At 71.7% G+C, this 44,739-nt stretch carries 37 protein-coding genes and 1 pseudogene (1 of these 38 running past the window's edge); 14 read left to right on the top strand and 24 right to left on the bottom strand.

Annotation, left to right across the window (positions count from 1 at the left end):
* Positions 1-253 carry the 5' portion of a cyclase family protein gene (locus L6E12_RS12330; RefSeq protein ID WP_236228032.1) on the bottom strand. Its footprint begins 491 nt before the window's first position, so only the first 253 of its 744 coding nucleotides appear in the window; it begins with the start codon at positions 251-253; its stop codon lies off the left edge, out of view.
* Between the two features lie 234 nt (positions 254-487).
* Between L6E12_RS12330 and L6E12_RS12335 the strand changes: the two genes are divergently transcribed.
* Both L6E12_RS12335 and L6E12_RS12340 read left to right on the top strand, forming a co-directional pair.
* Positions 488-2,044, top strand: coding sequence for an FAD-dependent oxidoreductase (locus L6E12_RS12335; protein ID WP_236228033.1), 1,557 nt, complete (start codon positions 488-490; stop codon positions 2,042-2,044).
* 151 nt (positions 2,045-2,195) lie between these two features.
* Complete coding sequence (locus tag L6E12_RS12340) at positions 2,196-3,143, top strand: aromatase/cyclase (RefSeq protein ID WP_236228034.1); 948 nt, start codon at positions 2,196-2,198, stop codon at positions 3,141-3,143.
* 54 nt (positions 3,144-3,197) lie between these two features.
* Here L6E12_RS12340 and L6E12_RS12345 read toward each other — a convergent pair whose 3' ends face one another.
* Positions 3,198-3,629 carry a nuclear transport factor 2 family protein gene (locus L6E12_RS12345; protein ID WP_236228035.1) on the bottom strand — a complete coding sequence of 144 codons (432 nt, stop codon included), beginning with the start codon at positions 3,627-3,629 and terminating at the stop codon, positions 3,198-3,200.
* A 160-nt stretch (positions 3,630-3,789) separates the two neighbouring features.
* Between L6E12_RS12345 and L6E12_RS12350 the strand changes: the two genes are divergently transcribed.
* The gene (locus L6E12_RS12350; RefSeq protein WP_236228036.1) at positions 3,790-4,575 is read left to right on the top strand and encodes an SDR family NAD(P)-dependent oxidoreductase; all 786 of its coding nucleotides are present in this window, start codon (positions 3,790-3,792) and stop codon (positions 4,573-4,575) included.
* 150 nt (positions 4,576-4,725) lie between these two features.
* Complete coding sequence (locus L6E12_RS12355) at positions 4,726-7,380, top strand: SpoIIE family protein phosphatase (RefSeq protein WP_236228037.1); 2,655 nt, start codon at positions 4,726-4,728, stop codon at positions 7,378-7,380.
* Positions 7,381-7,737: 357 nt separating this feature from the next.
* Here the strand turns inward: L6E12_RS12355 and L6E12_RS12360 are convergent, their stop codons facing one another.
* The gene (locus tag L6E12_RS12360; protein ID WP_236228038.1) at positions 7,738-8,742 is read right to left on the bottom strand and encodes an alpha/beta fold hydrolase; all 1,005 of its coding nucleotides are present in this window, start codon (positions 8,740-8,742) and stop codon (positions 7,738-7,740) included.
* A 306-nt stretch (positions 8,743-9,048) separates the two neighbouring features.
* Between L6E12_RS12360 and L6E12_RS12365 the strand changes: the two genes are divergently transcribed.
* Entirely contained in the window at positions 9,049-9,402 is a 354-nt protein-coding gene (locus tag L6E12_RS12365) for an STAS domain-containing protein (protein WP_236228039.1), read from the top strand.
* Positions 9,403-9,420: 18 nt separating this feature from the next.
* Here the strand turns inward: L6E12_RS12365 and L6E12_RS12370 are convergent, their stop codons facing one another.
* The 4 genes from L6E12_RS12370 to L6E12_RS12385 form a co-directional block, all read right to left on the bottom strand.
* Positions 9,421-9,894 carry a DUF4383 domain-containing protein gene (locus tag L6E12_RS12370; protein ID WP_236228040.1) on the bottom strand — a complete coding sequence of 158 codons (474 nt, stop codon included), beginning with the start codon at positions 9,892-9,894 and terminating at the stop codon, positions 9,421-9,423.
* Between the two features lie 55 nt (positions 9,895-9,949).
* Complete coding sequence (locus L6E12_RS12375; RefSeq protein WP_236228041.1) at positions 9,950-10,966, bottom strand: NAD-dependent epimerase/dehydratase family protein; 1,017 nt, start codon at positions 10,964-10,966, stop codon at positions 9,950-9,952.
* A gap of 73 nt (positions 10,967-11,039) precedes the next feature.
* A complete protein-coding gene (locus L6E12_RS12380; RefSeq protein WP_236228042.1) occupies positions 11,040-11,816 on the bottom strand; it encodes an SDR family oxidoreductase in 777 nt (258 codons plus the stop codon).
* 157 nt (positions 11,817-11,973) lie between these two features.
* Positions 11,974-13,431 carry an aminotransferase class I/II-fold pyridoxal phosphate-dependent enzyme gene (locus L6E12_RS12385; RefSeq protein WP_236228043.1) on the bottom strand — a complete coding sequence of 486 codons (1,458 nt, stop codon included), beginning with the start codon at positions 13,429-13,431 and terminating at the stop codon, positions 11,974-11,976.
* A gap of 87 nt (positions 13,432-13,518) precedes the next feature.
* Here L6E12_RS12385 and L6E12_RS12390 point away from each other — a divergent pair, with 87 nt between their 5' ends.
* Together L6E12_RS12390 and L6E12_RS12395 are read left to right on the top strand one after the other, a co-directional pair.
* Positions 13,519-15,795: a phosphoketolase family protein gene (locus L6E12_RS12390; RefSeq protein ID WP_236228044.1), complete on the top strand. Its 2,277-nt coding sequence runs from the start codon at positions 13,519-13,521 to the stop codon at positions 15,793-15,795.
* Positions 15,792-16,892 (top strand): acetate/propionate family kinase, encoded by a 1,101-nt coding sequence (locus L6E12_RS12395; protein WP_236228045.1) that lies wholly within the window; start codon positions 15,792-15,794, stop codon positions 16,890-16,892. Before L6E12_RS12390 ends, L6E12_RS12395 begins: the two co-directional genes overlap by 4 nt.
* A gap of 146 nt (positions 16,893-17,038) precedes the next feature.
* On the opposite strand, the gene L6E12_RS12400 is transcribed toward L6E12_RS12395, so the two are convergent.
* Both L6E12_RS12400 and L6E12_RS12405 read right to left on the bottom strand, forming a co-directional pair.
* Positions 17,039-17,311 (bottom strand): GlsB/YeaQ/YmgE family stress response membrane protein, encoded by a 273-nt coding sequence (locus L6E12_RS12400; protein WP_236228046.1) that lies wholly within the window; start codon positions 17,309-17,311, stop codon positions 17,039-17,041.
* Between the two features lie 370 nt (positions 17,312-17,681).
* A complete protein-coding gene (locus L6E12_RS12405) occupies positions 17,682-18,113 on the bottom strand; it encodes an Hsp20/alpha crystallin family protein (protein ID WP_236228047.1) in 432 nt (143 codons plus the stop codon).
* Between the two features lie 182 nt (positions 18,114-18,295).
* On the opposite strand from L6E12_RS12405, the gene L6E12_RS12410 reads away from it, so the two are divergent.
* Both L6E12_RS12410 and L6E12_RS12415 read left to right on the top strand, forming a co-directional pair.
* Positions 18,296-18,829, top strand: a complete 534-nt coding sequence (locus L6E12_RS12410) for a hypothetical protein (protein ID WP_236228048.1) — start codon at positions 18,296-18,298, stop codon at positions 18,827-18,829.
* A gap of 143 nt (positions 18,830-18,972) precedes the next feature.
* A complete protein-coding gene (locus tag L6E12_RS12415) occupies positions 18,973-19,329 on the top strand; it encodes an STAS domain-containing protein (RefSeq protein WP_236228049.1) in 357 nt (118 codons plus the stop codon).
* 8 nt (positions 19,330-19,337) lie between these two features.
* Here L6E12_RS12415 and L6E12_RS12420 read toward each other — a convergent pair whose 3' ends face one another.
* Positions 19,338-20,558: a PP2C family protein-serine/threonine phosphatase gene (locus L6E12_RS12420; RefSeq protein WP_236228050.1), complete on the bottom strand. Its 1,221-nt coding sequence runs from the start codon at positions 20,556-20,558 to the stop codon at positions 19,338-19,340.
* A 194-nt stretch (positions 20,559-20,752) separates the two neighbouring features.
* Between L6E12_RS12420 and L6E12_RS12425 the strand changes: the two genes are divergently transcribed.
* Positions 20,753-21,178, top strand: a complete 426-nt coding sequence (locus L6E12_RS12425; RefSeq protein WP_236228051.1) for an ATP-binding protein — start codon at positions 20,753-20,755, stop codon at positions 21,176-21,178.
* A gap of 25 nt (positions 21,179-21,203) precedes the next feature.
* Here the strand turns inward: L6E12_RS12425 and L6E12_RS12430 are convergent, their stop codons facing one another.
* From L6E12_RS12430 to L6E12_RS12440, 3 genes are all read right to left on the bottom strand, one after another.
* Positions 21,204-22,262 (bottom strand): acyl-CoA desaturase, encoded by a 1,059-nt coding sequence (locus L6E12_RS12430; RefSeq protein WP_236228052.1) that lies wholly within the window; start codon positions 22,260-22,262, stop codon positions 21,204-21,206.
* A 219-nt stretch (positions 22,263-22,481) separates the two neighbouring features.
* Entirely contained in the window at positions 22,482-22,931 is a 450-nt protein-coding gene (locus L6E12_RS12435; protein ID WP_236228053.1) for an NADAR family protein, read from the bottom strand.
* A gap of 3 nt (positions 22,932-22,934) precedes the next feature.
* Positions 22,935-25,247: a chitobiase/beta-hexosaminidase C-terminal domain-containing protein gene (locus tag L6E12_RS12440; protein ID WP_236228054.1), complete on the bottom strand. Its 2,313-nt coding sequence runs from the start codon at positions 25,245-25,247 to the stop codon at positions 22,935-22,937.
* Positions 25,248-25,442: 195 nt separating this feature from the next.
* On the opposite strand from L6E12_RS12440, the gene L6E12_RS12445 reads away from it, so the two are divergent.
* Positions 25,443-29,231 carry a tetratricopeptide repeat protein gene (locus tag L6E12_RS12445; RefSeq protein ID WP_236228055.1) on the top strand — a complete coding sequence of 1,263 codons (3,789 nt, stop codon included), beginning with the start codon at positions 25,443-25,445 and terminating at the stop codon, positions 29,229-29,231.
* A 268-nt stretch (positions 29,232-29,499) separates the two neighbouring features.
* On the opposite strand, the gene L6E12_RS12450 is transcribed toward L6E12_RS12445, so the two are convergent.
* From L6E12_RS12450 to L6E12_RS12495, 10 genes are all read right to left on the bottom strand, one after another.
* A complete protein-coding gene (locus L6E12_RS12450; RefSeq protein WP_236228056.1) occupies positions 29,500-30,165 on the bottom strand; it encodes a lytic polysaccharide monooxygenase in 666 nt (221 codons plus the stop codon).
* Between the two features lie 65 nt (positions 30,166-30,230).
* Positions 30,231-30,644, bottom strand: a complete 414-nt coding sequence (locus L6E12_RS12455) for a DoxX family protein (RefSeq protein WP_236228057.1) — start codon at positions 30,642-30,644, stop codon at positions 30,231-30,233.
* Positions 30,645-30,980: 336 nt separating this feature from the next.
* The gene (locus L6E12_RS12460; RefSeq protein ID WP_236228058.1) at positions 30,981-31,400 is read right to left on the bottom strand and encodes a DoxX family membrane protein; all 420 of its coding nucleotides are present in this window, start codon (positions 31,398-31,400) and stop codon (positions 30,981-30,983) included.
* Positions 31,397-31,810, bottom strand: a complete 414-nt coding sequence (locus L6E12_RS12465) for a hypothetical protein (RefSeq protein WP_236228059.1) — start codon at positions 31,808-31,810, stop codon at positions 31,397-31,399. The genes L6E12_RS12460 and L6E12_RS12465 overlap by 4 nt, the downstream gene beginning before the upstream one ends.
* Positions 31,811-31,875: 65 nt before the next feature.
* Complete coding sequence (locus L6E12_RS12470) at positions 31,876-32,583, bottom strand: hypothetical protein (protein WP_236228060.1); 708 nt, start codon at positions 32,581-32,583, stop codon at positions 31,876-31,878.
* Positions 32,584-32,895: 312 nt separating this feature from the next.
* Positions 32,896-35,217, bottom strand: coding sequence for a family 49 glycosyl hydrolase (locus L6E12_RS12475; RefSeq protein ID WP_236228061.1), 2,322 nt, complete (start codon positions 35,215-35,217; stop codon positions 32,896-32,898).
* A 260-nt stretch (positions 35,218-35,477) separates the two neighbouring features.
* Positions 35,478-37,220, bottom strand: coding sequence for an alpha-glucosidase (locus L6E12_RS12480; RefSeq protein ID WP_236228062.1), 1,743 nt, complete (start codon positions 37,218-37,220; stop codon positions 35,478-35,480).
* Positions 37,221-37,240: 20 nt separating this feature from the next.
* A complete protein-coding gene (locus L6E12_RS12485; protein WP_236228063.1) occupies positions 37,241-38,143 on the bottom strand; it encodes a carbohydrate ABC transporter permease in 903 nt (300 codons plus the stop codon).
* On the bottom strand, positions 38,130-39,077 hold the full coding sequence (locus L6E12_RS12490) for a carbohydrate ABC transporter permease (protein ID WP_236228064.1): 948 nt from the start codon (positions 39,075-39,077) through the stop codon (positions 38,130-38,132). Before L6E12_RS12490 ends, L6E12_RS12485 begins: the two co-directional genes overlap by 14 nt.
* 24 nt (positions 39,078-39,101) lie before the next feature.
* Positions 39,102-40,382: an ABC transporter substrate-binding protein gene (locus L6E12_RS12495; protein WP_236228065.1), complete on the bottom strand. Its 1,281-nt coding sequence runs from the start codon at positions 40,380-40,382 to the stop codon at positions 39,102-39,104.
* Positions 40,383-40,577: 195 nt separating this feature from the next.
* Here L6E12_RS12495 and L6E12_RS12500 point away from each other — a divergent pair, with 195 nt between their 5' ends.
* Both L6E12_RS12500 and L6E12_RS12505 read left to right on the top strand, forming a co-directional pair.
* Positions 40,578-41,738 carry an ROK family transcriptional regulator gene (locus L6E12_RS12500; protein ID WP_236228066.1) on the top strand — a complete coding sequence of 387 codons (1,161 nt, stop codon included), beginning with the start codon at positions 40,578-40,580 and terminating at the stop codon, positions 41,736-41,738.
* Between the two features lie 435 nt (positions 41,739-42,173).
* Entirely contained in the window at positions 42,174-43,367 is a 1,194-nt protein-coding gene (locus tag L6E12_RS12505) for a serine hydrolase domain-containing protein (RefSeq protein ID WP_236228067.1), read from the top strand.
* An 88-nt stretch (positions 43,368-43,455) separates the two neighbouring features.
* On the opposite strand, the gene L6E12_RS12510 is transcribed toward L6E12_RS12505, so the two are convergent.
* Positions 43,456-44,313 (bottom strand): alpha/beta fold hydrolase, encoded by an 858-nt coding sequence (locus tag L6E12_RS12510; RefSeq protein WP_236228068.1) that lies wholly within the window; start codon positions 44,311-44,313, stop codon positions 43,456-43,458.
* A gap of 108 nt (positions 44,314-44,421) precedes the next feature.
* Between L6E12_RS12510 and L6E12_RS12515 the strand changes: the two are divergent.
* Positions 44,422-44,739: pseudogene (locus L6E12_RS12515) on the top strand (GyrI-like domain-containing protein); the annotation flags it as partial.

A 44,739-nucleotide genomic window follows, 5' to 3' on the forward strand; every position in this document is an offset into this window, starting at 1 on the left:
GCACCTGGTCGATGCTCCTGGCGGGCCGCCCGCCGCTCTCCGGTCCGTAGTGCAGCGGGGCGTCCATGTGGGTGCCGGTGTGCGTGGTGAGGGTGACGGTCTCGTTGGAGATGGCCATCCCGCCCGGGAAGTCCTCCGGCCGGAGCCCGAGGACGGCCGCGGCCGCGCGGTGGTCCAGCAGGTCGACCTTGACCGGTGTCGCCTCGCTGGGGGTGTCCATCGTGGTCACGCTGAGGTCGATGAAACGTGTCATGCGCTTTCTCCCTGCTCGTGGCCACCGCGCCTTCGGCACATTCCGCGCGTCCGGCCCGCCGCCGCGTGCGTGTGATCGGTACCGACGGGATCCGGAGTCTTCGCCGATTCGGTCGCGGATCGCTGGGAGACGGGTGGGTCCCGGCTCGACGATTTCCGAAAAGCACCAGAACTCCCCATCCGCGTGTGTGAGTATCGCGGCGGGGAAAGCACAACCAAGGGAGATGCAGGGGACATGGAGAACGACACGAAGACCGCTCCGGCGGGCTCGTCCACATTCGGACCGGTGACGGTGACGCCCCGGGATCAGCGTTATCCCGAACTGGTGGTCGGCTTCAACCGGCGGTGGGGGTCGAAGCCGGAAAGCGTCCGACTCGTCGGCAGCGCCGAACAGGTCGAGGAAGCGGTCCGGGAAGCGGTGCGGACCGGGAAGCGGATCTCGCTGCGCAGCGGCGGGCACTGCTACGCCGACCTGACCTACCACGCCGAGGCCGAGATCATCATCGACCTCTCGCTGATGGACGGGATCCGCTACGACCCGCGCCGCCGGGCGTTCGCGATCGAGAGCGGCGCGCAGCTCGGCCACATCTACGAGACGCTGTTCCGCGGCTGGGGCGTGACGCTCCCCGGCGGGGTGTGCCCGACGGTCGGCATCGGCGGCCACGCGACCGGCGGCGGCCACGGCCTGCTGTCGCGCCAGTTCGGCAACGTCGCCGACCTGATCGAGGCCGTCGAGGTCGTGGTGGTCGACCGGCACGGCGACGTGCGGACCGTCGTCGCCTCGCGGCAGGACACCGGCAGGCTCAAGGACCTGTGGTGGGCCTGCTCGGGCGGGGGCGGCGGCAGCTTCGGGGTGATCACGAAGTTCTGGTTCCGCACCCCGGGGGCCACCGGGAACGACCCGGCGCGGCAGCTCCCGCAGCCGCCCGCCGAGGTGCTGATCAACACCGCGTACATCGCGTGGGAGCAGCTCGACCAGGCCACCTTCACCACCCTGGTCGGCAACCAGTGCCGGTGGTACGTCGACAACAGCGCCCCGGACTCACCCGGTGCCGCGCTCTGCGGCCTGATGTTCGTCCAGCACGTCTCGTCGGGGGGCATCGGGATGCTCACCCAGGTCGACGCGACGGTCCCCGGCGCGGAGAAGCTGCTGCTGGACTACCTCGAAGCGGTCACGGCGGGCACCGGGATCACCGGCCCGTTCCCGTTCCGGCGGCTGCCGTGGATGGCCTCCACCGAGACCATCGACACCAGCAACCCCACGGTGATGACCAACGCGACGCTGCGCGGCGGGGTCAAGCAGGCGTACCTGCGCGAGTCCTTCACCGACGAGCAGATCGGCGCCATCTACCGGCACATGACCAGGCGGGACTACGCGAACCCGGCCCCCGGGGCCGCGGTGCTGCAGCTCGGGGCGATGGCGGGCGGGCGGATGAACGCCATGGCCCCCGGTGACAACGCCGTGTTCCAGCGGCGATCGGCCTACCTCGCGTTCCTGGCCAGCTACTGGGTCACCGAGGCAGAGGACGAGGCGAACCTCGGCTGGCTGCGCGAGCTCTACGGTGAGGTGTTCGCGTCCACCGGCGGTTACCCCGTGCCCGGCGAGCGCTACGAGGGCTGCAACATCAACGCCCCCGACCCCGACATCACCGACCCGCGGTTCAACCGGTCCGGCGTGCCGTGGCACACCTTCTACTTCGGCCAGAACTACCCGCGGCTGCAGCGGGCCAAGGCCCAGTGGGACCCGGGGAACCACTTCCGCCACTCGCTCTCGGTGACCGCCGACCGCTGAGCACCGGCCGGTGGGGCGGGGTCCGCCCGCCCCACCGCCTCGGTGCGGGGCCGACGGGCGCACCAGCGGAGCACGAGCCGGAGCCCCGAGCATCTGCCGGGGGCAGTGCCGACCCGTCCACCCAGCACCCGAGGAAGAGGCGACAGCGCCGATGCGAACCGAACGCAAGCACCACACCGAACACCGACTGGTCGTCGCGGCGCCGCCGCGGGTCCTCTACGGCCTGGTCGCCGACGTCACCACCTGGCCCGCCGTGTTCGGCCCGAGCGTGCACGTGAGGCACCTCGACCGGTCCGAGCGCGAGGAGCGCTTCGAGCTGTGGGCCACGGTGAACGGGGCCGTCAGCACCTGGACCTCCCGGCGCACGCTCGACCCCGGCGGGTTGCGGGTGACCTTCGCCCGCGAGGTGAGCGCGCCGCCGATCGCCTCGATGGGCGGGGAGTGGCTGTTCCGCGCCCTGCCGGGGAACCGGTGCGAGGTCGTGCTGCTGCACCACTTCACCACGACCGACGACGACGCCGCGACCACCGCCTGGGTCACCGCGGCACTGGACCGCAACAGCCCGGACGAACTCGCCGCGCTGGCCCGTGTCGCGCAGTCCGGTCACCCGGTCGAGGACGTCGTCTTCTCGTTCACCGACACCCGGGAGCTGTCCGGTTCGGCGGCCGACGCCTACGAGTTCGTGGCGCGCGCGGACCTGTGGGCCGAGCGGCTGCCGCACGTTTCCAGGGTGGTGCTGTCCGAACCGGCCCCCGACGTCCAGGACCTGGAGATGGACACGGTGACGGCGGACGGTTCCCGGCACACCACCCGGTCGGTGCGGGTGTGCGGTCCGGGGCAGTGGATCGCGTACAAGCAGGTCGTCACCCCGGAGCTGCTGCACGGGCACAGCGGCCTGTGGACCTTCACCGAGGGGCCGGAGGGCGCGCTGGTGACCTCCCGGCACACGGTGGTCATCAACCCCGAGGCGGTCGGGGGCGTGCTCGGGTCGGGCAAGACCGTGGCCGACGCCAAGGTGTTCGTGCGGGACGCCCTCGGCCGCAACAGCGCGACGACCATGTCCTACGCCGCCGCCTTCGCCGCCGAGCACAGCGCGTAGCCACGGTGCGGGGTCTCCGCCGCCGACGGAGACCCCGCGCCCCGATTCGACGGCTCAGTCGAAGTGGAGCCGGTCCTGCCGGACGTGCCTGGACCTGGTCAGCAACCCGTCCCCCACCCGCACCAGCACGTCGGTCACCAGGCAGCTGGGCCCGATGCTCTGGTCGCCGCCCGGCCTGGTGTTGACCGTGTAGGCGTAGTAGGTCGCGCGCCAGGAACCGTCCTCCCCCGGGTCGAGCACGATCATGTTGAACCAGTGCCTGCGGACCACCGGGTCGTCGTCGAAGCGCCGGTGGAACTCGACCAGTTCCGCCACGATGCCCGCCCTGGTGGTGGCCAACTGCCCCGGCGTGTGGCTGAACTCGCCGTCCTCGGTGAAGGTCGCGGCGAAGCCATCGAAGTCGCGGCCGTCCAACAGGTGCGTCTGCCTGGCGAGGAAGTGCACCACCTCGCCGTGCAGGTCGCGGGCGGTGTCGGTCGTGGTCATGGGTTCCTCCCGGTGCTGTGCGGAAGCCGCCACCGTGGCGCACCGGACTAGCGGCGCGCTCGAACCCCGCCCCCGGGCCAAGACCGGCACGACCGGGCTCCGAGCGGCGCCGGTCACCGTCGTGCCGTCACCCGCGTTCACCACCGCGAAGGGAAGAGCCATGAGCCGAACCGACCAGCAGGTCGCGATCGTCACCGGTGCCACCAGTGGGATGGGTCTGGTCATCGCCGAGCGGCTGGCCCAGCAGGGCAGGCGGGTCTACCTCTGCGCCCGGGACGCGGACCGGCTGGCCACCACGGTGCAGACCCTGCGGGACCAGGGGCTCGACGTCGAGGGGAGCGCGTGCGACGTGACCTCCGCCGAGCAGGTGGGGCGGTTCGTCCGCGCCGCCGTCGACCGGTACGGGCCGATCGACGTCCTGGTCAACAACGCCGGGCGCAGCGGCGGCGGCGCCACCGCCGAGATCCCCGACGAGCTGTGGTTCGACGTCATCAACACCAACCTCAACAGCGTGTTCCTGATGACAAAGGCGGTGCTCACCACCGGCGCCATGCTGGACCGCAAGTGGGGCCGCGTGGTCAACATCGCCTCGACCGGGGGCAAGCAGGGCGTGGTGCACGCCGCGCCCTACTCGGCGTCGAAGCACGGGGTGGTCGGGTTCAGCAAGGCGCTCGGGCTGGAGCTGGCCGCCACCGGCATCACCGTGAACGCCGTGTGCCCCGGGTTCGTCGAGACCCCCATGGCCGCGCGGGTGCGCGAGCACTACGCCGGGATCTGGGGGGTCGACACCAACGAGGCGTTCGACCGCATCACCGCCCGCGTGCCGATCCACCGGTACGTGGAGTCGGACGAGGTGGCGGCCATGGTCGAGTACCTGGTCGGCGAGCGGGCCGGGGCGGTGACCGCCCAGGCGCTCAACGTCTGCGGCGGCCTGGGCAACTACTAGGCCCGAGGGGTGGTCCTCGGCCCCGGCCCGTCGTGGTGAGCCCCGGGTCGCGGTTCCGGGGTGGCCTGCGCCGACGTCACGGCGAGTTGTCGTGGGGTTCCTTCGGCGATTCGGCGGGCATCGGACGGGGGATCGGGGCACCATCGTGGCGTGGACGAAGCGGAGCGACTGCGCGGTTTGTTGGGCGGGCTGCCGCTGGTGGTGTGGGAGGCGGACGCGCGGACGTCGGCGTTCACGTTCGTGTCCGAGCACGCCGAGACCCTGTTGGGGTACCCGGTCGCCCGCTGGTCGGGTGATGCGGGGTTCTGGGCGTCGATCATCCACCCCGACGACCGGGCCGCGGCGGTGGAGTCCCGCACGCGGAACGTGGCCGAGCGCGACGACTTCGAGTCCGACTACCGGGTCACCGCAGCCGACGGGCGGGTGCTGTGGGTGCACGACGTCGTCCACGTGGTCCGGGGCGCGGGGGGTGGACCGCGCACGCTGCGCGGGTTGATGGTGGACGTCACGGCGCGGCGGTTCGACGAGGACCGGGAGCGGTTCCTCGCCGAGCTGGAGCTGGCGCTGCAACCGCTGACCGACGCCGAGCAGATCATGGCCGAGGCGGCCCGCGGGCTCGGTGAGCACCTGGGCGCGGACCGGTGCGCCTACGCCAGGGCGGAGGCCGACGAGGACCACTTCCTGATGAGCGGTGACCACGCCACCGGCCTGCCGCACCTGCCAGGCCGCTACGCGATGGCCGACTTCGGCGAGGGCTGCCTGCGGGCCATGCGCGCGGGTGAGCCGTGGGTGGTGACCGACAGCGGGACCGACCCGGCGGTCAGGGACCTCGACGCCTACCGGCTGACCGGCATCCGGGCGGTGATCTGCGTCCCGCTGCTCAAGGCGGGCCGGTTCACCGCGGCCATGGCCGTGCACCAGGCCTCGCCCAGGGCGTGGACCGACGACGACGTCGAGCTGGTGGGCGACGTCGCCGCCCGGTGCTGGGAGTCGCTGGAGCGCGCGCACGCCGCGCGGGAGCTGCGGGAGAGCGAGCGGCGGCACCGGATGCTGTTCGAGCACGCGGCCGACGCGGTCTGGATGGCCGACCACGACCTGTGCTTCGTCGAGGTCAACCCGGCGGCCTGCGCGCTGCTCGGGCACACCCGCGAGCAGCTGCTGTCGATGTCGGTGCCCGACCTGCTGCTGCCGGGCTCGCGGGACCGGCTGGCCGACCTGGTGGCGCGGCTGGCCACCGGGAACCAGGTGACCGAGGTGTGGGAGGTGCGGCACGCCTCCGGCACCCCGATCTCGGTGGAGCTGAGCATCGCGGGCACCCCGGCGGGCCTGCAGGCGATCGGCCGCGACGTCACCGCCCGCCGCGCGGCCGAGGCGGAGCGGGAGGCCGAGCTGCGCCGCGAGCACGAGATCGCCCAGGCGCTGCAGCACAGCCTGCTGCCGCGCGAGCTGCCCGACCTGACGCGGCTGGCCACCGCGGCCCGGTACCGGTCGGGGTCGCGGCACGCGCAGACCGGCGGCGACTGGTACGAGGTGCTGCCCACCAGCCGCACGTCCGTGGCGATGGTGGTCGGCGACGTGGTCGGCAAGGGCCCGCGGGCGGCGGCGGTCATGGGCCAACTGCGCAGCGCGCTGGCCGCCTACCTGCTCGACGGCCACTCCCCCGCGTCCGCCCTCCAGCGGTTGGACCTGTTCGCGACCCGCAACCCCGGCGCGGTGGGCAGCACCTGCGCCTGCCTGCTGTTCGACTGGGAGACCGGGGTCCTGCGCTGGGCGGCCGCGGGCCACCCGCCACCGCTGATGGTGGACGAGACCGGTGCCCGCTTCCTGACCGGCACCACCGGCACGCTGCTGGGCGCGGACGGCGCGTTCACCGAGAACGAGGTCCACCTCTCCCCCGGCACGTCACTGGTGCTCTACACCGACGGCCTCGTCGAACGCCGCCACCACCTCATCGACGACGACCTGGCCCGCCTGGCCGACCTCGTCGCCCCACTGCACGCCCTGGACCCGGAAACCATCACCGACCGCATCACCACCACCCTCCTGGCCGACGGCCACGACGACGACGTGGCCCTGGTCGTCGCCCGCTACCTGCCCGCCCCCCTGAGCAGGCGGGACTTGCCCGCCACCCCTGCGGTGCTGGCCGAGGTGCGCACGGACATCAGCCGCTGGGGCGCCCTGGCTGCCCTGCCCCAGGACACGGTGATCGACCTCAACCTCATCCTGGGCGAGGCGACGGCCAACTCGGTCGAACACGCCTACCCGCACGGCGGCGGCACGCTGGACTACTCGGTCACCCGGGAGGCGGGCGGCACCCTGCGCACCCAGGTGCGCGACCGCGGGCGCTGGCGGCCGCCCCCGGCGGACCCCGGCCACCGGGGCCGCGGCCTGGCCATGATCCACAACCTGGCGGCGACGACCGTCCAGCACGGCCCGGAGGGAACCCTGATCGACGCCCGATTGGCCGCGAACACCGAAACCGCACCGACCACAAACCCACCACCACGAGCGGCGCGGACGACCACACCCCCCGACCACCGCGTACGGATCAGCGGCGACCTCGACCTGACCGGCGCGGCCCACTGGCGCCAGGAACTGTTGACACACGCGGACCACGGCGAACCGCTGACCGTCGACCTGACCGAGGTGTCCTACCTGAGCAGCTCCGGGATGGCCCTCCTGCTGGACGTGGCAGCCCGCACCACGGTCACGGTCCGGGTGACCAAGGGCAGCGGCCCGGCCCGAGTCCTCGACCTCTCCGCCCTCCCCGCACACACCGTCGCGGTGGAGGTCGTATCCACTTAGGACCGAGGCACGGCGAAGACCGGCCACCCCGAAAACCGCCTGCCCGACTACGCGAATGCCCGGGTAGGTGAATGCGCTCGACAAACAGCCATCCTGAAACCGCCTGCCCGGCTACGAAACGCCCAGGTAGGTGGATGCGCTCGACAACCGGCCACCCTCACAACCGCAGGCCCGGCTACGCCCCTGCCCGGGTGGGTGGATGTGTTTGGCCGGGGGTGGCGATCATGTGCGAGCCTCTCTGGGCTGTGGGGCATCTCTTCAGCCCCACTCGGTCACACTGGGCACATGATCGCCGTAGGGGCCCCGGCCAAGCACATCCACCCAGCCGGGCACCCCCACCAAACGGCCGGGCTAAACCTACCCGGCCTCAACCAGGTGCGCCCGGAGGTGCTCACGCCCGGCAGTGGCCGCGACGGTCTCCCGCAGGAAAGCGGTGACCTCACCCGCGAAGCGCTCCGGGTCGTCCAGGTGCGGGAAGTGCCCACTGCCCTCGAACACCGACAGCCTGCTGTTCTCCACCTGCTCGTGCGCGTCGATCGTGTGCTGCGCCGGGATGCACGCGTCCGCGTCGCCGGTGATCAGCAGCAGCGGGATGTGCTCGGTGAGGTACAGCTTCTCGGTGGCGTCCAGGCGCTGGCCGCCGATGTCGAGCGCGGACCTGGCGGTGTGCACGAAGGCGGAGCGCGCGCCGTGGTCGGAGAGCGAGGTGAGCGCCCTGGCCACCTCCTCCAGGTCGTTGCCCGCGATCGGCGGGACGGCGCGCAGCACCCGGTGCACCAGGCTGCCCACCCACTTCGGGGTGAGGGCGGTGAGCAGCCGCAGGGTCAGGACGCTGCCGGGGATGGTGGCCGCCCGCAGCGCCGGGGTCACCTCGTGGCCCAGCCCGCCGCTGGCGACGAGCACCAGGCGCTCGGTCGCCTCGGGGAACTGGTAGGCGAACTGCATGGCCACCCCGCCGCCGAAGGAGTGGCCGACGATGGTGGCCCGGTCCAGGTCGAGTGCGACCAGGAGGTCGCGCAGGCCCGCGGCGTAGGAGCCGACGGAGTAGTCCCCGCTGCGCGGTTTTGCGGACCGGCCGTGGCCGAGCAGGTCGGGGGCGATCACGGTGGCGTGCTCGGCCAGCAGCGGCAGGACCGGCCGCCACGTCTCCGAGTCGCCCGCCAGGCCGTGCAGCAGGACCACCGTCGGTCCGCCGGTGCCCGCCCGCAGGTAGCTGAAGGTGCGGCCGTGCAGCACCGCCTCGCACTCGGTCACGCCGTCGTCCGCGTCCTCGCACTGGGCCACGCCGTCCACGATCTCGTCGGTGATGACCGGGACGGCCGGGGCCTCCAGATCGGCGGGAACCTCGTCACGACCAGCCATGTCGGCAGCCCTCCACACGTCGACAACCACGCTTCCGGGTTACCCCGAAACGCCGACGATCACGCCTGGCGCGCGGGCGTCGCCCGCCACAGGGCCGAACGCACCGCCGCCCACCTGGGGGAACGGCGCACCGGCCGGTGACGGGCAGTTCGCCCGCACCACGCGGTGCGCCGGTGGTCTGGACGGCCCGCGCCCGGGTGCGTTCGCCGGTAACCCTGCGAGCGGGTGCGGTTGCGGACCTGTGGGGACGCGGCGACCATGGGGCCACTGTCTTCGATCCGCTGGGAGTGGGGACTGGAGGTCCGCATGGCCGAAACGGTGGTGTCAGTGCAGGCGGTGGAGACCGCCGGGGAGGCGGTCGTGCTCAGGGTGCGCGGCGACATCGACATGGCGAGCCGCGACAGCTTCCACCGCTCCCTGCTGGAGCAGTGCTCCGCCGCGCCCGGGGGCGCGGTGGTCGTGGACCTGAGCGAGGTCGGGTTCATGGGGTCGGTCGGGGTCGCCGGTCTGGTGGAGGCCAAAGCCCGGTGCGAGGAGCGCGGCTGCACCCTGCGGGTGCTGGTCGTCGACAACCGGCCGGTGCTGCGCCTGCTGCAACTGGCCAGCCTGATGGCGCCGCTGGACGTCCACACCGATCCGTCGGGGATCACCGACGGGTGATCCCCGGCGGTCGCGGGGTCACGGGCGGATGACGTCGCGCTGGCGCGGGAGCAGGGCGAAGCCCAGGACCGCCATGCCCACGCCCAGGCCGAGGTGCAGCCAGTTGTCGGCGGAGTTGACCGGCACGAAGTTCGCTGCGCTGCCGTGGTCGATGGCCAGGCCGTAGACCCACAGCACCAGGTACACCGCGCCGCCGCCGATCAGGTACCCGCGGGCGCCCGCGGGGGTGCGGGCCAGCAGGAGGCCGACGACGCCGAAGGCCAAGTGCACGAGGTTGTGCAGCACGGAGACGGCGAAGACACCGAGCAGCATCGCCATCGAGTGGTGCCCGGCGAAGGTCAGCCGATCGTAGTCCGTGGTGATGCCCGGGATGAACCCGAGCACACCGACCAGCAGGAACACCACCGACACGACCACGGCCACCAGTTGCACGGGTGTACGCGAGGCCGTGCCGTTGTTCGTCGTCGTCGAGGACATCCGCGCCTCCATCATCGAGAGTTCCTGTTCGGCAGGGGTTCCCGACCCGCGGCCCCCCATGCGCGGAAGATCAGGGGTGCAGGGCGGGGCTGGCGGGGACGCCGCGGCCCTCGGACAGGCCGCCCAGCAATTCGGTGACGGTGGCGGCCGCGCCGTGCACGGGGCGCCAGTCCAGCTCCGCGGCGGCGCGGTCCGCGCGCATCAGCGGGATGGACAGGGCCAGGTCGAGCCAGCCGGGGGAGGTGGGCAGCACCCGGGCCCGCCACGCCAGGTCCACCGCGGCCCGGACGACCTTGGCGGGTAGCTGCACCACCCGGCCGCCGGTGATGTCGGCCAGGTCCAGCGCGTCCACGGCGGGCTCGGCGGCGAGGTTGATCGCGCCCCGCACCCCCCGCTCGGCGGCGGTGACAGCGGCGGTGGCCACGTCGTCGGCGTGCACGAATTGCAGCGCCAACCCGGCGGGCAGGGGCAGCACCGGGAGGTTGCCGCGCCGGGCCAGCCCCCACAGCGGCCGGGGCACCAGGGCGCCGATGAAGTAGCGGCGGATCTCGGCGGCGGCGTCGCGCTGCAGCACCAGCCCCGGGCGCAGCCGGGTCACCGCGACCGCGGGGTTGGCGGCCTCGAACCGGTCGAGCAGCGCCTCCACCGCGGCCTTGTCCTCGCTGTACATCGAGGTCGGCACGCCAGTGGCGGGCCAGCTCTCGTCGACCGGTTCGAGCGACACCCGCGGCGCGTAGGTGCCCACGGACGACAGGTACACCAGCCGGGGCACCCCGGCCGCCGCGACCGCCTCGGCCACGGTCCGGCTGCCGCCGACGTTGACGTCGCGCAGGTACTCCCGGTCGTGCGAGGGCTGGATGGCCCACGCCGCGTGCACGACCGCGTCCGCACCGCGCACGACCTCGGTCAGCGCGTCGGGTGCCGAAGCCGCGGTCAGGTCCAGGGAGTGCCAGGTCACCGCGTCGTACGGGCCGCCGCGGGCCGGTCCCCTGCGGGAGACCCCGGCCGCCTCGTGCCCGGCCGCCAGCGCGGCCCGCAGGACCGCGGTGCCGACGTTCCCACTGCCACCCACGACGACTATGCGCATGGGCCAGCGGTACCCGCCCCGCCGCGGTGCAAACGGCGGATCTGCGAGTCCGATGTGGACCCACGCGTCCCGGTCAGGCCGTGGGGCGCGGCTTGGACATCCAGGTGTGCAGGCCCGACATCACCCGGTCGGGGACGAGCAGCGCGCTGAGGTAGGCGAGGCGGTTCAGCGGGGACCCGCCGATGACCTTCGCCCGGCCCGCCATCATGGCCTCGAACGCCTGGGCGGCGACCTTCGCCGGGTCGTCCTTGGGCACCGTCGTGGCCAGCCGCGTGGTCAGCATGTCCGCCTGGGCGAAGAAGTTGGTGTCGGTCGGCCCGGGGAACAACGTGGTCACGGTGACACCGGTGTCCTTCAGCTCGGTGCGGATCGCCCCCGCGAAGGTCTTCAGGAACGCCTTGGACGCGTTGTACACCGCCTGGTACGGGCCGGGGGTCACCGAGACGACCGAGGAGGTGAACAGGACCCGCCCGTGCCCGCGGTCCACCATGCCCGGCAGCAGCGCCTTGGCGAGCTGGACCGCGGAGCGCACGTTCAGGTCGACCCCCGCGAGCTGGTCGGCCATGGAGGTGTCGTGCACGAACGCCCCGCCGATGGCGGTGCCCGCGTTGATCGCCAGCGCGGTGGGCTTGCCGATCTCGGCGACCCGCCGGACCAGTTCGTCGACGGATTCCGGCCGGGTCAGGTCGAGTTGGACCGCGTGCGCGCGGGGCAGCCCCTCGGCGGCGGTGTGCACGGCCGCGTCTTCGGCGACCAGGACGACTTCGATGTCGTGGGCGGCGAACTGCCGGGCGAGTTCGAGGCCGATGCCGCTGGAGGCACCGGTGACGACGCCGAGTGGGTTGGGCACGCTCTGAACGCTTGCTTCAGCCATACCTCTGAGCTACCCCCCGACGGGCGCACCAATCGCCTGCCCGCTCACAGTTCGCGGACAGCCTCGACATTCATTCCTTTGAACCACCCGCGAGGGGCACACCGATCACCCACTCATCGGTTCGCGGGCAACTTCAGCGCTCGACCACCCGGATCGTGTCGAGGTCGGAGTCGGTCGGGTCGGGCAGGTACATGCCCGCCGCGCGCCCGCTGAGGAGGTAGTCGACCACCGGCTGGGTGATCACCTCGCCGGGGAGGGCGGCCGGGACGCCGGGCGGGTAGGGGCTGATGGTCTCGGCGCAGACGCGCCCCACGGCCTCGCGGGCGGGGACGTGGGTGGCCTCGGCGAAGAACGCGTCGCGCGGGGTCATGGCCTGTTCGAGTTCCAGTTGGCCCGGGTCGGGGATGTCGACCGGCTTGGCGGCGGGCAGGTCGTCGAGGTGGGCGACCAGGTCGGCGATGGCGGCCACCAGCCGGTCGGCGGTGGTCTCGTCGTCGGCGATGGTGGTCTGGGCGGCCATCCGGCGGTGGTCGGCGAGGCCGACGTCGACGCGGTGGTGCTCGCGGAGCCAGTCCGCGGCGGTGTAGCCGGACACGCCGCGGTCGGACAGGTCCATCACGATCTTGAGCGGGTCGTGGTCGTCGGCCCGGCCGCGTCCCACCACGTCCTCGCGGCCGACGACCGTCACCAGCTCGCCCAGCCGCTGCCGCACGTCAGCGTTGAGCCGCAGCGCGCGGTCCAGCAGCTCGTGGCCGTGCTCGACCATCTGCCGCCGCCACCCGTCCAGCGCGGCGTAGACCAGCGACGACGGGCTGGTGGTGTCGAGCAGGTCCGCGCGCATGCTGAGCACCCGCGGGTCCACCAGGTCGCCCTGGAGGTGGTAGACCGAACTCTGCTCCAGACCTGCGCCCATCTTGTGCACGCTGGTCACGCACAGGTCGGCGCCCGCGTCCATGGCCCACGACGGCAGGTCGGGGTGGAACGGCAGGTTCGCGCCCCACGCCTCGTCCACGATCAACGGCTTGCCGCGCTCGTGGCACACGTCCGCGGTGGCCTTGATCGCCGCGCAGGTCCCGTAGTCGGTGGGGGTGATCAGCAGCATCCCCATCGCGTCCGGGGCGCGGGCGAACCCGTCGGCCACCTCGTCGGGACCGGGCGGGTAGGCCCACTCCCACCGGGCGTCCCACCGGGGGTGCACCCACACCGGTTCGACGCCGCTGATGATCAGCCCGGCCACGACGGACTTGTGCGCGTTGCGCGACACCAGCAGCTTCTGCCCCGGCCGGGCGACGGTGATGATGCACGTCTTGACCGACAGCGAACTGCCGCAGGTGGAGAAGAAGGCGTGGTCGGCGTCGACCGCCTCGGCCATGAGCTTCTCGGCCTGGCTGAGCACGCCCTTGCCCATGGAGCGGTTGTCGAGGCCGTTCATCAGGATGACGTCCGAGCGGAACACGTCCGCGCCCACGACGTCGAGCACCCTGGGGTCGACGCCCCGGCCCTGCTTGTGGCCGGGTGGGATGAACGGCAGGTGGTCGTTGTCGTGGTAATCGGCGAGAGCTTGCAGCACCGGAGCAGTCGACTGGTCCATGTGGGACGTGTGCCACGCCGCCCTTCGGGTTAAACCAGTCGGGTGGAGGACGTGCGTACGACCCGGGCGAACGGGTAACCGGTGATCATGGCGAGCACCGTGACGACCCAGCGCTACCGGCGGGCGGCGGACTACCTGTCGGCCGCGATGATCTACCTCAGGGACAACGTGCTGCTGTGCGAACCACTGCGGGTCGAGCACCTCAAGCCCAGGCTGCTCGGGCACTGGGGGACCTGCCCCGGCATCAACTTCCTCTACGCGGGGCTCAACCGGCTCGGTGACGAGCGGGTGCTGCTGGTGACCGGCCCCGGGCACGGTGCCCCGGCCAACCACGCGAACCTGTGGTTGGAGGGCACCCACGAGCACTACGACCCGGCCCTGCGCCGCGATGGCGAGGGGCTGGCCGAACTGGTCCGCCGGTTCTCCTGGCCCGGTGGTTTCCCCAGCCACCTCTCGCCGCAGGTGCCGGGGGTGATCCACGAGGGCGGGGAACTGGGGTACGCCCTGGCCACCGCTTTCGGCGCGGTGCTGGACAAACCGGACCTGCTCGCGGTGTGCCTGGTGGGTGACGGCGAGGCGGAGACCGGCCCCACCGCGGGCTCCTGGCACGCGCTCAAGTACCTCGACCCCCGGCACGACGGTGTTGTGCTCCCGGTGCTGCACGCCAACGGGTACAAGATCTCCTCCCCCACCATCTACGGGTGCATGTCCGACGACGACCTCACCTCGTACTTCCGCGGTGCGGGGTGGTCCCCGCTGATCGTCGACGTGACCCGCACCGACGACCCCGACGCGCTGCTGGCGGAGGCGTTGACCCACGCGCACGGCGAACTGCGGGCGCGGCGGTCGTCGCCGATGATCGTGCTGCGCTCGCCGAAGGGCTGGGGCGTGCCCGAGGTCGACACGGGTGGGGTGCCGCTGGAGGGCACGTTCCGGGCGCACCAGGTGCCGTTGGGGAACGTGCACGACGACCCGGCCGAGCTGCGGCTGCTGGAGTCCTGGCTGCACTCGTACCGACCGGAGGAGCTGTTCACCGAGGACGGTCGACCACACGACGACCTGGTGGCGGGGCTGCCGGGGCTGGGCCGGGTCCCCGAGGCCAACGGCGGTGCGCTGCGCCGCGACCTGCCCCTCCCCGGGCTGGACGACTTCGCCGTGGCGGTCGACGGCCCAGGCACGGCGTCGGCCAGCCCGACCGGGACGGCGGGCAAGTGGCTGGCCCGGCTCATGCGGGATACCGAGGACCGGCGGGACTTCCGCATCGTCTGCCCCGACGAACTGGCCTCCAACAAGCTCGACGCGGTGCTGGAGGCGACCGATCGGGCCTTCACCCCGCCGGTGCCCGGGTACGCCGAGCACATGGGGCCGGGTGGCCGGGTGATGGAGGTGCTGTCGGAACACCTGTGCCAGGGGTGGCTGGAGGGGTACCTGTTGACCGGCGGGCACGGCCTGTTCCCCTGCTACGAAGCCTTCGCCTCCATCGTGGACAGCATGGTCAACCAGTACGCCAAGTTCCTGAAGCTCTCCGCCGAGACCCCGTGGCGCGAACCGGTGGCGTCGCTGAACTACCTGTTGACCAGCGAGGGGTGGCGGCAGGAGCACAACGGCTACAGCCACCAGGGCCCGGGGTTCCTCAACAACCTGCTGACCAAGAAGGCTTCCACCACCCGCATCTACCTGCCGCCGGACGCCAACACCCTGCTGGTGACCCTGCGGAACTGCCTGGCCTCGACCGACAAGATCAACCTGGTGATCGCGGGCAAGAACGAGTCCGCGCAGTGGCTCGGACCGGCCGACGCCGAGCGGCACTGCGCGGCGGGCGCCGGGGTGTGGGACTGGGCGAGCAGCGCCCCCGACGGCGAACCGGACGTCGTGCTGGCGTGCGCGGGCGGCATCCCGACCGTGGAGACCCTGGCCGCGGCCACCCTCCTCCGCGAACACGCCCCGGACCTGCGGGTGCGGGTGGTCAACGTGGTCGACCTGCTCGCCATCGCACCCCGCGACCGCCACCCGCACGGCCTGACCGACCAGGACTTCCGGGCCTGCTTCGGGGACGCGGCGCCGGTGGTGTTCGGCTTCCACGGCTACCCCTCGGCGGTGCACGAGGTGCTGCACGGCAGGGCGGACCCGGCGAGGTTCCACGTGCACGGCTACCAGGAGGAAGGCACCACCACGACCCCCTTCGACCTGCTGGTGGACAACACCATGAGCCGGTACGACCTGGCGGCGGACGCCGTGCTGCGGGCGCGCGGGGACACTGCTGCGGCACGCGGCCTGATCGAGGAACGCGACCGCCTGCGCGGTCTGTCGCACCGCGACGGGGTCGACCCGGCGGAGATCACCGGCTGGCGGTGGTCGGCGTGAGCACCGTGCTGACCGTCAACGCCGGGTCGAACAGCCTCAAGGCGGACCTGATCGACGCCGAGACCGAGCAGGTCCTGCACAGCGCGCACGTCGAGGACCCGCCGGACTCCGACGAGGCGGTCGAAGCCCTGACCGACCTGGTGGGCAAGGCGGACGACGTGACCGCGGTCGCCCACCGCCTCGTGCACGGCGGCCCGGAACTCAGCGCGCCCACCGTGGTCGACGACGACACCCTGGGCAAGGCGCGCAGGGCGGAAAGCCTGGCGCCGCTGCACGTGCCGCCCGCGCTGCGCCTGCTGGAGCGGCTGCGGGGAGAGCTGCCGGACGTGCCGCACGTGCTGTGCCCCGACACCGCCTTCCACGACGGGCTGCCCGAGCACGCCGCGACCTACGCGCTGCCCGCGCAGTGGCGGGAGCGGTTCGGCCTGCGCCGCTACGGCTTCCACGGCCTGTCCTACGGGTGGGCGTCGGACCGGGCGGCGCACCTGCTCGGCAGGCGGGTGGCGGAACTCAACCTGGTGCTGACCCACCTGGGCGGCGGGTGCTCGGTCTGCGCCGTGCGCGGGGGCAAGAGCGTGGACACCTCCATGGGCTTCACCCCGCTGGAGGGCGTGCCGATGTCGCGGCGCTCCGGCAGCATCGACCCCGGTCTCCTGCTGTGGCTGATCCGCGAGGGCGGCATCGACCCGGCGGACCTGGAGGACGCCCTCAACCACCGGTCGGGCCTGCTCGGGCTGTCCGGCGGTCTTTCCGGTGACACCCGCGACCTGGTCCGCGCCGCCGCGGGTGGCGACACCGCGGCGGAGTCGGCGCTGGGGGTGTTCGCCCACCGCGTCCGCCGGGAGATCGCCGCCGAGGCGTCCGCCCTGGACCGGCTCGACGCGGTGGTGTTCACCGGGGAGATCGGGTGGGACCAACCGGAGGTGCGCGCGGCCGTCGCCGCGGGTCTGGGCCTGCTCGGCGTCCGCGGCGAACTCGCGCCCCAGCCCGATGAGGACGCTGTCATCAGCGCACCGGACTCCCCCGTCGCCGTGCTGGCGGTTCAGCCCCGCGAAGACCTCGCGCTCGTCCGCGCCGCCCTCTCCGCACTGGGGTGAGCCGGTCCGAACAGGACTGTTCAACTCGGAATTGTCCGCGGTGGTGCAATTCGTACGCGAATCTCCGCGCACCACAGGGCGTGCGCACAAAGCAGCGGGGGCCGACGGTGTTGCCGTCGGCCCCCGCTGCGGGTCACGCGGAGTGGTTACGCGTGGTGGTGCGTCTTCTTGCCGATCGTGACGCGGTAGATGGCGAGCAGGATCAGCGAGCCGAGGATGGCCAGCAGCCAGGTGCGGATCGAGAAGAAGTCCTGCAGGCCGCCACCGAAGATGGCATTGCCGATGAAGCCACCGATGAGGGCGCCCACCACACCGATCACCGCGGTGACGATGAAACCACCGGGGTCCTTGCCCGGCATGACGGCCTTGGCGATGAGGCCGGCCAGCAGACCGAGAACAACCCAACCGATGATGCCCATCACGAGCTCCTTCCTCATGACCGCGGCTCTTGCGCCACGATCCTCCGTTGCTGGTGGTGAAGTGCCCCCTTTCGCCGGAACTCAATCACCGCGGGGGAAACCCGTTTTCGGCGTACGGGGCACCGGCGCACCGATCAAGCGCATATGCGCTGATCATCGACCACCCGCGCCGGGAAGACCGGCTCCCGGGACATCCACGCGGAATGGGCCCCGGCTGCCACCACCGGCGGAAAACGGACGAGGACCGGGCGTTCGTGGCACCGGTGTGTCCACGGTGGAGCGGACAAGTGGGAGCCCCTCCGGCGGCTCACGCGGACGTGGGACCGCCGCGTGCCCGACCGGCGGGTCGGGCACGCGGCGGTCGGACGGATCAGGACTGGATCTCCTGGGGCCGGTCGGCGCGCACCGCGATCCGGCGCGGCTTGGCCTGCTCGGCCACCGGGATGCGCAGGGTCAGCACCCCCGCGTCGTAGTCCGCGGAGATCTGCTCGGTGTCCAGGGTGTCGCCGAGGAAAAGCTGGCGGGAGAACACGCCCAGCGGTCGCTCGCTGACCTGCACCTGCACGTCCTTCTCGGCGGTCGGCCGCCGCTCGGCCTTGACCGTCAGGACGTTGCGCTCCACGTCGATCTCGATCGCCCCGGGGTCCACCCCCGGCAGGTCGAACGACACCACAAACTCCTGCCCGGACCGGTAGGCGTCCATCGGCATCGCCGAGGGCTTCGACCACGTCCCCGCCGCACCTGCCGCCAGGTGCTGGGCCAGCCGGTCGAACTCGCGGAACGGGTCGGTGCGCATCAACATCGGTTCCACCTCCACGACTCGGGTTCGTCAACACGCAGGAACAGGTATAGCACGTCATCCAAACGATGACAAGTGCTGTGTCGTCCTCTGGATGACGAAGGTGGTCTTGTCCTGCCGCCCACCCGCGTCCCGAGCACAATGGGCCGGACTGGTAGCCGTGCGAACCCGGGAGGCAGTCACCGATGACGCGGGTGGTCATCCAACCGTCGTACGGGAAGGCGGAGACGCGCAGGCACTGGGCGGACACGCTGGACCGCGCCGTGCCGTTCCCCGAGGCCCGGCGCGCGGGAGCGCTGGACGCCGAGCACCTGGCGGGTCTCACCGCCGCGCACCCCGGCGGGACGGCGCGATTCTGGGGAGCCACCGCCCGCCACGACCGGACCATGGAGCACATCGGAGCCGGTGACGTCTTCCTGCTGACCGGCCAGAAGCACGTGCGCGGCATCGGCGTCGTCGGGCACGGCTTCCGCGACCACGCCTTCGCCCGCTGGCTGTGGACCCCGCGACCCCAGGACTGCCTGTGGAGCAACGTCTACAGCTTCACCGACTTCCGCCCCACGTGGATCCCCTATGAAGAGATCTGGGCGCTGCCCGGCTTCAACCCGGGGGACAACTTCATGGGCCTGCGGCTGTTGAGCGAGGAGAAGGGGAACACCATCCTGACCGGACTCGACGTCCTTGCCGAACTCAGGATTCCGACTCCGGTCCAGACCTGACCGCCGGTCGGAGGCTCGACCCGCCACACCGACGTCCTGTCCGGTGTTCCCGGGGGTGAGCAGGTAACGTACAAGCAGCACGCTCCGTGACCGAGTGTCATCAGCGTGACAACACCGATCGCGAACCGTGGAGGGAGTGGGGTGTGAACAACGAGCCGGTGACCGCCACCGTCGAACGGGGAGGGGGTCGTGTCGTCGTCCGCGTCAGCGGCGAGATCGACATGGCCACGGCCCCCGTGCTCGCCGAAGCCCTCGACCGCGCCTTCACCGGGGGCGACCGCGCCCGGGTGGTCGTGGACCTGACCGGGGTGTCGTTCTTCGCGTCCTCCGGCCTCGCCCTGCTCGCCCGGACCAGCGCCCGCGCCCGGGACACCGGCACCGACGTGGTCGTGGTCGTGGCGCCCGGGGGTGCCACGGAGCGCTCCATCACCGTCACCTCGATGGACCGCTCGGTCCGCGTGGTGCACGACCTGACCGAGGCGACCTCCGACAGCGCGTGAACCCGTGCTCAGAGGGTGGGCAGCAGGGAGTGGGGCGCGGCGGTCGACCACTCCACCAGCATGAGCGTGGCGTCGTCCTGGAGCCTGCCGCTCTGGTGCTCCAAGACCGCGTGGACCACCCGGCGGAGGGTTTCCGGCGCGGGGAGCTCGGCGGCCTCGTGCCGCTCGGTGAGGTCGACCAGCCGGTCGAGGCCGAAGGGCACCCCATCGGAGTCGCGCGCCTCGGTCACCCCGTCGGTGTGCAGGAGCAGGCGGTCACCGGGTTCCAGTGATTCGCTGTGCACCCGGACGGGCCGGTCACCGATGAGGTGGCGCAGGCCCAGGGGTGGGCGGGGCTTCCCGGCGAGGGCCTTGACCATCCGCGACCGGCGCAGCACGACCGGCGGCGGGTGCCCGGCGAGCAGGTAGGACAGGACGCCCGTGTGCAGGTCGAGTTCGACCAGGGCGGCGGTCGCGTGCCTGCCGGGGACGTGGCCCGCGTCGAGCACGTCGTCGGCCGCCGCGGCGATCCCGGCCAGGTCGGCCCCCGCCCGGCGGGCGTTGCGGGTCGCGGCGAGCACCATGCTGGTGGTGAGCCCGGCGCGCAGGTCGTGGCCGGTGGAGTCGAACACCGCCAGGTACGCGCGGTCGCGGTCCACGGCGTAGTCGAAGCCGTCACCGCCCACCCGCGCGAACGGCTCCATGATCGCGGAGACCACCACGTTCGGCCCCGCGAAGGTCGACGGCGGCAGTAGCTGCCACAGCAGTTCGCTGGCCACCGTCAGCTCCTCGGTGCGGCGCGTGGTGTGGAACAGGTCGCTGTAGGGGTACTTGGCGACGACGAGGTGACCGACCAGCCCGGCCAGCGCCCAGTAGCGCTCGCGCGTGGTGCTGTCGGTCGGGTCGGCGCCCTCCGGCAGGACCAGGTGCAGCACGCCCACCCGCTCGGTGCCGTCCAACAGCGGCAACCACAGCGCGGGCCGCCCGGACTCCTCGTCCTGCGACGGCATCAGCGCGGTCAGCCGGAACGACCGCCCCGCGACCGTGGCGTCCACCCCCAGCGGCTCGGCGGACCCGGACGGCACCGGGTGCAGCGCGCGCTGCGGCAGGTCGGCGAGGTAGATCCGGGCCCGCATCCCCAGGACCGCGCTCGCCTCGTCGAGCAGGTCGACCAGGTCGTGCGCGGTGGCCACGTGCGACCCCGTGATGAGCTTGTTCAACGCCGTGAACCACGCGGTCTCCGCCACCATGCCCCGACCCTAGAGCCGACGCGCCCCCTGGCCGAGGCCACCCCTCGGCGACCGCACCCGGGCAGGTGGCGAACACCAACCAGCACCGCGCCCCCGGTCGGAGTAGCGTCGGCCGCGTTCGGGCGTCGCAAGAAGGAGTGAGATGCGCGATGGACAGCTCCGTCTCACCGCCGTCCGATGCATCAACGCGCCCGGTGGATGACGCCGACGGCGCCGCCGCCCACTCCCCCGACGCGTCCGCCCTCACGATCGCCGTCCCCGCGATCCCCGCGGGCATCGGCACGGCCCGCGGGCGGCTCGACGCCTGGCTGCGCCAACACGAGGTCATCGGCCCCCTGCGCTGCGACGTCGTCCTCCTCGCCGATGAAGCGATCACCAACGCCGTCGAGCACGGCCACCGCCACCTGGACAACGGCGAAGTCCTCGTCACGGTCACGGTGGACGCCCAGCGCATCACCATCACCGTCGCCGACCGGGGCCGCTGGCGCCCGGAACAGGACGACATCGGCGTCACCCACGGCTGGGGCATCCCGATGATGCACGCCCTGGCCGACCGCATCGAAATCACCTCCGGCGATTCCGGGACCACCCTCACCGCGAACTTCTCCCGGCTGGGGTGATCACCCCCCGGGTCACCGCCAGGAGTCAGCGGGCGGAAGCCCGGCGCAGCGGGGCACCGACCTCGTGCAGGTGCTGCAAGACGTGCCCGTAGGTGCGCAGCAGCCCGCACTGGGCGTATTCGATCCCGCGTTGCAGGCAGAACTCGTGGACCAGCGGCTGTGCGCGGCGCAGGTTCGGACGCGGCATCGTCGGGAACAGGTGGTGCTCGATCTGGTGGTTCAACCCACCGAGCGCCACGTCCACCCAGGGCCCACCCCGGATGTTCCGGCTGGTCAACACCTGCTTCCGCAGGAAGTCCAGCGACTTGGCATCGGTGTAGGTCGGCATCCCCTTGTGCCCGGGCGCGAACGAGCACCCCAGGTAAACCCCCCACAACCCCTGGTGCACAGCGATGAAGGCGACAGCGATCGGCGGTGACAGCACCAGGAACACAGCGGTCAGGTAGACCGCGAAGTGGACGATCAGCAACGCCGCCTCGCGCCTGCGCGACACCGCCCTGTCCTGCCACACGGCCTCGATGCCGGACCAGTGCAGGCTCAGCCCCTCCAGCAGCAGCAGGGGGAAGAAGAGCGCCGCCTGGTGCTTGACCGTCCAGCGGACGAACCCGCTCCGGTCGCGGGCCTGCCCGCGGGTGAAGGCCAGGATCGGGATGTCGAGGTCGGGGTCGGAGTCCTCGTGGTTCGGGTTGGCGTGGTGGCGGGTGTGCTTGCCCATCCACCAGCCGTAGCTGATGCCGACCAGCCCGGCCACGGCGTAGCCGACGCGGTCGTTGGCCCTGGCGGTGTCGAAGATCTGCTTGTGCCCGGCGTCGTGGCCGAGGAAGGAGATCTGGGCGAACACCGCGGCGAGGAACACCGCGGTGCCCAACTGCCACCAGGAGTCGCCCAGCAGGGCGAACGCCACGCAGCCGCCCGCGAGGGCGAGGGCGGTGAGGACGAACTTCACGGCGTAGTAGCCGTGCCGCCGCTGGAGCAGACCGGCGTCCCGGACGATGCGGGACAGGTCGGCGTAGTCGCTCCGCTGCGCGGGGCTGGGGGTGGCGGGGTTGTCCCGGGTGCCGATGGGCACCGCAGACGTAGACATGTGTTGCGTTCCTTCCCGGAGATCTGCGTCGCCGGGGTCAGGGGCAACAGTTCGTACCCGGGAGGAATGCCCTGGAACAGGGTCGCGCAAACAACCCGGCCGATCAGGCAGGCACGTTCTCGGGGAACAGGTCGACGTCGCCCGTGCTGGTGCGCGAGACGATTGGTGAACGTCCCGGTGGCCCGGCCACCGGGGCACCACCGAACGGGATCCCTGGACTCACACCGCCTGGGAGTGGTGGCAGCGCAGCCGGGCACGTGCCTCGGCGAGCGCGAAGCCCAGCAGGTCCAGCCCCGGCCACCGCTGCGGAGCTGTCGCGTCCGGGTCGTGCTCGGTCAGGCCGATGCCCCACACGCGGTCCAGCGGACTGGCCTCGACCAGGACCCGGTCGCCGGTGCCGAGCAGGAACCGCGCCAGGTCGTCGTCCTGCCCGAACTTGGCGAGGCCGCCGTCCACCACGACGGCGAACCGGTGTTCCTCCCAGGTGGGCTGGTCGAAGCCGCGAACCCGGCGGCCCAGGTCCTTGGCCTGCCGGGGGTGCCCGGCGACGAGCACCAGCTCGGCGACCTCCGCGTCCCCGAACCGGCTGCTCCACCGGGTATCGGGGAGAGGGAAGCGGAAGACCCGGGCGCCGCCGCACGGGTGCTGTGCCGCGGCGCCCGGGTCCACCGGTCAGGGGTAGTTGACGACGTTGACCGGGACGGTGCCCGGGGGTGTCACGCCGCCGACGTCGTTGATGACGTGGGTGATCGTTCCCTGGTAGTTCAGGGACACGGTCAGCAGGTTGTGCATCCGCACGCCGGGGGTGTTGGGCACCTCGAAGGCGTGGTAGGCGCTGACCGAGGGGTTGACGTTGAAGAAGCAGTAGCTGCCCAGGCCCCACGCCTCGTGGCTGGTGACCGAGTCGGCGACCTTGTAGGCGGCGTAGCCGTTGAGCCCGTTGGGACTCCGCCAACTCGCCTGGTTCGGCACGTCGTAGGGCATTTCGTTCTGGAAGAAGATGGTCCGGCCGTTCTGGCCGTTCCAGATGACCTGGTACTTCTGGTAGTGCTCGACGAACAGGCCGGTGGCCAGGACGTTGTTGCCGTTGACGATCACGCCGGTGTCGCCGGTGGCCTGGGTCCAGCCCCAGGTGCCCGCGTTGCCGTGGTCGGCCCGCCAGGCCCAGATGTGGTCGATGACCGCGTTGGCGCTGTTGACGACCAGGCTGGTGGTCGCCTTGCCCGCGATGGCGCCGCCGATGCGGAAGAAGACGTCCTGGATGGTGGTGGGGTTGGTGGCGTGCGACGCCGACGAGCCCGCCGGGCCGACGGTCAGGAGCGCGGCGGAGTTGGTGGTGCCCGCGTCGAAGAGCAGGCCCTTGAGGCGGACGCCGTCGACGTCGGCCACCTGCATGGCGTTGACGCCGTTGTCCGGGATGAGCGTGGGGTAGCCGATGCCGAGGACAACGGTGTCGGCCCTGGTGACGTTGAGGGTCTGGTCGAGGTGGTAGATGCCCGGGGTGAACAGCAGGTGGCACCCGGAGGCGAGGGCCGTGTTGATCGACGAGGCGGTGGCGCCGGGCTTGACCACGAAGAACTGGCTCATCGGCAGCGACGTGCCGGGGGTGCTGCCGCTCGCCCAGCTCGGGCCGGAGGCGTTGGTGCGCAGGGCGGGCTGGAACACGCGGTACTTGCCCGCGCCGTCGACGTAGAGGTAGGGCACGTCGCGGGAGACCGGGGTGGTGGCGAGGGTGGTCTCGGGCGGGTTGGGGAAGGTGTTGGCGGGGGCGCCGGACGTGCCGGAGAACACCATGTTCCACACGCCGCCCGCCCAGCTCCCGTAGGCGCTGTCGCGGGTGTACCACTGCTGCTGCGACACCGAGGCGGTCTGGCCGGAGACCTTCGAGTCGGCGATGTAGCCGCCGCTGGCGAAGCCGTAGCTGGCCGGGTAGAGCTGGAGGCTGCCGCGGATGTCCATGCGGCGGAACGGCGCGGCCTGCGCCACGGCCCAGCGGGTGGCGCCGCTGCTGGGGTTGACGGCCAGGTTCTCCGTGGAGCGCCAGAAGTTCTGCAACGCCACGCCCTGGTCGGACTCGTTGAACGCGTCCACCGTGATGTCGCCGTTGATCACCACGTCGCCCGGGTTCTGGCCCAGGCCTGCGACGGAGGTGTAGTAGCCGACGTTGTCGCGCACGGCGTAGGTGCCGGGCTTGAACAGGTGCGCGACCCGGCCGGTGCCCATCTGCGCGGTCAGGGTGTCCTTCTGCGCGGCGAAGTCGGCGTCGAGCCGGGCCTGGATGGTGGCCGCGGGCATGCTCGGGTCGAAGACGCGGGTGTTGGGGCCGAAGTCCGGGGTGTCGGACTGGGTGGGGCAGGTCGCCGCGGAACCGCCGATCGTGTACGACGCGGTCGCGGTGGCGGAGGTGGTCAGGCCGCTCTTGAGCGCGATCGCCTTGACGGTGCGCGAGGAGGGGACGCTGATCGGCGCGGAGTACAGCGTCGAGGAGGCCGTGGGGGTGGAGCCGTCGACGGTGTAGCGGATGGTCGCGCCGCTGGTCGCCGTCGAGAGGGTGACCGTCTGCGCGGTCGCGTACGTGCCGCCGCCGGGGCTGAACGCCGGGGCCGCGACCGAGCCGGTGCCGCCGCCGTGGGTGTAGGTGAAGTGCGGGGTGTCGTACTGCGGGCCGCTCTTCTCGTAGGTGAACCAGTAGTCCAGGAGCGCGCCGGTGCTCAGCGACCCGACCGTCTGCCGCCAGGTGCCGCCGGACTCGGTCATCCGGAGGTTCTGCTGCCCGCCGCCGTTGACCTGGTAGTGGATGTCGACGTACCGGGCGACCGTGGTCGGGGTGAACGACACCTGGGCCTGGGAGGTCGACACCTGCGTGGCGCCCTGCGTGTAGTCGGCCGCCGCCGACGCCGTGCCGCCGGTGGCGACCAGCGCGGAGAGGGCCAGTGCCGCCGAGGCGACCAGTGCACCCGGTCGCCACGTCCGCCTTTTTCGCATCACGAGATCACACCCCAATGACGAAGGTAGTAGCCGCGGACGACCAGTCCCGGGGTGCGCCCATTGGACTAGACCATAAACGGCGAGCCGCCGTCGGCGATAGGGACATCCGGAGGAATCCGGGCGGCCGTACCGAATACGGTCATTCCGGCCCGCCGCGGGCACCCCCGGCGCGATACTGCGGTGGGAGGTCCGATGGCGAAGAAGGTGCGGCGGCGACGGCCGCTGGTCGGCGGCGTGGTGGTCGGGGTGCTGCTGCTCCCCATCGCGGTCAACATCGCGACGGACGCGCTGCCGGAGGGGTGGGGTCGCTTCGCCTGGATCGGCCTGCCGGTGTCCCTGGTGCTGACCGTCGTGCTGGCCGTGCACGAACGCCGCGCCGACGCCCGCCCCGCCGTGCTCGAACCCCTCCCCCGCTCCCCCGCGCCGGACCGCGCCGGGCTCGCCGACCGGCCCAGCACCCTGCTCGACGCGCGCAGCGCGGTGGTGCCGTTCACCGGCCGGGAGACCGAGCTGGCCGCGCTCACCGCGTGGCGCGACGCCGACACCGCGGGCCCGTCCGCGCTGCTGCTGCACGGTCCCGGCGGCCAGGGCAAGTCGCGGCTGGCGGCCCGCTTCGCCGAGCTGTCCGCCGCCGACGGGTGGGTGGTGGCGCAGGCCAGGCATGGCGTGGCCCCCGACGAGGCGGCGGGCGGCCGGGCGGGCAGGCGCAGGCTGCTGGTGGTCGTGGACTACGCCGACCGGTGGGCGCACCCGGAACTGGTGGCGCTGTTCGCCGACCCGGCGCTGGCCGGGCCCCGCGTGCGGGTGCTGCTGATCGGCCGCACCGTGCAGTGGTGGGCGGCGCTGCGCGGCGAACTGCGCTCGACGGGCGTGGCGGTGGGCGACCTGCTGCTGGGCGAACTGGCCGAGGAGCCCGCCGACCGCGAACGGGTCTTCACCGCCGCCCGCGACCGGTTCGGAGGAGTTCTGGGAGTGCCCGAGCCGATCACCGAGCCCGTGCCGGACCTCGACGGCCCCGACTACGGGCAGGTGCTGGCGCTGCACATGGCCGCGCTCGTGTCCGCCCTGACCGTGCGCTTCCCGGGCGAACCGATGCCGCGCGGGGTCGAGGGCATCGCGGCGTACCTGCTCGACCGCGAGCGCATGGGCTGGCGCAGGCTGCACGGCACCCGGCAGCTCGGCGAGGAGTTCGACACCCCGCCCACGGTGCTGGCTCGCGCGGTGTTCACCGCCGTCCTGGGCGGGCCCGCCGCGCACGCCGACGCCGTGGCCCGGTTGGAATCCCTGCGCCTGGGACCGGCCGAGCGCGTCCTGACCGACCACCGGTTCTGCTACCCGCCGCGCGACCGCGCCCTGGAGCTGGAACCGCTCCTGCCCGACCGGCTCGCGGAGGACTTCGTCGCGCTGCTGCTGCCCGGGCACCACGTCACCGGCTACGACCCGGACCCGTGGTCGGCCGACGTGCCCCGGGCGCTGCTCGGCCTCGACCGGCCCGACGAGCCGGACCCGGCGGTGACCGCGCGGACCGTGACCGTGCTGGCCTCGGCCGCCGACCGGTGGCCGCACGTGGCCGGGCGGCTCGGCGACCTGCTGACCGAGCGCCCGGACCTGGCCGTGCGCGCGGGCAGCGCCGCCCTGGCCGCCCTCGCCGCCGCCCGCCACCTGGACACCGACGTGCTGCTGGCGGTCGAGCCGCACCTCCCCCGGGGCCGCCGCGCCGACCTGGACGCGGGCGCCGCCGCGGTCACCGACCGGCTCGTCCGCGAGCGGGTCGACGACCGGACCCGGCTGCACGACGCCGCGTCCTGGTACTCCCGGCTCACCACCCGGCTGGCGCACGCGGGCCGGGTGGCGGAGGCGGTGCGGGCCGGGTACCGGGCGCTCGCCGCCCTGGACCGGCTCACCGAGCTGGACCCGGGTGCCCACGGCGCGGACCGGGCGATCTGCCTGATGGACGTCGGCGGTTTCCTGTCCGACCTGGGCAGGCACCGGGAGGCCGTCGAGCACACCGGCCGGGCCGTGGACCTGCTGCGCGAGATCGGGAACCGGCCCGCGCTGGCGCTGGCGCTGTCCAACTACGGCAACCAGTTGCAGAACACCGGCAGGCGCGGCCCGGCCGTGGCGGCGGCGCAGGAGTCCGTCGACCTGCACCGGGCGCTGGCGGGCACAGACCTGACCGACCCGCCGCGCTTCGCGTTCGCGCTGAACGGGCTGGGCACCAGGCTCATGGCGGTGAACCGGGACGCGGAAGCAGCCGGGGTGCTGGCCGAGGGCGTCGCCGCCTACCGGCCGCTGGTGGCGGCGGACCCGCAGGCGCACCTGCCCGGCCTGGCGCGGGCGCTGACCAACCTCGGTACCGCGCACTTCCGGCTCGGTGCCGCCGACGAGGCGCTGCGGTGCTCGGCGGAGGCGGTGTCGATCCGGCGCGGGCTGACCGAGGCCAACCCCACGGCGTACCGCGCCGACCTGGCGCTGTCGCTGCTGAACCACGCGGGCAGGCTGTCGGACGTGGGCCGCGACGGCGAAGCGGTCGAGGTGGCGGCCGAGGCCGTGGTGGCGGCCCGGCGGCTGGTCCGGCTCGACCGGACCGCGCACGAACCGGTGCTGGCGCACGCGCTCGCCGCCGAGGGCGCCATCCTCGCCGAAGTGGACCGGGAGCGGGCGGTGGGATCGCTGCGCGAGGCCGCCGGGCTGTACCGGCGACTGGCCCAGGTCGACGACGGTTTTCAATCCTATGTGGAGGCCGTGGTGCGAAACCTGGGCATCCTGGGCGAGCAGTCACCGGAGGGGCCGGATACCGCCGCCGTGGTGGCGTTCAACGAGGGCGTGCGGCTGGCGCAGGCCGGTCGGGTGGCCGAGGCCGCGGAGCGCTACCAGTGGGCCGCAGAGGCGGGCCTGCCGCAGGCGATGTTCAACCTGGGCCACCTGCACCTCGACGGCGACCGACCCGCCGAGGCAGAAGCGTGGCTGACCCGGGCCGTCGCGGCGGGCCAGACCGCGGGCTGCCACGACCTGGGCGTGCTGCACTGGCAGCGGGGCGACCGGGGCACCGCCCGGGAGTGGTTCCACCGGGGCGCCGAGGCGGGGGCGACGAACGCGATGATCTCGCTGGGCGCGGCCCTGTGGTCCGACGGCGACCTGGACGGCGCCGCGACCTGGTTCACCGCCGCCGCCGAGGCCGGGGACGCCGACGGGGACTTCCGCCTGGGGCTGCTCCGCGCGGAGCAGGACCGCCCGGCCAACGCCCGCACCCACCTCGAACGCGCGGCCGAGGCGGGCCACGCGGGAGCGGCCCGGGAACTGGCCGACCACCTCATGCGGAACCAGGAGCTCCAGGGGGCCGCGGGCTGGTGGCGGGTCGCCCGCGCCAGGGAGGAACCCGCCGTCGAACCGCCACCCACCCCCGCACCGCCGAATCCCCTCACCGAAGCCGCCCAGGAGCGCGGTGTGCCTGCGCTGTCCTTCACCCCGAACCAGGGCATCGAGTTCGCCGCAGCCATCCTGGCGCGAACCGTGGGCGGCCTCCTCGCGGAGGGCCGGATCGACGACGCCCTCTCCGCCTACCGCGAGAGCATCGAATCCCACGGGCGCCTGCTGGACGGACACCGCGCGGGCGCGTTCCCGATGGGCGACGACATGCTGCACAGCGTCCTGCGCCGAAGCGCGATGACCAAGGTCGAACTGGCCCACCTCGAACACACCGCGGGCCACCACGAGGCCGCGCTGGAGCGCAGCGAGGAGGCCGTGGCGGAGCTGGGCGCGCTGTCCGCCCGCACCGGCGACGTGCTGACGCTCGCCCTGGCGCAACTCGTCTTCGCCTTCGTGCGCCAGCAGCAGGGGGTCGACACCGAACGGGCCGCGGACGCGATCGCCGAATCCGTCGCCACCCTCACCCGGCTCGTCGCGACCCACCCGGAGGTCGTCCGCGACCTGGAGAACGCCCGGACCGTCCAGCGCTTGCTCGCCGAACAACTCGGCTGACCCCGAGCGGATCAGCGACAGGCGTAGAGGTCACCGGCGTGCGCGGTCGGCGACGGCGGCCCCGGGATGATCCGGAAGCCGCAGGCGGCGGTCAGCGGTGATCGCCGCGGCGCCGGGGTCGACCTCATTCGCGCATCTGGTGGATCGGCTGCGCGAGGTCGACGCCGCCTCCATCATCGGTGGCTTGTGCGCCGCTCCTGCCTGCCGGGTTGGCCCCGGCCCCCGAAAACGGGCGCTTTCGGGGGCCGGGGCTTCAGGACCGGGTTGTTCAGCCGAAGTCGACGTCACTGCACAGGAAGTACTTCTGGTCCATGTGCGACGCCTTCCAGACCGTGATGACGACGTGGCGCCCGGTGTAGCCGGAGGTGTTCACCTCGGTCCGGTAGTCGAGTTGGGACGGGTACCGGCCGGTCTGCTTGATGAAGTCCAGGTTGTTCCAGCCGATGGTCGACGTGGCCGGGTCGAAGCCCTGCTTGGTGATGTAGATCTTCAGGTAGTCGGCGCCGTGCCTGGCCACGTCCTGGACCTGGACGGGGAACGTGCTGCCGACCTTGGTCATCCGCCACGGGCCCGGGTTGTCCATCGGGCCGTACCGCCCCGCCTCGGCGCGCCCGGCGCTGCAGATCTGGCCGTTGGGGACGACGTGCTCGATGTCCTCGCCGAGGTTGTTGGCGTACAGGGCGTTCCAGTTGTACATCGCGTCGGGGCTCTGGTGCCACGCGAGGTGGCACATGGGGTCCTGCTCCTGCATGCCCGGGGCGTCGGGGCCGGACCAGCGGGTGGCGCAGCCGTAGTTGCGGGTCGGCGGGTCGACGACGGTGCCGTGCGCCGAGGCGCGGGTCTGGTGGAAGCTCAGCAGCGATGCGACGACGGACAGCAGCACGGCGATGTGCAGGGCCGTCCGGCGCCGGGGCGCCGACAGTGTGGCGTGCATGGATCAGTCCTTCCGAGTACTCGATGTGTGTGTGGCCATCGGGTCGAGCGGTTCGGCTGTGGCGATCACCTCCTCCGCCGGACGTCGACCCGCGGGCGGGTGAGCAGTTCGGACAGCGCCCACCGGCCGGGGCCGAGGACGGCGATGAGCAGGAACGCCCAGCAGAACAGCGCGGCGGGCTCGCCGCCGTTCTCGATCGGGAGCAGGCCGTGCGGCTGGTGCGCGGTGAAGTAGGCGTAGGCCATGGAGCCGGAGCACACGGCGGCGGCGGCCCGGGTGGCCATCCCGAGCAGCACCAGCGCGCCGCCCAGGAGCTGGATGACCGCGGCCCACCAGCTCGGCCACTGCGCGAGGTCGGGCGTCCGGCCTCCGTGCGGACCGCCCAGGACGCCGAAGAGGGTGGCCGCGCCGTGACAGGCGAAGAGCAGCCCCACGACGCACCTGAACAGGCTCAGTGCCAGTTCCCGGCTGTCGGCCATCGGTTCCACGGTGGTCCCCTTCTGCGGTGAGCGCCGTCGCCGGTGGTGGCGAACGGCTTGGTGACGAGGTGGCGGGGCCCACGGTGGCGTCGCCATCGGTTGGTCCGTGACGACGCCACCGCCCCTGCGGGAGTGGGGTCGCAGGCCGCCACCGGCGACCCCACTCACCCCTGCGCGGTTCGGGCCCGGCAGGGGTGTCCGGGGCGTTCCAGGCAGTCGCGCCGTTGACCGCGTGGTGATCTCGGCGGTGAAGCGCGAATACCAGCCGCCCTGTGCGTGGTGGTGCGCCGCGCGCCGCTCCGCGTCGCGGATCGCACGTGCCACCTCGTCCGTGGGCTATTCCCCCGCACCGATCAGGGCTTCGGAGCGTTGTGGCTGACCAGCGGCCATGAGCACCAGGCACGCGGTGATGAGCACGAGGTTCTTGACCACGAACTCGCCCTCGGTGGTGAGCAGCAGCGGGTTGCCCGCCTGGAACGCCACCTGCGGCTGGACCACCAGCACCAGGAACGTCCCCAGCAGGTGGGCCACCGCCACGCCCGCGACCCAGCGCAGCAGGCGCCCGAGCCACAGCGCCACACCGAGCGCGACCTCCGCCGCGCCCAGGGAGGCCAGCAGCAGCGGGCGGTCCAGCCACGGCACGGTGCGGGCCACCAGGTCGGCCACCGGTGTCAGGTCGGCGAGCTTGAGGGCGCCGAACCAGACGAACACCAGCCCGAGCGAGCCGCGCAGCAACGCGATCGCGCGGGCGTTCACGGCGCACCGCAGGTGGTGGTGTCGGCGGGCTCGACGCGCCACTGCCCGTCGCGCAGGTGCAGCAGGTGCTCGCCGGTGCGCTCGCCGTGGCGCCAGGTGACCCTGGCGAGGTCCGGTCCGTCGGCGACGACGCCGAGCACCTCGTACGGGACTCCGGGTTCGCAGTGCGCGAGCCGGTCGACGAACACCTCCCGCGGATCGCGCCGCTGGGCGTCGGCGGTCCACATGTCCCACGCCGCGGTCGGGTCACCACCCGAGAGCAGGCCGAGGTAGGTGGTGGCGACCCCGCGCAGCCGCGCGGCGTCCTCCGCCGTCGTCGAGTGGTGCCGGTGGTGCTGGTGGTCGGTTTCGCCGGACGCGCACCCGGTGGTGACCGCGGCGCTCAGGGCGAGGCAGACAAGGGTTCTCATGTGCGTCCTCCCGGGGTGGCCGGGCAGCGGCCCCGCGCCGTTGCGGGACCGCCACCCACCTGGCATCAGTTGCCCAGGCGCTTGGTGCCGTACTGGGAGACCCAGTCGTTGCCGCCGACGTCCATGTCCGCCAGGACCTCGACGGAGTCACGCGTGGTCTCCAGGCCCACCGAGCCCTGGTCGGCGCCTGCCAGCTCGTAGGTCCAGCTCTGCCCGACCGGGATGGTGCGGTCGGGCAGCGGCACGTCGTGGAAACCGAACCGGATGATGTAGTGCGACTCGCCGTTGCCGCGGGGGACCTCGATGTAATCCTGCTGCGGGTGTCCGTACTGGACGGAGGCCCGGTAGTGGTGGTCGACCGAACCCGAGGGGGCGCGGAACTTCAGCACCAGGCAGTCGGTGTGCACGGGCGCGCCGCTGGTGTTGGTGAAGACCAGCTTGCGGCTGCCGTAGGCCGTGCCGCCTTCGAGCTGCACCTTGACCGACAGTCCGACGTTGCTCGTGAAGCTGGTGTTGAGCGGCTCGTCGAGGACCGGGTTGCGGCCGGGTGCGGCGTGGTCGGTGCCGCGGCGGCACCGCTCCAGCGGCGAGCCGTCCACCGAGGAGGGGCCGTCCGGGTACTGCTGGCCGTGGGCCGCTGGTCCCGCGCTCACGGGGGACGTGACCGCGATGACGTTCGCGCTCGCGGGCAGCGCGGACACGACGGCCGCCGCGGTCAGCGCGAGACCGGCGACTCCGGTCGCCGACCACGTCGTCCTGGCTGACTTCTTCATGGGTGTGCCTCCGTCAAGAGCGGAAGGAAGCACCGGGGGGAAATGTGTCCCGCCGGGGCTGGAACACCGTGGCGGCGGCTTCTTCAGGTTAGTGAGACGAACTTTTCAGTGTCAATGAGGAAAAGCGGTGCTACCCGATCAGACCAATACTGACATTCATTGTGCGACTTTCCGGAGTGGCGATTTCTTCCGGGCGCGGTTCCACGGCGATCCACCTGCCACGGGCGAATCGCTTGTCGGTTGTGGACGGGAACGGGCCGGTGGCCGCAGGCCGGGTGGTGCGGGTGCGCCTGCGGCCACCGTGCGGGTCGGTCAGCCGGTGAGGGTCCACTTCTGGCTGTTCCAGGTGCCGCAGTCCCACAGGTGCAGCCGGGCACCGGCGGTGGTGCTCTGGGCCTCGACGTCCAGGCAGCGGCCGGACTTGAGGTTCTTCAGGACGCCGCCGGACTGGAAGGCCCACTTCTGGCTGTCCCAGGTGCCGCAGTCCCACAGGTGGGCCTTGGTGCCGTTGGCGGTGGCCCCGCCCTCGACGTCGAGGCACTTGCCGCCGGACTTCAGTTGCTGCCCGTCGAGCGCCCAGGTCGTGGACGGCGAGTCGGCGCAGGTCCCCTGCTGCACGGCGGTGCCGTTGGCCGTGCCGCCGCCCGCGCGGTCGACGCACTTGGCGCTCGCCCCGTTGACGATCATGCTGCCTGCGCCGGGGTCCGGCCCCGGGCCCGGGTCACCGCCGCCAGGGCCCCAGGCGTTCCAGTTGTCCCAGGTCTCGGCGTCGAAGCCGATCCGGCCGAGCTGGTCCGCGGCCCAGTTGGAACCGGACTTGTTGATGGCGGTGCCGCCGACGGTGTAGTTCTCCAGCTTCAGGCCGCGGCTGTCCCTGGTCTCGTTGCCCAGGTTCACCTTCTGCCCGCTGCTGTTGCTGTACCGCTTGAAGAGGCTGACCTGGGAGGAGGCGTCCAGGTGGCTCCAGGCGTCGATCTTGAGGTTCTTGACGTGGATGTTCTCGGTGCTGGACAGGGCGAAGACGCGGATCGCGCAGTTGGTCATGCCTTCGACGGTGATGTTCTCGAAGGTCATGTTCTTCACCCGGCTGCTGGGGTTCGCCGTGGTGGTCGAGCCCGTGTTCTCCCAGTGCGAGGAGGAGTTGAGGATGCAGGTGTTGTACTTGACGTCCTTCCAGTACATCCGGTTGTGGATGACGTGGGTGTTGCTGACGCGCACGTTGTCGATGTCGCGGGGGGTCCAGCCCCACTGGATGACAGGACCGTTCTCGTTCTTCCAGATCACCGTGTTGTCGATGTTGACGTCGCTGTGGTACATCTTCAGCACGTCGTCGTTGGCGTTGAAGAACGTGTTCTTCATGGTGCTGCCGCGGTAGAGCTCGATGCCGTCGGTCTGCCAGTACCAGGAACCGACCTGCTTGTAGTTCTCGACGCGCATGCTGAAGGTCTGCTCGTCGCCGTAGACGACGAACGAGTGGTACGGCGGCTCGTTGATGGTCACGCCCTGCAGGTCCAGGTGCTGCTGCCTGCCCTGGGCCGAGGCGAACTGCAGCATCTTCACGCAGGTGGAGTGGCAGTTGGACGCACCGGAGAGGTGGTCGTAGTTGTTGGCGGTGTCCGCCTCGTAGACGTACTGCTCACCGGAGAGCACGCCGTAGCCGGTGACCTTGTACAGGCCCTGGCTGTCGTCGGGGAAGCGGATGGCACCCTTCACGTAGGCCCCGGGTGCCAGGTAGACCCACTTGACCTGCTTGGGCAGCAGGGCGTGGTACTTCGGGGTCATGTAGTAGGTGCCGGGCCGGAAGTACACGATCTCCTCGCTGATCGTGTTCAGGTTGGTGACCTGGCCCTGCGGCGGGTAGTAGGTGCTGCCCGACGCCGCGGTGGGGATCAGCCGGTCCTGCTCCGCTCCGGCGGGCGCCGGTTCGGCGAAGATCATCATCGAGTTGCGCGGCTCGGTGTGGATGGCGCGGTTGCCGTTGCCCGAGTCGGTGGTGAGCTTGCCCGCGTCGGTGGCGGGCCCCGACATGTCGTTGTACGCGGTGTAGAGCTGCGGGTCGAACTCGACGGAGAAGCGATGGCCCGCCGCGCTGTAGGGGACCTTGACGCGGACGGTGTCGCCGTCGACGAGCTGCTTGGTGAAGTCCAGGCTGCTGGGCTTGATCTTGACCTGGTCGGCGGAGGAGATGCTCTGGCCGGTGCGCAGGGAGACCTCCACCCACACGTCGGTGGTGTACTGGAAGGACGACCAGCTCATCGTCAGGTTCGCCGACGAGGAGAACTCGGCACCGTCCTCCTTGGTGTAGCCGATCTTCCCCTTCCCGCTGCGCGGGATGCTCATGTACGCGAACGAGTCGTACCTGGTGCCGGGCGCCGCGGCGGTGGCGACCTGGACGTCGTAGAACGACGAGCGCCTGACCTTGTCGTTCGCCACCGGGGTGCCGGTGTTGAACTCGTGGTTGTCGTGCCACCACGTCTTGAGCTGTGGGGTGTCGGCCGTGGAGACGGCAGCGGCGACGGCCTGGGTCCGGGGCACCTGCGCGCTCGCCGTCCCGGTCGGCCCGACGGCACCGGCCAGGGCGAGCGCCAGGCCCGCGGCGAGCGCCGCGGGCCTGCTCAGTCTTGCTGTGGGCATGGCGAAGTCCTCTTCTCGTCATTGGGAAGGGTGTGCGTCGTCATGGATTCGTGCTTGGCGCAGAAGCGCAGGCGTGCTCCGCCTGAGCGGATTGCCGACGGGCGGCCGTGTTGTCCCGGCCGATGTGTCGGATTCGGGGACGAGGAAATGCGAAATGGTTGCCCTCGCCGTGAAGGCGGTGGGCCTTTTCCAGAATAATGGATCGATGGTTTCTTCGTCAATGAGCAGGAATCGGCCGTCGCGCGATCAGGTCGGCTCCGTCATCCGTTGCGCCCCGACTTCCTGAAGACGTGCGCCGACCACGGTTCCATCGCGACCCGACCATTGACGACAGACGGCTTCTCTACATTGGACAGCAACAGGTCGGCCGCGGACCACCCACCGTCCAGGGTGGCGGTGTGCGGTGTGCCGCTGAGGTTGGCCACGACCAGCAGCCGGTCGTCACCCAACCTGCGTTCGTAGGCGTAGAGGTGCGGGTCGTCGGCCAGCAGCATCCGGAAGTCGCCCAGCGCCACCACCGGGTCGTCGTGGCGCAACCGGATGAGGCGGCGGTAGTGGTTGAAGACGGAATCCGGGTCGTCGTACTGGGCCTGCGCGTTGAGCCAGGTGTGGTTGGGGTTGACCGCGATCCACGGCTCGCCGGTGGTGAACCCGGCGGTGGGGCTGGAATCCCACTGCACGGGCGTGCGGGCGTTGTCGCGGCTCATCGCGCGCAGGCCGCGCAACACCGATTCCGGATCACCGCCCGCGGTGGTGACCTCGGCGTGGTGGTTGAGCGATTCGACGTCGCGCAGTTCGTGCAGGCCCGCGAACGGCGCGTTGGTCATGCCCAGCTCTTCGCCCTGGTAGACGAACGGCGTGCCGCGGTGCAGGTGCAGCACGGTGGCCAGGGCGGTGGCGGACTCGCGCCAATACCGGCCGTCGTCGCCGAAGCGGGACACCACGCGGGGCTGGTCGTGGTTGTTCCAGTACAGGCTGTTCCAGCCGACCTCGCCCAGTTCCCGCTGCCACCGGCCCAGGGATGCCTTGAGGTCGCGCAGGTCCAGCGGCGTGGGGTCGAACTTGCCGCCGGGGCCGTGGTCGAGGGAGACGTGCTCGAACTGGAACACCATGTCCAGCTCGCGCCGTCGCGGGTCGGTGAACAGCCGGGCGTCCGCCCAGGTGACACCGGGCATCTCCCCCACGGTCAGCAGTTCGCCCGACCGGCCGTCGAACACCTCCCGGTGCATCTCCTGGAGGAATTCGTGGATGCGCGGTCCCGTGCCGTAGTGCGGGAACCCGTCACCGAGGCCGCCGGTACCGGTGGTGGCGCCGTCGGGCAGGTCGGGGTCCTTGGAGATCAGGTTGATGACGTCCATCCGGAAGCCGTCCACGCCCCGGTCCAGCCACCAGCGCATCATCTCGTGCACGGCGTGGCGGACTTCGGGGTTCTCCCAGTTCAGGTCCGGCTGCTGGGACGCGAACAGGTGCAGGTAGTACTCGCCGGTCGTCTCGTCGAGGGTCCAGGTCGGGCCGGAGAAGAACGACTCCCAGTTGGTGGGCTCCGCTCCGGGCTGCCCCGCGTCGAACCCCTGGCGCGGTGGGCGCCACCAGTACCAGTCGCGCTTGGGGTTGTCCTTCGACGACCGGGACTCCACAAACCACGGGTGCTCGTCGGAGGTGTGGTTGACCACCAGGTCCATCACCAGCTTCATGCCGCGGGCGTGCACCTGCGCCAACAGGCGGTCGAAGTCCTCCAGCGTGCCGAACGCGGGGTCGATCGCCCGGTAGTCGGAGATGTCGTAGCCGTTGTCGGCGTGCGGGGAGGCGTAGACGGGCGAGAGCCAGATGACGTCGACGCCGAGCCGTTCCAGGTGGCCCAGCCTGCTGATCAGGCCGGGCAGGTCCCCCACGCCGTCGCCGTTGGAGTCGGCGAAGCTGCGCGGGTAGACCTGGTAGACCACGGCGGAGGTCCACCACGGGGCTGTGGCCAGGGTCGGGGTCACCGTCTGGTCGAGAGTCATGGGTGTCCTTCGTGGAGGGGTTATTTGACCGCACCGAGGTTCACGCCGCGCATGAGCGTGCGTTGGAAGATCAGGAAGAACACCAGGGCGGGCAGGATGCCCGCCAGCGACGCGGCGGCCAGGGCCGTGGGGTCGCTGGTGTACTGGCCGCTCAGGGCGCCGAGCGCGACCGAGACGGTCTGGTTGTCCGCCGAGGGCAGCAGGACCAGCGGCAGGAAGAAGTCGTTCCAGGTCCAGATGAAGAAGAACGTCATCAGCACCGCCATCGTCGACTTGGTCAGCGGCAGGACGACCAGGCGCAGCACCTGGAACCGGCTGGCGCCGTCGAGCCGCGCGGCCTCCAGGATCTCCGGGGGGAAGGTGCCGAGCACCGAGGACAGCATGTAGGTGCCGAACGCGCTCTGGAGCACGGCCAGGATGATGACGACTCCGGTCGTGGTGTCGTAGAGCCCGAGGTCCCGGGTGAGCACGAACAGCGGGTAGACCAGCGCCTCCTGCGGGATCGTGAACGCCAGCATGAACAGGGCCAGGATCCACACCCGCCCGCGGATGCGGCCGATGCCGATGGCGAAGGCCGACAGCAGGCTCAGCGCCACCGCGATCAGGGCCACGCTGCCGCTGATCACGACGCTGTTGAGCAGCTTCCGGTTGAAGTCGACCCCGTCCCAGAAGTCGGCCAGGGCGGAGAAGTCCAGCTCGGTGGGCAGCGAGACCGGGCCGTTGGCCAGGTAGTCCGGCGCGGGCTTGAACGCGTTGATCACCGCGATCCAGAACGGGAACAGCATCAGCAGCCCCACCCCGGCGACCAGGGCGAGCACCACCCAGCCGCTGACCCCGCGCTTGCGGCGCTTGACCCGACGCGGCCGCGGTCCGGGTGGGGCCCCCGCGCTCACGGCCCGCTTCCGCGGGCTATCGACGGTCATCTTCGAACCCTTCGGAGTTGCGGGCCTGGTAGCGCAGCAACGCGACCGCGACGACCGAGATCATCACCGCCAGCACGGACGCCACCGCGGCGCCGTAGCCGACCTTGGTGGTGGTGAAGAAGTTGGAGAACGAGAAGTAGGCGGGCACGATCGTGCTGGTGCCCGGACCGCCGCGGGTGAGCACGTAGATCGGCGCGAACACCTTCAGGGCCGCGACCGAGGTGGTGATCAGCACGACCGCGATCTCCGGGCGCAACTGGTTGACCGTGATGGCGCGGAACTGCTGCCACCAGCTCGCGCCGTCGAGCTCCGCGGCTTCGTACAGCGCCGGGTCGACCCGGGACAGCCCGGCCATGAACACCACCACGGTGTAGCCGATCTGGAGCCAGACCAGCACGTTCATCACCGCGTAGATGGCCAGGTCGGAGTCGCCGAGCCAGTTGCGCGCCAGGCCGTCGAGGCCGAGGTCGCGCAGGGTGGTGTTGATGATCCCGTACTGCGGTTGGTACATCCACTTCCACAGCACGCCCGCGACCGCGATCGGCAGGATCTGCGGCAGGTAGTAGGTGGCGCGCAGGAAGCTCGCCACCCTCGACCCGAACTTCGGCGAGATGTAGTTGAACAGCACGGCCGCGACCAGGACACCGATGGCCGTCGGGAGGACCGCCATGGCCACGATGAACGCCACGCTGTGCCGGAACGAAGCCCAGAACAGCGGGTCGCCCAGCAACCGCTGGTAGTTGTCGAACCCGATGAACTCCGGGTCGCCGACGCCGCGGAAGGAGGTGAGGCTGTACCAGAGGTTCATCCCGAACGGCACGGCGACGACGGCGAGGAACCCGATCGCGCCCGGCAGGATGTACCACCAGTAGCCGCTGCGGCGTTCGGACGCCCCGTTGCGCCTGCGACGTGGCGCGGTGGTGTGCGTGGACATGGCGATCCTCTCGGCCCGGCCGGTCTAGGTGGTCGGCTTGCCCGCGTCGTAGGCGGTCCTGATCGCCTCGACCACCTGCTGCGGGCTCGCGTCACCGCCGACGAGGTCGGTGGTCTTGGCCAGCAGCACGTCGTTGAGCCCGGCCACCGGGAAGTCCGGGTACAGGCCCAGCTCGCCCTTGGCGCCGGACAGCAGCCCGGCGAACTGGTCGCCGAGCAGCTTCCCCAGCGCCGAATCGGTCGCACCGGGCTCGGACACGACCGGCACCCCGCCCTTGGCGGCCAGGAGGTTCTGCACCTCGGGTCGCTGGGTGGTCTCCAGGAAGTCGTAGGCGAGGTCCTTGTTCTTCGCCTTCGCGGGCACGACCCACAGGTTGCCGCCCGAGCCGGGGTGCAGCCTGTTGCCGGGGAAGAGGAACTGCCCGGGCTTGAACGCGGGCTGCGCGGCGAACTGCCCGGCCCACCAGGTGCCGGAGACGAACATCGGGTACTGGCCCGCGATGAACGCGTTGCCCGCGTCCTGGGCGGGGATGCCGGTCGAGTCGGCGCTGATGTACCCGCGCTCGACCCACTGGCGCATGGTGGTGGCGGCCTTCTCCCAGGCCGACCAGTCCACCCCGCCCTCGAACCGCTGGTAGGCGGCCAGCGACCTGTCGTCCATGTGCGCCAGGGCCAGTGAGTACAGCAGGTGCGGGCCGGGGTAGTCGGCCGAGCCGAGGGCGAGGGGCGTGACGCCCTTGTCGGCGAAGGTCTTCAGCGCGTTCTCGAACTCGGCCGCGGTCGTCGGCACCCCGACGCCGTGCTGGGCGAAGAGGTCCTGGTTGTACCAGACGCCGACGTACTCGCCGTAGTTCGTGATGCCGTACCGCTTGCCCGAGCCCATCAGCCCGTTGTCGTCGTAGAGCCCGACCTCCTGGGCGGTGTTGTCGAGCTTCCAGCCGCGGGTCGCGGCGACCTCGGTCAGGTCGGTGAGCAGGCCCGCCCTGGCCACGACGCCCGCGGTGGCGTTGCCCTTGAGGTATTCCAGCACGTCGGGGGTGTCGTTGGAGTCGAGGATGAGCTGGCCGGACTGCTGCATCTGCTCGTAGGTCTTGAGCTCCTGCTCGACCGTGACGCCGGGGTGCTCCTTCTCGAAGATCGACACGGCCTGCTTCCAGGCGGCCGACAGCGCGCTGTCGTCGGTCTCCCACCACCACACCTTGAGCGTGTCGGAGCCCCCGGGGTCACCTCCGCTCGAACACCCGGTCATCACCAGGGCCAGGGCGGTGGCCATCGCGGTGACCAGTCGAAGGGGGTGCTTGCGCATGTCGATCCTCCAGAGTCGCGACGTCGTCGTCGCCCAGCTCGGCGGTTTTCTTTGTCGCAACATTAACCGGGAGGTGACTGTAACCCGTCAACCCGCAGCTAGTCACGTTTTAGTTACGCGCACGGTCTTGCCAGTTGGTTTCGTGGCGGTACTATTACCTCTCGGTCACCTCCAACCCCCGACGAGGAGCGCACGGTGCTCGACACCGCATCGCCCTGGGCGCAGCTGCTGCCCTCCGCCCGCCGCGTGACGCTGGAGGTGCTGCTCCACGGCCCACTGGCCCGCTCGGAACTGGCCGACCGCCTGGGCCTGTCGACGGCGAGCCTGACCCGGCTGACCAAGCCGTTGATGGACGTCGGTCTGCTGCGCGAGGTGGAGACACCGAACCCGCGCGGAGGCGGGCGACCGCTGCAACCGCTGGACGTCGACCCGGACGTGCAGCGGTTCATCGGCATCAAGCTCGCGGGCTTCCGCGCCTACGGCGTGCTGACCGACCTGCGGGCGGACATCCTCGACAGCGCCACCGTCGAGATCACCGACCAGAGCCCGGAAGCCGTCGTGGCCCGGATCGCCGAACTGGTCGGGGCGCTGGACGACCGGGCGCGCCCGGTCGCGGCCATCGGCATCGGCATCGGCGCCGTGGTCCGCGACTTCTCCCGCGTGCAGCGCGCGGTGTTCCTGCACTGGGGCGAGGTCGACCTGGGCGCGGCGGTGGCCGAGGCCACCGGCAGGCCCGCGGTGGTGTCCAACGACCTGGACTCCCTGCTGGAGGCCGAGCACTGGTTCGGCGACGGGCGCGACGTGCAGAGCTTCGCCGTGCTCACCATCGGCGCGGGCGTCGGCGGCGGCCTCGTGGTCCACGACCGCCTCGTCAGCGGCCCGGACTCCGGACTGGGCCTGCTCGGGCACTTCCCCGTCGACCCGCTCGGCCCCGCCTGCCCGGAAGGTCACCGCGGTTGCGTGAAGGCCCTGCTCACCACCGACGCGATCCAGTCGCAGGCCGCCCTGACCCTGGGCAGGCCCGTCACCTACGACGAGGTGCTCGACCTCGCCGAGGCCGGGGACCCGGTCGCCGACCAGATCGTCGGCCGGGCCGGGCACGCGTTCGGCACGCTGATCGCGGCCGTCGCCAACATCGCCCAGCCCGAGCGGATCATCCTCACCGGTGAGGGCATCCGCCTCGCCCGGGTCGCCGAGTCGCGCGTCCGGGCGAGCATCGCCCAGGCCCGCCACGCCGAGGCTTCCCCCATCGACCTGCGCTTCATCAACGACGACCCGACGCTCTGGGCCCGCGGCGCCTCCGCCGTGGCCATCCAGCGCACCGTGCTCGCCGCCTCACCACCGCGGACCGCCTGACCCCATCGCACGAGCCCTGTCCGCAGGGGCGGACCTCAGGGTGCGCCACCCGCCCCGTAAGTCGCCAAGGGGTGGAATGGCGGTTGCGACAACGGGTGCGAGTACCCGGCCGATGTACCTGCGTCTGGTCCAGAGGTAGGCGGTCGGCTGCGTCTGGATGACGGGTCGGCCGGTGGTCGGTTTTCTCAGGCCAGGTCGGTGCGGATGCCATGCCTGGTGGCTGACCAGCAGGGCGGTGAAGGTGACGCGCGGGCGACGCCGCGCCCGGTCCACCTCCTGCGCTTCGAGGGTGAAGTCCGGTTCCGCCCGCATCGCCTCGAACAGCAGTCCCAGCACGGCCCGCACGTCGATGACGACGGGTTCCCGCGAATGACCTGTGCCCGGCTCCTGGCAGAGTCCTGGCCCGGAACAGTCGAGAACGGATGGTGATAGCGCGTGCCCGATGTCAGCGGGGAGACCGCACCGGGGTTCGAGGGGGTGCGCGCGGCGTTCGCGGCCAACCTCGACGGCGGGCAGGAGGTCGGCGCCGCGGTGTCGGTGTACCTGCACGGGCGCAAGGTCGTCGACCTGTGGGGCGGGGTGGCCGACCCCGAGACCGGCCGCCCGTGGGAGCGCGACACCCTCCAGGTCGTCTACTCCACCACCAAGGGCATGACCGCCGCCTGTGCGCACCTACTGGCCCAGCGCGGTGAGCTGGACCTCGACGCGCCCGTCGCCGAATACTGGCCGGAGTTCGCGGCCAACGGCAAGGCGCGCATCCCGGTCCGCTGGCTGCTCACCCACCAGGCCGGGCTGTCCGCGCTCGACCGGCCGCTCACCCCGGCCGAGGCGATCGCCGGGGAGCCGGTGGTGGCCGCGCTCGCCGCGCAGCGCCCGGCCTGGGAGCCGGGCACCGCGCACGGCTACCACGGGCACACCCACGGCTGGCTGGTCGGCGAGGTCGTGCGCCGGGTGAGCGGGCGCAGCCTCGGCGCGTTCCTCGCCGAGGAGATCGCCGCGCCACTCGGCCTGGACTTCTGGATCGGGCTGCCGGAGGCCGAGCAGCACCGGGTCAGCCGGGTCCTCATCCCCGAGCTGGACCCGGCGGCCCTGGGCGCGGTCGACCTCGACGCGCTGCCCGAGGCGGTGCGCGACGTCATGGCCGCCTACCTCGACCCGACGTCGTTGACCGCGCGGTCCACGCTGACCGTCATCCAGCCCGCGCTCGACCTCAACGACCCGGCCGTGCGGGCCGCCGAGATGCCCTCGTACAACGGCATCGGCACCGCCCGCGCGCTGGCCCGCTTCTACGCCGCGCTCATCGGCGAGGTCGACGGGCACCGCGTCCTCGAACCCGACACCCTCGCCGCGGCGACCGCGGAACGGGCCGCGGGGGTCGACCTGGTCCTGCGCGTGCCCGTCCGGTTCGCCACCGGCTTCGGCCTCCCCACGCCGGACGCCTTCTGGTACAGCCCGACCGCCTTCGGCTTCTCCGGCCTCGGCGGGTCGCTGGGCTTCGCCGACCCGGCCGCCGGGCTCGCCTTCGGCTACGTCATGAACCACGTCCTGGAGGGTGTCCCGGACCCGCGGGCGGCGAACCTGGTTGCCGCGGTCAACGACGCCGTGGCGGCCCGAGAACCCCACCACTAGGCCGTGTCCTCAAAGCCCGGGGTTTTGCTGGTGTGCCCGGCTGGCGGTTTTCGGGGTGGTCGGCTTTGAGGACACGCCCTAGACCGGCTCACGGCTGAGCGGGCACCGGCTTCGCGCCGTTGTCCACCAGGAACTCGACGAGGACCCCGGCCAACTCCTCCGGCTGGTCCTCGGGGATCAGCGTCGAGGAGTCGGCGATCTCGACCAGCCTCCCCCGCGGCAACAGCTCGGCCAGTCGCGGACCGTGCTCGCGCGGCATCATCGCGTCGCGCTCGGCCCACACCACCAGGGCCGGGCGGTCGAACCGGGCGAGCTGGGCGGTCCACTCCAGCAACACCGGCGCCTCGGGCGTGCCCGCGGCGAACTTGCGCAGGTCCCGGCGGATCGCCGCGCTGCCGGTCGCGGGGGCGAACCACCCGTCGAGGACCTCGTCCGGGACGCCGCGCAAGCTCACGCAGCCGAAGGTCTTCTCACTGTGGCGGAAGAACCGCGTACCGAGCAGCTTCATCATCAGCCACACCCCGCCGGGCAGCGCGGACAGCGCCACCAGCGGCCGGGCGGGCGGCGGCGGGAAGTTGTCGAACGCCTCGCAGGCCACCAGCACCAGCCGGGCCACCCGGTCGGCGCGGCCCTCGCTGACCAGGAACTGCGGGCCGCCCCAGTCGTTCACGACCAGGGTCACGCCGGTGAGGTCGAGCGCGTCGAGGAAGTCGGCCAGGATGTGCGCCTGCCCGCGCTGGGTCAGGTCGGCGTCCGGGCGCATCGGCGTGCGGTGCCCGCCGAGCGGCAGCGTCGGCAGGACGCAGCGGTAGCCCGCCAGGTGCGGGAGGACCTTGCGCCACTGGGTCTCGTTCATCGGGAAGCCGTGGGTGAACACCAGCACCGGCCCGGCGCCCCCGGTGTCCTGGTAGTCGATCCCACCCGCCGAGAGCTCCACACGAGGCACCGCGAATCCTCCAGGGTCTGTGAGGTTGTTTCCGACCCTACTCCGAACTGGCCGGTGCCCGGGTTCCGGGCGACAACTACACTCCGCCCACCGGCAGGGGAGGTCGCGGTGGACAAGTACGACGTCAAGAAGGCGCACAAGGACCTCTACTCCGCGCCGTCGAAGGAGTTCACCGTCGTCGACGTACCCGAGTTCCGGTACGCGGCGGTCGACGGCCGGGGCGACCCGAACACCTCACCCGCGTACGCGAACGCGGTCCAGGCCCTCTACGCGGTGGCGTACACGCTGAAGTTCGCCTGCAGGAAAACCCTCGGTCGGGACTTCGTGGTCGCCCCGCTGGAGGGGTTGTGGCGAGCCGACGACCCCACCGCGTTCCTCGCGCGGCGCAAGGCGGCGTGGGAGTGGACGATGATGATCAGCCAGCCG

The organism is Actinokineospora sp. PR83, from assembly GCF_021056305.1.
GTDB classification, from domain to species: Bacteria; Actinomycetota; Actinomycetes; order Mycobacteriales; family Pseudonocardiaceae; genus Actinokineospora; species Actinokineospora spheciospongiae.

What these genes read in the sequence shown, in the direction of transcription:
- L6E12_RS12405 (WP_236228047.1), bottom strand. Translation starts at nt 18,113, where the DNA reads ATGTTGATGCGCACCGACCCGTTCCGCGAGTTCGACCGGCTGGCCCAG.
- L6E12_RS12400 (WP_236228046.1), bottom strand. Translation starts at nt 17,311, where the DNA reads ATGGGCATCATCGGTTGGGTTGTTCTCGGTCTGCTGGCCGGCCTCATC.
- L6E12_RS12375 (WP_236228041.1), bottom strand. Translation starts at nt 10,966, where the DNA reads ATGCGCATAGTCGTCGTGGGTGGCAGTGGGAACGTCGGCACCGCGGTC.
- L6E12_RS12365 (WP_236228039.1), top strand. Translation starts at nt 9,049, where the DNA reads ATGGCCGAAACGGTGGTGTCAGTGCAGGCGGTGGAGACCGCCGGGGAG.
- L6E12_RS12390 (WP_236228044.1), top strand. Translation starts at nt 13,519, where the DNA reads ATGGCGAGCACCGTGACGACCCAGCGCTACCGGCGGGCGGCGGACTAC.
- L6E12_RS12420 (WP_236228050.1), bottom strand. Translation starts at nt 20,558, where the DNA reads ATGGTGGCGGAGACCGCGTGGTTCACGGCGTTGAACAAGCTCATCACG.
- L6E12_RS12345 (WP_236228035.1), bottom strand. Translation starts at nt 3,629, where the DNA reads ATGACCACGACCGACACCGCCCGCGACCTGCACGGCGAGGTGGTGCAC.
- L6E12_RS12495 (WP_236228065.1), bottom strand. Translation starts at nt 40,382, where the DNA reads ATGCGCAAGCACCCCCTTCGACTGGTCACCGCGATGGCCACCGCCCTG.
- L6E12_RS12370 (WP_236228040.1), bottom strand. Translation starts at nt 9,894, where the DNA reads ATGATGGAGGCGCGGATGTCCTCGACGACGACGAACAACGGCACGGCC.
- L6E12_RS12465 (WP_236228059.1), bottom strand. Translation starts at nt 31,810, where the DNA reads ATGAGAACCCTTGTCTGCCTCGCCCTGAGCGCCGCGGTCACCACCGGG.
- L6E12_RS12340 (WP_236228034.1), top strand. Translation starts at nt 2,196, where the DNA reads ATGCGAACCGAACGCAAGCACCACACCGAACACCGACTGGTCGTCGCG.
- L6E12_RS12485 (WP_236228063.1), bottom strand. Translation starts at nt 38,143, where the DNA reads ATGACCGTCGATAGCCCGCGGAAGCGGGCCGTGAGCGCGGGGGCCCCA.
- L6E12_RS12475 (WP_236228061.1), bottom strand. Translation starts at nt 35,217, where the DNA reads ATGCCCACAGCAAGACTGAGCAGGCCCGCGGCGCTCGCCGCGGGCCTG.
- L6E12_RS12360 (WP_236228038.1), bottom strand. Translation starts at nt 8,742, where the DNA reads ATGGCTGGTCGTGACGAGGTTCCCGCCGATCTGGAGGCCCCGGCCGTC.
- L6E12_RS12445 (WP_236228055.1), top strand. Translation starts at nt 25,443, where the DNA reads ATGGCGAAGAAGGTGCGGCGGCGACGGCCGCTGGTCGGCGGCGTGGTG.
- L6E12_RS12430 (WP_236228052.1), bottom strand. Translation starts at nt 22,262, where the DNA reads ATGTCTACGTCTGCGGTGCCCATCGGCACCCGGGACAACCCCGCCACC.
- L6E12_RS12410 (WP_236228048.1), top strand. Translation starts at nt 18,296, where the DNA reads ATGACGCGGGTGGTCATCCAACCGTCGTACGGGAAGGCGGAGACGCGC.
- L6E12_RS12480 (WP_236228062.1), bottom strand. Translation starts at nt 37,220, where the DNA reads ATGACTCTCGACCAGACGGTGACCCCGACCCTGGCCACAGCCCCGTGG.
- L6E12_RS12350 (WP_236228036.1), top strand. Translation starts at nt 3,790, where the DNA reads ATGAGCCGAACCGACCAGCAGGTCGCGATCGTCACCGGTGCCACCAGT.
- L6E12_RS12385 (WP_236228043.1), bottom strand. Translation starts at nt 13,431, where the DNA reads ATGGACCAGTCGACTGCTCCGGTGCTGCAAGCTCTCGCCGATTACCAC.
- L6E12_RS12450 (WP_236228056.1), bottom strand. Translation starts at nt 30,165, where the DNA reads ATGCACGCCACACTGTCGGCGCCCCGGCGCCGGACGGCCCTGCACATC.
- L6E12_RS12490 (WP_236228064.1), bottom strand. Translation starts at nt 39,077, where the DNA reads ATGTCCACGCACACCACCGCGCCACGTCGCAGGCGCAACGGGGCGTCC.
- L6E12_RS12470 (WP_236228060.1), bottom strand. Translation starts at nt 32,583, where the DNA reads ATGAAGAAGTCAGCCAGGACGACGTGGTCGGCGACCGGAGTCGCCGGT.
- L6E12_RS12335 (WP_236228033.1), top strand. Translation starts at nt 488, where the DNA reads ATGGAGAACGACACGAAGACCGCTCCGGCGGGCTCGTCCACATTCGGA.
- L6E12_RS12440 (WP_236228054.1), bottom strand. Translation starts at nt 25,247, where the DNA reads ATGCGAAAAAGGCGGACGTGGCGACCGGGTGCACTGGTCGCCTCGGCG.
- L6E12_RS12455 (WP_236228057.1), bottom strand. Translation starts at nt 30,644, where the DNA reads ATGGCCGACAGCCGGGAACTGGCACTGAGCCTGTTCAGGTGCGTCGTG.